At 69.8% G+C, this 55,270-nt stretch carries 53 protein-coding genes (1 of these 53 cut by a window edge); 34 read left to right on the top strand and 19 right to left on the bottom strand.

What is annotated here, in order from left to right:
- The 3 genes from BLQ49_RS22380 to BLQ49_RS22370 form a co-directional block, all read right to left on the bottom strand.
- Positions 1–563 carry the 5' portion of an SOS response-associated peptidase gene (locus tag BLQ49_RS22380; protein WP_091719859.1) on the bottom strand. 109 nt of this gene lie to the left of the window's left edge, so 563 of the gene's 672 nt are visible here — the first part of the coding sequence; the start codon lies at positions 561–563; the stop codon falls past the left edge of the window.
- A 95-nt stretch (positions 564–658) separates the two neighbouring features.
- Positions 659–2,503, bottom strand: a complete 1,845-nt coding sequence (locus tag BLQ49_RS22375) for a methyl-accepting chemotaxis protein (RefSeq protein WP_244507721.1) — start codon at positions 2,501–2,503, stop codon at positions 659–661.
- A gap of 615 nt (positions 2,504–3,118) precedes the next feature.
- Positions 3,119–4,291, bottom strand: coding sequence for a zinc-dependent alcohol dehydrogenase (locus tag BLQ49_RS22370; protein ID WP_091720187.1), 1,173 nt, complete (start codon positions 4,289–4,291; stop codon positions 3,119–3,121).
- 252 nt (positions 4,292–4,543) lie between these two features.
- Here BLQ49_RS22370 and BLQ49_RS22365 point away from each other — a divergent pair, with 252 nt between their 5' ends.
- Positions 4,544–5,668 carry an alkene reductase gene (locus tag BLQ49_RS22365; RefSeq protein ID WP_091719856.1) on the top strand — a complete coding sequence of 375 codons (1,125 nt, stop codon included), beginning with the start codon at positions 4,544–4,546 and terminating at the stop codon, positions 5,666–5,668.
- A 194-nt stretch (positions 5,669–5,862) separates the two neighbouring features.
- On the opposite strand, the gene BLQ49_RS22360 is transcribed toward BLQ49_RS22365, so the two are convergent.
- Positions 5,863–6,882 carry a gamma carbonic anhydrase family protein gene (locus tag BLQ49_RS22360; RefSeq protein ID WP_091719852.1) on the bottom strand — a complete coding sequence of 340 codons (1,020 nt, stop codon included), beginning with the start codon at positions 6,880–6,882 and terminating at the stop codon, positions 5,863–5,865.
- 144 nt (positions 6,883–7,026) lie between these two features.
- On the opposite strand from BLQ49_RS22360, the gene BLQ49_RS22355 reads away from it, so the two are divergent.
- Positions 7,027–7,494 carry a molybdenum cofactor biosynthesis protein MoaE gene (locus tag BLQ49_RS22355; protein WP_091720185.1) on the top strand — a complete coding sequence of 156 codons (468 nt, stop codon included), beginning with the start codon at positions 7,027–7,029 and terminating at the stop codon, positions 7,492–7,494.
- 6 nt (positions 7,495–7,500) lie between these two features.
- Here the strand turns inward: BLQ49_RS22355 and BLQ49_RS29820 are convergent, their stop codons facing one another.
- On the bottom strand, positions 7,501–7,650 hold the full coding sequence (locus BLQ49_RS29820) for a hypothetical protein (RefSeq protein ID WP_167627760.1): 150 nt from the start codon (positions 7,648–7,650) through the stop codon (positions 7,501–7,503).
- 203 nt (positions 7,651–7,853) lie between these two features.
- Between BLQ49_RS29820 and BLQ49_RS22350 the strand changes: the two genes are divergently transcribed.
- Positions 7,854–8,999 carry an AI-2E family transporter gene (locus BLQ49_RS22350; RefSeq protein ID WP_208859095.1) on the top strand — a complete coding sequence of 382 codons (1,146 nt, stop codon included), beginning with the start codon at positions 7,854–7,856 and terminating at the stop codon, positions 8,997–8,999.
- A 137-nt stretch (positions 9,000–9,136) separates the two neighbouring features.
- Here the strand turns inward: BLQ49_RS22350 and BLQ49_RS22345 are convergent, their stop codons facing one another.
- Complete coding sequence (locus BLQ49_RS22345) at positions 9,137–10,366, bottom strand: amidase (RefSeq protein WP_091719850.1); 1,230 nt, start codon at positions 10,364–10,366, stop codon at positions 9,137–9,139.
- Between the two features lie 109 nt (positions 10,367–10,475).
- On the opposite strand from BLQ49_RS22345, the gene BLQ49_RS22340 reads away from it, so the two are divergent.
- Entirely contained in the window at positions 10,476–11,462 is a 987-nt protein-coding gene (locus BLQ49_RS22340; RefSeq protein WP_091720180.1) for an extensin-like domain-containing protein, read from the top strand.
- A gap of 580 nt (positions 11,463–12,042) precedes the next feature.
- On the opposite strand, the gene BLQ49_RS22335 is transcribed toward BLQ49_RS22340, so the two are convergent.
- The 6 genes from BLQ49_RS22335 to BLQ49_RS22310 form a co-directional block, all read right to left on the bottom strand.
- Positions 12,043–13,284: a cytochrome P450 gene (locus BLQ49_RS22335; RefSeq protein ID WP_091720177.1), complete on the bottom strand. Its 1,242-nt coding sequence runs from the start codon at positions 13,282–13,284 to the stop codon at positions 12,043–12,045.
- A 7-nt stretch (positions 13,285–13,291) separates the two neighbouring features.
- The gene (locus BLQ49_RS22330) at positions 13,292–14,617 is read right to left on the bottom strand and encodes an NAD(P)/FAD-dependent oxidoreductase (protein WP_091719847.1); all 1,326 of its coding nucleotides are present in this window, start codon (positions 14,615–14,617) and stop codon (positions 13,292–13,294) included.
- A complete protein-coding gene (locus tag BLQ49_RS22325) occupies positions 14,614–14,826 on the bottom strand; it encodes a ferredoxin (protein ID WP_091720175.1) in 213 nt (70 codons plus the stop codon). The genes BLQ49_RS22330 and BLQ49_RS22325 overlap by 4 nt, the downstream gene beginning before the upstream one ends.
- 23 nt (positions 14,827–14,849) lie before the next feature.
- Entirely contained in the window at positions 14,850–16,178 is a 1,329-nt protein-coding gene (locus BLQ49_RS22320; RefSeq protein ID WP_091719845.1) for a glycosyltransferase, read from the bottom strand.
- A gap of 456 nt (positions 16,179–16,634) precedes the next feature.
- On the bottom strand, positions 16,635–17,432 hold the full coding sequence (locus BLQ49_RS22315) for a TPM domain-containing protein (protein WP_091719842.1): 798 nt from the start codon (positions 17,430–17,432) through the stop codon (positions 16,635–16,637).
- A gap of 9 nt (positions 17,433–17,441) precedes the next feature.
- On the bottom strand, positions 17,442–17,996 hold the full coding sequence (locus BLQ49_RS22310) for a LemA family protein (RefSeq protein ID WP_425284026.1): 555 nt from the start codon (positions 17,994–17,996) through the stop codon (positions 17,442–17,444).
- 360 nt (positions 17,997–18,356) lie between these two features.
- Here BLQ49_RS22310 and BLQ49_RS22305 point away from each other — a divergent pair, with 360 nt between their 5' ends.
- The 5 genes from BLQ49_RS22305 (at position 18,357) to BLQ49_RS22285 (ending at position 23,488) form a co-directional block, all read left to right on the top strand.
- Entirely contained in the window at positions 18,357–18,731 is a 375-nt protein-coding gene (locus tag BLQ49_RS22305; RefSeq protein ID WP_091719840.1) for a hypothetical protein, read from the top strand.
- A 4-nt stretch (positions 18,732–18,735) separates the two neighbouring features.
- On the top strand, positions 18,736–19,683 hold the full coding sequence (locus BLQ49_RS22300) for a LysR substrate-binding domain-containing protein (RefSeq protein WP_091719837.1): 948 nt from the start codon (positions 18,736–18,738) through the stop codon (positions 19,681–19,683).
- A gap of 66 nt (positions 19,684–19,749) precedes the next feature.
- Positions 19,750–20,943 (top strand): CaiB/BaiF CoA transferase family protein, encoded by a 1,194-nt coding sequence (locus BLQ49_RS22295; protein ID WP_091719834.1) that lies wholly within the window; start codon positions 19,750–19,752, stop codon positions 20,941–20,943.
- Entirely contained in the window at positions 20,940–21,863 is a 924-nt protein-coding gene (locus tag BLQ49_RS22290) for a hydroxymethylglutaryl-CoA lyase (protein ID WP_091719830.1), read from the top strand. Before BLQ49_RS22295 ends, BLQ49_RS22290 begins: the two co-directional genes overlap by 4 nt.
- 296 nt (positions 21,864–22,159) lie before the next feature.
- Positions 22,160–23,488, top strand: coding sequence for an MFS transporter (locus BLQ49_RS22285; RefSeq protein ID WP_091719828.1), 1,329 nt, complete (start codon positions 22,160–22,162; stop codon positions 23,486–23,488).
- 23 nt (positions 23,489–23,511) lie between these two features.
- Here BLQ49_RS22285 and BLQ49_RS22280 read toward each other — a convergent pair whose 3' ends face one another.
- Entirely contained in the window at positions 23,512–24,471 is a 960-nt protein-coding gene (locus BLQ49_RS22280; protein ID WP_091719825.1) for a helix-turn-helix domain-containing protein, read from the bottom strand.
- A 469-nt stretch (positions 24,472–24,940) separates the two neighbouring features.
- Between BLQ49_RS22280 and BLQ49_RS22275 the strand changes: the two genes are divergently transcribed.
- Positions 24,941–25,321 (top strand): Ros/MucR family transcriptional regulator, encoded by a 381-nt coding sequence (locus BLQ49_RS22275; RefSeq protein WP_244507719.1) that lies wholly within the window; start codon positions 24,941–24,943, stop codon positions 25,319–25,321.
- 3 nt (positions 25,322–25,324) lie between these two features.
- Positions 25,325–25,576, top strand: a complete 252-nt coding sequence (locus BLQ49_RS22270) for a hypothetical protein (protein ID WP_091719819.1) — start codon at positions 25,325–25,327, stop codon at positions 25,574–25,576.
- 103 nt (positions 25,577–25,679) lie between these two features.
- Here the strand turns inward: BLQ49_RS22270 and BLQ49_RS22265 are convergent, their stop codons facing one another.
- A complete protein-coding gene (locus BLQ49_RS22265) occupies positions 25,680–27,311 on the bottom strand; it encodes an inorganic phosphate transporter (protein WP_091719817.1) in 1,632 nt (543 codons plus the stop codon).
- A gap of 434 nt (positions 27,312–27,745) precedes the next feature.
- Between BLQ49_RS22265 and BLQ49_RS22260 the strand changes: the two genes are divergently transcribed.
- The 10 genes from BLQ49_RS22260 to BLQ49_RS22215 all read left to right on the top strand — a co-directional run bounded on the left by BLQ49_RS22260 (position 27,746) and on the right by BLQ49_RS22215 (position 39,083).
- Positions 27,746–30,946, top strand: coding sequence for an autotransporter family protein (locus BLQ49_RS22260; RefSeq protein WP_091719813.1), 3,201 nt, complete (start codon positions 27,746–27,748; stop codon positions 30,944–30,946).
- A 255-nt stretch (positions 30,947–31,201) separates the two neighbouring features.
- Complete coding sequence (locus tag BLQ49_RS22255) at positions 31,202–32,350, top strand: ceramide glucosyltransferase (RefSeq protein WP_091719811.1); 1,149 nt, start codon at positions 31,202–31,204, stop codon at positions 32,348–32,350.
- Between the two features lie 32 nt (positions 32,351–32,382).
- Entirely contained in the window at positions 32,383–33,069 is a 687-nt protein-coding gene (locus BLQ49_RS22250) for a DUF1045 domain-containing protein (protein ID WP_091719808.1), read from the top strand.
- Entirely contained in the window at positions 33,062–33,697 is a 636-nt protein-coding gene (locus BLQ49_RS22245) for an LbetaH domain-containing protein (RefSeq protein WP_091719805.1), read from the top strand. The genes BLQ49_RS22250 and BLQ49_RS22245 overlap by 8 nt, the downstream gene beginning before the upstream one ends.
- A 111-nt stretch (positions 33,698–33,808) precedes the next feature.
- The gene (gene phnC, locus BLQ49_RS22240; protein WP_091719802.1) at positions 33,809–34,657 is read left to right on the top strand and encodes a phosphonate ABC transporter ATP-binding protein; all 849 of its coding nucleotides are present in this window, start codon (positions 33,809–33,811) and stop codon (positions 34,655–34,657) included.
- A gap of 95 nt (positions 34,658–34,752) precedes the next feature.
- Positions 34,753–35,679 (top strand): phosphonate ABC transporter substrate-binding protein, encoded by a 927-nt coding sequence (phnD, locus tag BLQ49_RS22235; protein ID WP_091719799.1) that lies wholly within the window; start codon positions 34,753–34,755, stop codon positions 35,677–35,679.
- 16 nt (positions 35,680–35,695) lie between these two features.
- Positions 35,696–36,577: a phosphonate ABC transporter, permease protein PhnE gene (gene phnE / locus BLQ49_RS22230; protein WP_091719797.1), complete on the top strand. Its 882-nt coding sequence runs from the start codon at positions 35,696–35,698 to the stop codon at positions 36,575–36,577.
- Positions 36,574–37,443 (top strand): phosphonate ABC transporter, permease protein PhnE, encoded by an 870-nt coding sequence (gene phnE / locus BLQ49_RS22225; RefSeq protein WP_091719794.1) that lies wholly within the window; start codon positions 36,574–36,576, stop codon positions 37,441–37,443. Before phnE (BLQ49_RS22230) ends, phnE (BLQ49_RS22225) begins: the two co-directional genes overlap by 4 nt.
- Before the next feature lie 135 nt (positions 37,444–37,578).
- A complete protein-coding gene (dinB, locus tag BLQ49_RS22220; protein WP_091719791.1) occupies positions 37,579–38,661 on the top strand; it encodes a DNA polymerase IV in 1,083 nt (360 codons plus the stop codon).
- 191 nt (positions 38,662–38,852) lie between these two features.
- Entirely contained in the window at positions 38,853–39,083 is a 231-nt protein-coding gene (locus BLQ49_RS22215; protein ID WP_091719788.1) for a hypothetical protein, read from the top strand.
- A gap of 64 nt (positions 39,084–39,147) precedes the next feature.
- Here BLQ49_RS22215 and BLQ49_RS22210 read toward each other — a convergent pair whose 3' ends face one another.
- The 3 genes from BLQ49_RS22210 to BLQ49_RS22200 all read right to left on the bottom strand — a co-directional run bounded on the left by BLQ49_RS22210 (position 39,148) and on the right by BLQ49_RS22200 (position 41,055).
- On the bottom strand, positions 39,148–39,348 hold the full coding sequence (locus tag BLQ49_RS22210; RefSeq protein ID WP_091719786.1) for a hypothetical protein: 201 nt from the start codon (positions 39,346–39,348) through the stop codon (positions 39,148–39,150).
- 92 nt (positions 39,349–39,440) lie between these two features.
- Positions 39,441–40,067, bottom strand: coding sequence for a bifunctional nicotinamidase/pyrazinamidase (gene pncA / locus BLQ49_RS22205; RefSeq protein ID WP_091719783.1), 627 nt, complete (start codon positions 40,065–40,067; stop codon positions 39,441–39,443).
- A gap of 10 nt (positions 40,068–40,077) precedes the next feature.
- Positions 40,078–41,055 carry a quinone oxidoreductase family protein gene (locus BLQ49_RS22200; protein ID WP_091719780.1) on the bottom strand — a complete coding sequence of 326 codons (978 nt, stop codon included), beginning with the start codon at positions 41,053–41,055 and terminating at the stop codon, positions 40,078–40,080.
- Between the two features lie 196 nt (positions 41,056–41,251).
- Here BLQ49_RS22200 and BLQ49_RS22195 point away from each other — a divergent pair, with 196 nt between their 5' ends.
- From BLQ49_RS22195 to mfd, 3 genes are all read left to right on the top strand, one after another.
- Positions 41,252–41,548 carry an FAD assembly factor SdhE gene (locus BLQ49_RS22195; RefSeq protein ID WP_091719778.1) on the top strand — a complete coding sequence of 99 codons (297 nt, stop codon included), beginning with the start codon at positions 41,252–41,254 and terminating at the stop codon, positions 41,546–41,548.
- A 9-nt stretch (positions 41,549–41,557) separates the two neighbouring features.
- Positions 41,558–41,788: a hypothetical protein gene (locus BLQ49_RS22190; protein ID WP_091719775.1), complete on the top strand. Its 231-nt coding sequence runs from the start codon at positions 41,558–41,560 to the stop codon at positions 41,786–41,788.
- A gap of 307 nt (positions 41,789–42,095) precedes the next feature.
- The gene (gene mfd / locus BLQ49_RS22185; protein ID WP_091719772.1) at positions 42,096–45,698 is read left to right on the top strand and encodes a transcription-repair coupling factor; all 3,603 of its coding nucleotides are present in this window, start codon (positions 42,096–42,098) and stop codon (positions 45,696–45,698) included.
- Positions 45,699–45,731: 33 nt separating this feature from the next.
- Here mfd and phnF read toward each other — a convergent pair whose 3' ends face one another.
- Positions 45,732–46,475, bottom strand: a complete 744-nt coding sequence (gene phnF / locus BLQ49_RS22180; RefSeq protein WP_091719770.1) for a phosphonate metabolism transcriptional regulator PhnF — start codon at positions 46,473–46,475, stop codon at positions 45,732–45,734.
- Positions 46,476–46,554: 79 nt separating this feature from the next.
- On the opposite strand from phnF, the gene phnG reads away from it, so the two are divergent.
- Genes phnG through phnN form a run of 9 tightly spaced genes read left to right on the top strand, consistent with a single transcriptional unit; the run spans position 46,555 to position 53,432 of the window.
- Positions 46,555–47,025, top strand: a complete 471-nt coding sequence (gene phnG, locus BLQ49_RS22175; protein WP_091719767.1) for a phosphonate C-P lyase system protein PhnG — start codon at positions 46,555–46,557, stop codon at positions 47,023–47,025.
- Between the two features lie 2 nt (positions 47,026–47,027).
- Positions 47,028–47,615: a phosphonate C-P lyase system protein PhnH gene (phnH, locus tag BLQ49_RS22170; protein ID WP_091719765.1), complete on the top strand. Its 588-nt coding sequence runs from the start codon at positions 47,028–47,030 to the stop codon at positions 47,613–47,615.
- A gap of 3 nt (positions 47,616–47,618) precedes the next feature.
- Positions 47,619–48,725 (top strand): carbon-phosphorus lyase complex subunit, encoded by a 1,107-nt coding sequence (locus BLQ49_RS22165; RefSeq protein WP_091719762.1) that lies wholly within the window; start codon positions 47,619–47,621, stop codon positions 48,723–48,725.
- Positions 48,722–49,807 (top strand): alpha-D-ribose 1-methylphosphonate 5-phosphate C-P-lyase PhnJ, encoded by a 1,086-nt coding sequence (locus BLQ49_RS22160; protein WP_280140999.1) that lies wholly within the window; start codon positions 48,722–48,724, stop codon positions 49,805–49,807. Before BLQ49_RS22165 ends, BLQ49_RS22160 begins: the two co-directional genes overlap by 4 nt.
- Positions 49,804–50,280, top strand: a complete 477-nt coding sequence (locus BLQ49_RS22155; protein ID WP_091719759.1) for a GNAT family N-acetyltransferase — start codon at positions 49,804–49,806, stop codon at positions 50,278–50,280. Before BLQ49_RS22160 ends, BLQ49_RS22155 begins: the two co-directional genes overlap by 4 nt.
- Positions 50,277–51,050, top strand: coding sequence for a phosphonate C-P lyase system protein PhnK (phnK, locus tag BLQ49_RS22150; RefSeq protein WP_091719756.1), 774 nt, complete (start codon positions 50,277–50,279; stop codon positions 51,048–51,050). The genes BLQ49_RS22155 and phnK overlap by 4 nt, the downstream gene beginning before the upstream one ends.
- Positions 51,047–51,754 (top strand): phosphonate C-P lyase system protein PhnL, encoded by a 708-nt coding sequence (gene phnL / locus BLQ49_RS22145; protein WP_091719754.1) that lies wholly within the window; start codon positions 51,047–51,049, stop codon positions 51,752–51,754. The genes phnK and phnL overlap by 4 nt, the downstream gene beginning before the upstream one ends.
- An 11-nt stretch (positions 51,755–51,765) precedes the next feature.
- A complete protein-coding gene (locus tag BLQ49_RS22140) occupies positions 51,766–52,902 on the top strand; it encodes an alpha-D-ribose 1-methylphosphonate 5-triphosphate diphosphatase (RefSeq protein ID WP_091719751.1) in 1,137 nt (378 codons plus the stop codon).
- Entirely contained in the window at positions 52,902–53,432 is a 531-nt protein-coding gene (gene phnN, locus BLQ49_RS22135) for a phosphonate metabolism protein/1,5-bisphosphokinase (PRPP-forming) PhnN (RefSeq protein ID WP_091719749.1), read from the top strand. The genes BLQ49_RS22140 and phnN overlap by 1 nt, the downstream gene beginning before the upstream one ends.
- 266 nt (positions 53,433–53,698) lie before the next feature.
- Here phnN and BLQ49_RS22130 read toward each other — a convergent pair whose 3' ends face one another.
- Positions 53,699–54,562 carry an outer membrane protein gene (locus tag BLQ49_RS22130; protein WP_091719746.1) on the bottom strand — a complete coding sequence of 288 codons (864 nt, stop codon included), beginning with the start codon at positions 54,560–54,562 and terminating at the stop codon, positions 53,699–53,701.
- Between the two features lie 310 nt (positions 54,563–54,872).
- Between BLQ49_RS22130 and BLQ49_RS22125 the strand changes: the two genes are divergently transcribed.
- The coding region (locus BLQ49_RS22125; RefSeq protein WP_143012242.1) for a GTP-binding protein at positions 54,873–55,270 on the top strand (398 nt) is incomplete at its 3' end.

Below are 55,270 nucleotides of genomic sequence, written 5' to 3'. Positions count from 1 at the left end.
GGGGCTTCGAGCCAGGTTGCCCATTCCTCCGGGCTCGTGAGCAGGACCGGCATCGCCTTCGGGTGAACCGGGCCGACGACGCCGTTTGCCTCCGTGGTCAGGAAGGCGAACAGCATGTGCTCGGCCTCAACGCGGTCCGGGTTCTCGCGCTTCGTCCCGCGCACGCCGGTCCAGGGCCGGCAGATCCCCGCGAACGCGAAGAGCGGCCTGTCCTCCTCCAGGGCGAACCAGACCGGGGTCTTGCGCGGCTTCGTGTCGGCATACTCGCTGAACGCGGTTGCCGGCACGAGGCAGCGGTGCGCCGGCCCAAGCCAGGGCCGCCAATGCGGGCTCGCGACGTTGCGCACGTTGGTGATGGGCTGCTCGCCGAACGCCTTCGGGCCAGGCAGGCCCCAGCGCAGCATCGCGAGCTCCCGGCCGGCCGCACCGTTGCGCACCACCGGGGCCATCTGGTCGGGGAAGATCGCCGGCAGGGGCGGCAGGTTGCCGGTGCGGTCGTCCGCGATCCCGAAGGCGCGGCGCAAAGCCGCCGGGCCGGTGCGCAGGCTGTAGAGGTTGCACATCGCGCAGTCCCGCCCATCCCGGTCCCGTATCCGGGACCCCGCGCCTTCTCGGCGCAGGGCGTAGGGTCGTCAACACCGACGGTTGTGGCCGGTGGTTATGCGAGGCTCTGGGCGGCGGTGCGCAGCTTCTGCGTGGCTTGGTCCGCCTCCACGGCCGATTGGGCGATGAGGCCCAGGCCGCTGGTGATTGCACCGACCCCCTGTGCCGCCGTCTGCATGTTCGCCGACATCTCGCGCGTGACGGCGGATTGCTGCTCCACGGCCGTGGAGATCGCACTGGCGACCTCATTGAGCCGCACGATCGTGGATTGGATCGCGCCGATTGCCTCCACGGCCTCCCGGGTGGCGTCCTGGGTCCCGGCAATCTGCGAGCCGATCTGCTCGGTCGCCCGGGCCGTCTGGTTCGCCAGCTCCTTCACCTCGGCGGCGACCACCGCGAAGCCCCTTCCCGCGTCGCCGGCGCGCGCGGCCTCGATGGTGGCGTTGAGCGCGAGCAGGTTCGTCTGCGCCGCGATGCTCTGGATCAGCGCCACGACCTCGCCGATCTGTGTGGCCGCCTCGCTGAGGCCGCCGATGATCGCCTGCGTCGCCTTCGCCTGATCGACCGCCTGTCCGGAAATCTGCGAGGCCTGCACCACCTGACCGCTGATCTCAGAGACCGAGGCTGCGAGTTCTTCGGCTCCGGAGGCAACAGCCTGGATCTCGCTGGAGACCTGTGTCGAGGAGCTTGCCGCCTGCTCGGCCTGCTGGGAAACGCTCGACGAGGCTTCCGCGATGGCGTTCAGATCGCGCACGATGGCGCCCTGCAGCTCGGCGCGGTGCTCCCGATCCTGCGCCAGGGGCGTGACGTCGGTGGCGAACTTGACGATCTTGAGGAGCCGCCCGTCGCGGTCGAAGACCGGATTGTACGATCCCTGGATGTGGACGATATGGCCGTCCTTCGCGACGCGCCGGAACTCGTCCATCTCGTACTGACCGCCGGCCAGACGACTCCAGAAGGTGCGGTATTCCGGGCTCTCGCGGGCCGCCGGCTCGATGAACAGGCTGTGATGACGGCCGACGATCTCGTCCAGGCGATAGCCCAGCACGGTGAGGAAGTTCTCGTTCGCCGTGAGGATCGTCCCGTCGGCGGCAAACTCGATCACGGCCTGCGACCGGTTGATGGCCTTGATCTGCCCCTCATACGCGATGGTGCGGACCACCTGCTCGGTGACATCGGTGGCGAACTTGACGATCTTGAGAAGCCGCCCGTCGCGGTCGAAGACCGGATTGTACGATCCCTGAATGTGGACGATGTGGCCGTCCTTGGCGACGCGCCGGAACTCCGCCATCTCGTACTGGCCGCTGGCCAGGCGGCTCCAGAAGGTTCGGTAGTCGGCGCTGTCACGAGCCGCGGCCTCGATGAACAGGCTGTGGTGCCGGCCGACGATCTCCTCAAGGCGGTAGCCCATAACGGTGAGGAAGTTCTCGTTGGCGGTGAGAATCGTTCCATCGACCTTGAATTCGATCACGGCCTGCGAGCGGTCGATAGCCTGGATCTGGCCCTCGTAGGCGATCGTGCGTTGCACCTGCTCGGTGACGTCGCTGGCGAACTTGACAACCCGGACCGGCTTGCCGCCGCGGCCGAGGATCGGGTTGTAGGTGGCCTGGAGCCAGACCTCGCGCCCGTCCTTGCCGATGCGCTTGAACTCGCCCGCCTGGAACGTGCCGCCCCGCAGCGCTGCCCAGAACGCCCGGTAGGCCTCGCTGTCGCGATAGGCCAGATCAACGAGTTGGGCGTGCGACTTGCCGCGGATCTCCTCGAGTCGATAGCCGAGCGCATCACAGAAATTCTGGTTGGCCGTCAGGATCGTTCCATCGAGGTTGAACTCGATGACAGCTTGAGAGCGGTCCAAAGCCTTGATTTTCGATGTGATGCTTCGATCGAACATGATGGCCATTAGAAATAATCCTCCCTCCGCAGTGTTGCCTCTCTCGAGGATCGAGACGGATCCTTGAATCATAGATAACAATACGCGTCGGGCGTGGAATCTGGTATCACATTTTGAAAATTTCAAGGTAAGCAAATCAAATTTGGGGAAATCTGAGTTTTATAAGATTGTTTTGATGGCGTAGCATCTCGTTATCATTATAAAATAGATATCGAGCAGCTAGATTAAAATCATTACAAATCAAATATGCGCCGGCTTTTATTCTATAAGTAGCGGGCAATCCGGAGTGATACACGTTGTGGGCGAATGAAGAGCAGGCATGCGTGGGGCGCTTATCGCTGCGGGGCCTAAGATCCGGATCTGCGCAGCAGGACAGACGTCATGCCTCCACACCCATGAGGCGTGCCGGTGGCGGCCTACGCAATCCGGTTCGGCACAGGGCGGCATCATGGGCAACCGGGCGGTTCACCGCCGCCCGGTTGCCTGTTGGAGCCGTGCCGGATCGCGTTGCAACCGCGCACGGCTCTCGGCTTTTGTCTCGGCGCGCTCCCCAGCGCGGAACCGGTGGCCGCTTCGGTGGAGAGCGCGCTTCGTTCCCGCTTCGGGGCGTTCGCCCCTGCCGGTTCAGAGGTGGAACACCACCTTCACGCAGCCGTCCTTCTTGTCACGGAAGGTCTTGTAGAGATCCGGCCCCTCTTCGAGGTTCTGCGAGCGGTGCGTGATCAGGAGGGTCGTGTCGATCTTGCCCTCCTGGATCAGCTTGGTCAGCGGCTCAAGGTAGCGCTTCACGTGGGTCTGGCCGCTCTTCAGGGTCAGGCCCTTCTGCACGATCGAGCCCATGTTGACCGGGATCGGCCCGCCATAGACGCCGGGCACCGAGACGATGCCGCAGGGACGGACCGCCTTGATCGCCTCGGCCAGCGCGTAGGGCCGCTCCGTGGCGGTGAGCTTCTCCTGCACCGTGGAGAGCATGCCGGTGATGCCGCCATGGCCGGCGCTCGCCTCCATGCCGACGCAGTCGATCACGCCGTCGGCGCCCTGGCCCTTGGTGATCTCCTTGATCCGCTCGAACACGTCCTCGTTCATGAAGTCGATGACGTCGGTGGCCCCCGCCTTTCGGGCGAGCGCAATGCGCTCGGGCACCGTCTCGATGGCGATGATACGCTCGGCGCCCATGATCTTGGCCGACTGGATCGCGAAGATGCCGACCGGCCCCGCACCCCAGATCGCGATGGTCTCGCCGCCCTGGATCTCGCAGTGCTCGGCGCCCTGCCAGCCGGTGGGCAGAATATCGGTGAGGAACAGGACCGACTCATCGTCCATGCCGTCCGGCACCGTCATGGGCGCGACGTCCGCCATGGGCACGCGCACGTACTCGGCCTGTCCGCCCGCGTAGCCGCCGGTGAGGTGCGAATAGCCGAACAGCCCGGCGGTCGTGTAGCCGAATTGCGCCGCCGCCATCTCGGCGTTGCGGTTCGAGCGCTCGCACACGGAGTAGTTGCCGAGCTTGCACTGCCGGCATGAGCCGCAATTGATGTTGAAGGGCACGACGATCCGGTCGCCCTTCTTGAACTTGGTGAAGCCCTGGCCGACCTCGACGACCTCGCCCATGAATTCATGGCCGAGCACGTCACCGCTCTCCATGGTGGGCATCAGCCCGTCCATCAGGTGGAGGTCCGAGCCGCAGATCGCGCAGCTCGTCACCTTGATGATCACGTCGCGGGAATCCTCGATCTTCGGGTCCGGGACCGTGTCGCAGCGGATATCGTTGCGGCCGTGCCAGCACAGTGCCTTCATGGCGAGGAGCTCCACATGTTGGTGAGGTGAGGGCCGAACGCGGCCATCGTTTCGGTTAAGCCTGGCGCGGTGCGGCCAAGTTCCGGTCTGTCGACGATTCGCCGAGGGGTGCGTCGGAGATGCGCATCCTCCGCGGAACCCCGCCCCGGTCGTGCTGGGTTGTCGGCTCGGCGGGGCGCTCCGGCGCTTCGTGACGATGCGGTGTCGCAAGCACTGGCGCCCGTCCACCTGCAGCCCGGAGCGGGAGCCCCGATGCCGAACAGTCCGATCCTTCAGCCCGTCACGATCGGTGCCCTGAACCTCAAAAATCGTATCGTGATGGCGCCGCTCACCCGCAGCCGCTCGGACAATGACGGCGTGCCGCCGGATTTCGCCGCCGACTATTACGGCCAGCGGGCGAGCGCCGGCCTGATCATCGCGGAGGCAACCAACATCTCGCCCCAGGCCGTGGGCTACGCCTATACGCCCGGTATCTGGTCCGACGCGCAGGTGGAGAGCTGGTCCCGGATCGTCCGGACGGTCCATGCCAATGACGGGCTGATCTTCCTCCAGCTCTGGCACACCGGTCGGATCTCGCATCCGGACCTGCAGCCGGGCGGGAAACCTCCGGTCTCGGCCTCGGCGATCAAGCCGGAGGGGACCGCCTTCACCCGCGAGGGCATGAAGCCCCACGTGACGCCGCGGGCCCTGGAGACGGACGAGATCCCGGGCATCGTGGCCGATTATCGCCGGGCGGCGGAGAACGCCAAGCGGGCCGGGTTCGACGGGGTCGAGATCCACTCGGCCAACAACTACCTGCTGGAGCAGTTCGTCCGCGATTCGACCAACCGGCGGACCGACCGTTACGGCGGCTCCATCGAGAACCGCCTGCGCTTCCCTCTTGAGGTGGTCCAGGCCGTCACCGACGTGTGGGGCGGCGGTGAACGCGTCGGCATCCGGATCTCGCCCGCCACGACGCAGCCCGGCGAGACGCCCCTGGATTCGGACCCGAACGCCACCTACGGGGCCTATATCGACGCGCTCAATGGCTTCGGCCTGCTCTACGTCCATGCGATCGAGGGCGTGACGCAGCAGACCCGGGACGCGCCGGAGGGGGTGGACCTCGCCGCGCTGCGCCACCGCTTCAAGGGCGCCTATATCGGCAATAACGGGCTCACCCTCGACCTCGCCGAGAAAGAGCTGGCTGCGGGCCGGGCCGATCTCTTCAGCTTCGGGCGGCCCTATCTGGCCAATCCCGATCTGGTGGAGCGGTTCGCCACCGGCGCGCCCGTGGCCGAGGCACCGAAGGCCTATTGGTACGGTGGCGGCGCCAACGGCTATTCCGACTGGCCCGGCATCAACGGGCCCGTCCCCGTGCGACGCCGGGAACCTGTCTGACCGCGAAATCCGGATGCTCCACGCGCGGTGCACAGAGATCCCGGGCCCGCCCCCATCCTGAGGTGGCCCGGGGCACGGCGGAAGCCTGAGGGCCCCCCCCCGGGCGCGCCATCCACCGAAGGTTTCCTCCGAGGCCTGCTCGGTTCGCACCCCAGGATGAAGGTGGCGGGTGGCAGGGGCGACGATGGCCGGCCCTAACTCAGCGCCTCCTGGGCTGCCCGGTACTCCCGCCCATGCCGGCAATAGCCCTCGACGATGCGGATCATCGTGGCGCGCTTCTCGGCATCGAGGGGCGCCAGGATTCGCGCCGGGCGGCCACCCCAGAGGTAGCCGGCCTCAAGGATCTGTCCGGGATCCGTGGTCGCGCCCGCTGCCAACATCACGTCGTCGGCGATCAGGGTGCCGGGGGCGATCGCCGCACCGATCCCGATGAGCGAGCGGGCGCCGATCCGGCTGTCGGCGATCCGCACGTTATGGGCGATCGTCGTGTCGCGCCCGATCACCACGCCCTCGCCGCGGGTGCGGATCACGGTGTTGTCCTGGATGTTGGTGTCGGCGCCGATCACGATTGGCCCGGCCTCCGCGTTGAGGTCGCAGCAGAACAGCACGGTCGACCCGGCGCCCAGGCTCACCCGTCCGCGCACGGTTGCGGTGCGGGCCACGAACACGCTGGGCTCGACCTCGGGCGGATCTCCGGCGGGCGGAGTGGGCCCGTCGCCCATCCGCTCGCGCAGGCGCTCGGCGCGCTCCGCGACGTCGTCGGCATTCACCTTCTGCTTCGGCCGCGCCGGGCTTCCCGCATAGGCGTAGCCGCCGGGCAGCTGAGCCCGTGGGAAGACGGTCGATCCGGCCTCGATCACGGCGCCGTCGCCGATCTCCGCCCCGTCGAGGATCACCACGTCGTCCTCGATCACGACATCCGAGCCGACCGTGCAGGCATGCACGACGCTGTTGCGCCCGACGGTCACGCGGTCGCCGACCTGGGTGCCCCGCACCAGGGTGGCGATGTGGACGGTGGAGCGATGGCCGAGCCAGAACCGCTCGCCGAGGGTGACGCTCTGCCCATCCGCCCGGATGACAGCGTCGTCGCCGATCCAGGCCTGCGCGCCGATACGGGCCGCACCGATCACCGTGCTACCGCGGCCGCACCAGACGGGCCGGCTCGCAAAGTCGGGCTGGACGCCGTCATAGGGCAGGATGAGATCGGGGGTCACACGGATATCCTTCTCCACCGACGGTCTGGGACAACGCATCCCGGAACCGGCAGGGCGCGGCTGAGCGTGTCATATAGAGGCACGATCGGGTGTGACAGGCCGGGGGGCTGGCCGGAGCCGTCCCCGACCCGTATGGACCGGAACATGAGCGCGCCCGTTCCGAGCATCGGCATCCAGGCCGAGCCCTTCGACACCGCGGCCGAGATCGCCCGGATCGGCTCCGATCTCGGCGGCCGGGCCGGCGCCGTCGTCACCTTCACGGGCCTGTGCCGGGACGAAGACGGCCGCTTGGCGGCTTTGGAACTCGAGCACTATCCCGGGATGGCCGAGGCCGAGATCCTCCGGGTCGCCGACGAGGCCATGTCGCGCTGGCCACTCCAGGCCCTGCGGGTGATTCACCGGTATGGGCGGGTGCACCCGGGCGACGGCATCGTGCTGGTGATCACCGCCTCCAGCCATCGGATCGCCGCCTTCGAGGCGGCGAGCTTCCTGATGGACTATCTGAAGACCCGGGCGCCGTTCTGGAAGCGCGAGCACTTGGCCGACGGCACCACCGGGACCTGGGTTGCGGCGACCGCGCAGGACGACGCCGCGGCCGGCCGCTGGAGCTGAGCCGCCTTACACGATCAGCGCGTTGAGCAGCACCGCGAGCGCACCCCCGGCGATGGCGATGCCCATCAGGACCACGCTGCTGAGCTGATCGACGCCATCGACCGTGTGGCCGGGGCCGAGGGAACGGACCGGCGTCTCGCCGTAATGGTCGCTCATCGCGTGTCTCCTGTAGAGGCCGGCGCCTCGATCGGCCGGGCAACCGCAACCAACGCGCGAGATGCCTCACGGTCCCATCCAGGGTCGGGTCGAGCGCAGTGTTCCACGCGGAAATGGTTGGTGGCCCCGCGCACATCCGGCGCCGGGCGCACTTGACCCGGGTGGAACCGCGGCGTTCGTGGGGCCGCGGCGCGGGAGCGATGATGTTGGACAGGAAGCTTCAGGATTTCGAAGGCCCGGTCGGGCCCTGGCGCGGGACGGCGGCGCTCGCCGCATCGGGCATCGCGGTCGTCTGCTTCGCGGCGGCGCTGGCGCTGGCCTGGATGTCGGTGGGCACGCTGCTCCTGATCTTCGCCGGCGTGCTGCTCGGCGTCTTCCTGGATGGGCTGACACGCGGGATTGGTCGCGTCCTGCCCCTGCCCAGGTCTCTGAGGCTCACCATCGCCAGCCTCGCGGTTGCCGCCGCGGCCATCGGATTCGGCAGCTATGGCGGCGCCACGATCGTGCAGCAGGGGCGCGACCTCGGCACCACGATCAAGGATCAGGCCGGCACGGTGACCGGCTGGCTCTCCGAGCGCGGGATCGACGTGCCGAGCTTCGCCCCGCAGGGGGGCGGCAAGGACGGCTCGACGGAATCCGGGCAGCGCGAGGGCGGGCTCGGCGGCCTCGCCAACGGCCTCCTGAAGGGCAGCAGCTCGATCGTCTCGGATGCCGGCAGCGTTCTGGGGCCGGCGGCAGCGGTGATCCTCGGGCTGTTCGACGCCCTGGGCAACCTTCTGGTCATCGCCTTCCTGGGGCTCGCCTTCGCGGCCGATCCGAAGGCCTACCGCGATGGTGTGGTCCGCTTCGTGCCGCCGCAGAAGCGCTGGCGGGCGTCACAGGTCCTCGACGGGGCCGGCGAGACCCTGCGGCACTGGCTGTTCGGCCAGCTGATCATCATGGCGGTGATCTTCCTGTGCACCTGGGCGGGGTTGGCCTTCCTGGGGATCGGCGGCGCGCTGATCCTGGGCCTCCAGGCGGGCCTGCTCGCCTTCGTGCCCACGGTCGGCCCGCTCGTGGCCGGCATCGTGATCGTGCTCGCTGCGCTGGCCTCCGGCACCAAGGCGGTGATCGGCGCGGTGGGTGTCTACCTCGCCGTGCAGTGCCTCGAGAGCTATGGCCTCACGCCCTTCATCCAGAAGCGCGCCCTCGACATCCCCCCGGCCACGATCTTCGCCGGCCAGCTGATCCTCGGCGTGATCTTCGGGCTCTGGGGCATCGCCCTGGCGCTGCCGCTGATGGCGGTGATCAAGGTCCTGCTGGAGCAGCTCTACGTCGAGGACACCCTCCACGAGCAGTCGAGCACGTAAGGTCCCGGTTTCGAGAGGTCTGAGACCTTTCGGGGGGGGCAGGGTGGAACCCTGGAATCGGGCGAAGTCCGATCATCGGGGCTTCGCCCCGACGCCCCGCCGAAGGGCTCGGCCTTCGAGAACCCCGGTGTGCCGTGCTAGCGCAGGGCGTCCTCGATCATCCGGGCCACGGCGAGCGCCCGTCCGTCATCGCCGAAGCGGCCGATCACCTGAACGCCGATCGGGAGCCGGTCCCCCGGCACCGGGACGTTCACGCAGGGCACGCCCATCAGCGTCCAGAGTTGGTTGAAGCGCGGATCCCCGGTCGAGGCGAGCGTCGCGGGGGCCGGCCCCGGCGCGGAAAAGGTCAGGATCGCGTCGTAATCGGCGAACAGGTCCTTGAACACCCGCCGGGCCCGGTGGGCATGGCGGCGGGCATCGTCATAGACGGACGGGGCGATCGCCGCGCCCGCATCGAGATGCGCCCGAACGAGCGGCGGCAAGGCCTCGGCCTGCGTATCGTACTCCCAGGCAAGCGCCAGCCGGCCCTCGTAGTTCTGGATGATGCGGTGGCGCTCCCAGGCCTGCGCCAGTTCCGGCGGCAGCGCCAGGTCGGTCACCTGCGCACCGGCGCGTTCGGCCGCCTGCCGGGCGCGCGTCAGGGCGGTCTCGGCTTCCGGCTCCGGCGCCTCGGCGAAATCCAGGCGGACGAGGCCGATGCGGGGCGCGGATCCCGGCTCGGCCCCCGCGATCTCGGACCGGCCGGTCGCCAACGCCAGGGCATGGGCGACATCCGCCACACCGGCGGCGAACAGGCCCACCGTGTCGAGCGCCCAGGAATACGTCTTCACCCCCACGGTCGGAATCAGTCGGAAGGACGGCTTCACCGCCGCGCAGCCGCAATAGCTCGCGGGCCGGATCACCGAGCCGGCCGTCTGCGTGCCCAGTGCCAGCGGCAGCATCCCGGCGCCGACCGCCGCGGCCGAGCCCGCCGACGAGCCGCCCGGCGTGTGGCCGGGATCGTGCGGGTTGACCGTCGCGGTCGGATCGCTGCTGGCGAAGGCTGTGGTGGTGGTCTTGGCCAGCGCCACCGCGCCCAGGCTCTTCAGCCGCGCCACCACGGCGGCATCCCCCCGCGGGTGCCACCCCTGGTAGATCGGCGAGCCCATCTGCGTCGGCAGGCCGGCGCTGTTGATGATGTCCTTCACGCCCACCGCGATGCCGGCGAGCGGCCCCGTCTCCGGAATCGCTGGCGCCGCGTCGAGGGTGACCAGGGCGCGCAACGCCGGCTCGCGCGCGGCGATCGCCGCGCGGCAGAGGTCGATCGCGCCCGTGGGCGTCAGGGTGCCGGCTGCGATGCGGGCGCGGAGGTCGAGGAGCGAGAGCATTTTGTATTCAGTGCTCCAGAAGGGGTCTCTGTCAACAGAGCCACAGGGCGCGGCATTCCGGAAACGCCGTTGACGAACGCTTTACGCGACCATGCGCATCGTCCGGGTCATGTGGCGTGGCGTATCCCTGTTATCGGCCCTGGCGCTGTTCGGCGCGGGGCTCACCGCGTGCTCGATCAACCATTTCGAGCGGCGCGAACCGTGGCGCGATCAGGCCGAGCAGGTCTGCTTGGCCAAGAAGCTGGTGGAACCCACCGAGTTCATCACGCCGGTGGCGGCGATGGACGGCCCGGGTCCCTGCGGCATGCAGCAGCCGTTCCGGGTGACGCGGCTCGGCGGCGGCTCCGTCGTGCTCAAGCAGCGGATGACGCTCGGCTGCCCGGCTCTGGCCGAAGCCGAGGCGTGGCTCGCCGACACGATCCAGCCCGCCGCCAACCTCTACTTCGGCGTGCCGGTGGCGGAGATCAGCGCAGGCTCGTATTCCTGCCGCGGCCGCAACAACCAGCCCGGTGCCAAGCTCTCGGAGCACGGCTTCGGCAACGCCATCGATCTCATGTCGGTGAAGCTCGCCGACGGGCACGTGATCACCGTGAAGGGCGGCTGGCACGGCACCGAGGCCGAGCAGGGTTTCCTGCGCGAGATCTTCCTCGGGGCCTGCCAGCGCTTCACGACGGTGCTGGCCCCCGGCTCCAACGTGTTCCACTATGACCACATCCACGTGGACCTCGCCCGGCACGACCCGCGCGGATTGCGCCGGATCTGCAAGCCGCTGATCAAGTTCACGCCGCAGCTCGGCACCGGCGCCGAGCGGCCCCTGTCGCGCCCTGTCCCGCCGCCGCGCCAGCCCGCGGCCCCGCAGGCCCCGGTGGATATCGAGGAGGACGATCCCTACGGCGTCTCGCCGATGTCGAAGGCAGCGAGCCCGACGCAGGTCGCCCGCGCCCCCGCGCGCCTGCCCGCGGCGACGTCCTACACCTCGGCGCCTCCGGCCCGCCCCGCGCCGCATGTCGCCGCCGTCCCGGAGGACCCCGGTGAGGCTTACGATGAGCCGCTCCAGTTGGGGGCACCAACGCCCGGCACCGGACCGATCTACTGAGAGCCTATCGGACTGCGGAATACTGATCGTGCACGGCAGATAGAAGGAAGCCCTGCCGAAACTCCGTGGCATCCCGAGCCACCGCTGTTCCAACTCATCCCGGCAGGTGGCCGATCAGGCGGATATCCGGGCGGTTATTCTCGGGCCGGCGCTGATGCATCTCCGCGGACGCCTCGACCCGGGTGAGCCGCGCAGGGGCGCGTCTCCCGGGCGTGCAGGACGCGACGCCATGCTCAAGAGCTGCCCGACGCCCCCGGGCCGTCGATCCGACAGTCCTGCCTCCTTCCGGGAGGGGGTGGCCGAAGCGGCTGTTCCCGAGGGCACGGATGCACCAGGCATAGGGCGCTGAAACAGGGTACCGGGCGCAGGCCTGGATGAGCCCTGCAGCATCGCGCGACCAGCGGGCTTCTTTGGACGGCTTCGCCCCGTCTCAGGGGAGAAGATGGGGCAGGACTGGTCATTGCAAACGGGTGTCGCGCGCAGTAAACCGGTGGCGGGCATGGTTTACAAATGTTTCACGTGAAACATCGGTTTTCACCGGCTTTTAACGATTGAGAACCCCCCGCGTGTCCCACCCGTATCAAGCGATCCCGTCGATGCCGATAGCGAGCTGCTCGGGCCCGCGCAGGGAAGCGCCGGGCCGATAGGGGGGCGGGTCCTGCATCAACCGCGGGGCAACAAGGCGGCGGCTTAAAGCTACCAGGGCGATCTCTGCCTCGATGCGGGCGAGTGGAGCGCCGACACAATAATGCAGTCCGCCTCCAAAGCCGAAATGCTCAATGTCCGGCCGATCGGGATCGAAGCGGTCCGGGTCGTCGAAGCGGGCAGGATCGCGGTTGGCGGCGGCAAAGAGCAGGATGATCGGCGCGCCTTTCGGGATTGTCTCGCCCGCCAGCGTGATCGCGCCGAGCGCCTTGCGGGTCCGGAAATGCACCGGCGGCTCGTAGCGCAGCACCTCCTCGATCAGCCGGGGTGCCCGCTCGGGGTCGGCGCGCAGCCGCTCCAGCTCCTTCGGATGGCGGAGCAGGGCCAGCATGGCATTGGTGATGAGGTTCACGGTGGTCTCGTGGCCGGCGACCAGCAACAGGATCGCGGTGGCGATCAGGTCGAAATCGCTCATCGGCTTGAGGCCGTTCGGGCGGAGGGTAGCGAGCCCGCTCAACATGTCGCCTACCGGGCGCCGCCGCTTCTCGCGGATGAGCCCACGCATATAGTCCGAGATCGCGTCGAAGGCCGCGACGGTGCGGCGGCGGGTCTCGACGTCATGACGCGCATCGGGCTCCAGGGCAGTCGCGAGCTGCGTCGCCCAGGACTGGAACCGCGGCTCGTCGGATTCCGGCACGCCCAGTAATTCGCAGATCACCGAGACGGGGAGGGGATAGGACAGATCCTCGACAAGGCAGACTCGCCCGCGCCCCCGGCAGGCGTCGAGGAGCGCATCGACTTCCCGGGCGATCCTTGGGCGCAGGCCCTGGACACGGGGGATGGTGAATTCGCGCATCACCGCCGCCCGCAGGCTGTCGTGATCCGGCGGATCGCGGAAGATCAGCGGCCGGTGCGCGGTGGCGATCCGGCTGCGGATCGGGTTCAGGATCCAGTCGCGGATTGGGTTGCCGGTGGGCGGCCGCTTGAACGGCGGAAGATCCTCCGAACTCAGCCGCGGGTCGAACAACAGGGCACGGATCGCCGCATGGGTGCTGACCACGTAGCTGCCGTCGTGCTGGCGGGCCACCGGCCGCTCCCGCAATCGGGCATAGAGAGGGTAGGGATCGGCCCTGCTGGCCGGATTCATCACGGCGGTGAACAGAGCCTCGTCGGGCAGAACCTCGTCAGGCATGGAAGACCTCGACCGGGCGGGGGGCTGAGGCCGACGCCCGCGACGGCGAAAAGCCCGGATCGGCCCGCTCAATGCGCGGCTGATCGGTGGCGTCCAGGATCGGCGGGAAAGCCGCGCCCGCCAGGATCGCCCCGGCGTAGGCGGGCAGCCACCGGGCCTGATCGAAGGAGAGGGCCGCGATGCTGCGCCCGGCTTGGCCGTAGACCGCGAGAAAGCGCCGCGACGCCCGCGAGCCCTGCACCACGGCGACCGAATCGGCGCCCGCGGTCAGGCCGACCAGCTTGATGTTGATCCCGAACTGGCTCGACCAGAAGGCTGGCAGGTGGGTGTAGGGCCGCTGGTCGCCCGGGCCTGCCAGCATGTTCCGGGCGGCATGGGATGCCTGCTCGACCGCGTTGCCCCAATGTTCCACGCAGACCAACCGGCCCTCGTAGAGTGGGATCGGCCAGCGAGCGACATCGCCCGCCGCGTAGATGTCCGGGCAGGCCGTGCCGTCCGCGGCGCGGGCGCGGCAGGCCGCGTCGCAGGTGAGGCCGCCGGGATCGGCCATCAGGTCGGCTCGGCGGAGCCATCCGGTCGCCCGGACCGCCCCGAGGGCCGCGATCACGAGGTCGGCTTCCAGGGCACTGCCATCCGCCAGCCGGGCGCGGACCACCCGGCCCGCCGCGTCGCCCTCGAAGGCCTTCACCTGGGTGCCGGGGCGGAACACGGCGCCCGCATCGCGCAGGCAGCCAGCGATCACCCCGCCCACGAAGGTGCCGAAGCTGTTGGCGAGGGGCGCCGGATGGGGATCGGCCAGCGTCACGGGGAGCCCGAGATCGCGAAGGCAGGAGGCGGCCTCGCACCCGATCAGCCCGGCCCCCACGATCAGCACGTGCCGCGGACCGGCGACCAGGGCTGTCCGCAGGGTGCGCGCGTCGTCGCGCCCGCGGAGGGTGTGAATTCCGGCGAGATCGCCGCCGGTTTCGGCCGGCCAGGGGCGGGCCTGCGCACCGGTGGCGACGAGGAGCTTGTCGTAGGCCAGCACCGAACCGTCGGCGAGGCGGACCGTCCGCGCTGCTCGGTCGAGGGCGACGGCCGCGCTGCCGAGCCGCCACCGGGCCCGCAGGCTGGTCAGCTCCGGCAGGCGGGTCGCGTCAGCCTCCAATGCGCCGGCGAGCACGTGCTTCGACAGGGGCGGCCGGTCGTAGGGCCGGTGGGGTTCGGCGCCGACGAGGGTGAGCGGACCGTCGTAGCCGCCCCGCCGCAGCGCCTCCGCGCCGCGCAGGCCCGCCAGCGAGGCGCCGACCACGACGATGCCGGCGGGTTCGGGAGTCACGGCGCCTCTCCGTCATCCGGGGCCGCCTGAAGGCTGATGGCGCGGACCGGGCAGGCCTGGACCGCCCGCTCGATCGTGCCGCGCCGCGCGGCGGCCGGGGCGGGATCGTAGAACAGGATCTCGTGGCCGCGCAGGGCGAAATCGTCAGGGGCCACGTAGCAGCATTGCGCGTAGCCCTGGCAGCGGTTGAGATCCACGACGACGCGCAGCGCGCCCGCCCGACCCACGGACTTCACGCCGACCTCGCCACGGGAACCGCGACGCCCGTACGGCCGCCGCGCATCGGCCCGGAGCGGGCGAGGTCGTCTATCGCAGTCAGGATGCCCGCCATGGCGTCGCGGCTCGCGAAGGCCATCTGCAGCGCCATGGCCCGCTGGCGGAAACCGGGCTCGGTGAGCACCCGGACCACGGCGTTCCGCAGCGCGTCCGGCGCGGGATCGTTGGTGGCGAGGTTGAGGCCGGCGCCGGACCAGCCGACACGGGCGTTCACCTCGGCCTTGTCCTCGGTGAGGCCGGCCGAGACGATCGGCACGCCCGCGGCAAGCGCCTGCGAGACGCTGCCGTAGCCACCGTTGGTCACAAGCGCGCTGACCCGCGGCAGGAGATCGCGGAACGGCAGGAAGCTGGAGACGCGCGCATTCGCGGGGATCGGCCCCCGCAGCGCCGCGACGGGCCGGCCCCCCGTGGTTGCCACGACGAGGAGATCGTTCCGGTCGGCCAGGGCCGCGAGCGTCGGCTCCACCAGCTCGCCGAAATCCGCGTTGGCGAGCGTCCCCTGGGTCACCAGCACGACGGGCTTGCCCGCGGCGTTGGCCGCCTCCAGCTCCGGCCACCACTCCGGCAACGGCGCCGGCGGGGTCGGCGGCTGCAGCAACCCGATGAAGCGTATTCCGGGGGGCAGCGCGCCGTAATCGTACTCGAAGCCCGGCACCGTCGGCTGGAGGAACAGGTCCGGCAGCACGACGATGGAGTGCGGCAGCGAGGACGGCAGCGGCGGCAGGCCGAGCTTGGCGAGCGCACCGTCCGCATAGGCGCGCACCGGGTTGGCGAAGGCTGCATCCATGCCGGCCTTCAGGGCGGCGTAACGGATCCGCTCGGCGCGATCCTGCGCCGGGGGCAGGCCGAGGCCGATCGGGGCGTGGTCCGGCCGGTCCAGGAACAGGAAGCTGACATTGACGACCGCAATCGGCGGCCGGGGCGCCGTATCGAGGAGCAGCGGCAGCACGCCGAGGACCATGCTTCCGGCCACGATGACCTCCGGTGCCTCCGCGTCGATCAGGCGGCGCAGAGCCGCCGCCTGGATCGGCATGGGATCGATGAAGCGCCGCTCGAATTCGCGCCGGTAGCGCTCGGGCCCCGCGGGCAAGTCGGTGGCGCGGAACTCGGCGGCCCCATCATCCGGGTAGGCGGTGAAACGCAGGCCCGCCGCCTCGAACTTGGCCTGGAAGCGCGCATCGGAGAGCACCAGCACGTCGTCCCCCCGCGCGGCGACGGCCCGGCCAACGGCCAGCAGCGGGTTGACGTGACCGGTGAGCGGCGTCGCGGCAATCAGGATCTTCATTGGGCCTCCTTGAGCGAGACCGGAGAGCCGGCCTTGCTCCCCGTCACGGGGGCGCCATCGTCACCCGGAGCGCTTTCAACGCGAGGGTGCGCATCAATCAGAAGGGGAATCGCCCGCGGATCCGTCCGGTTACACCGCGGTGACCGTTGCGTGCGGTCGCGCACAAAAGAGCGCCGGATGCGGGCTCAGGTCAGGCGGCTGCCGAGGTCACGTCCGCCCGGACGCACCGCAAACAGCCTGGACCGGGCGTCGGCGCCTCCCGGCCGCGACACGCCCGCCTGCCCCTCGCAGAGAGGACGGCCCCCTTTGCGACCGGGTGGTCTTGGTTCCTGGTGTTCTTGTTAGACTGGGAAGTCTCGATCCGCAGGATCGCGCAGGCCAGCGGTCGGCACGGGTCCACGCATCGATCCCGCCATGCGCCTGCCGTCTCGGATAACGCCAGTCCTGCCGCGCGTGCTACCAATCGTCGGAGGCGCCCCCGCCGCCCGACGAGCCGCCGCCGCCGGAGACATCGTCGTCCGAGGAACGCGATCCGCCGCTGTCCGAGAAGCCGCCGCCCCATCCGCTCGAGCCCGAAGCCGGGATGTAGGCCGTCTCCCCGGCGCGGCTGGCCCGGCCGCCGGCTCGGACGAGGTACCACGCGACCACCGCCACGATCAGCAGCAGCACGATGAAGAGCGCGACCTGCACGGGATCGGCCGCGTCGGCGTGCTCCAGCGGCTTGCGATGAGCCTCCTCTGCGTCTTTCGCGAGAAGAGCCAAGATCTCGTCGAGGGCCGCATCCAGACCGCCGAAATAGTCGCCGGCCTTGAAGCGCGGCTTGATCGCACCGGAGGTGATCGTGCGGGACAGGGCGTCGGTGAGCGCACCCTCGAGGCCGTAGCCGACCTCGATGCGGACCTTGTGCTCCTGCGGCGCCACCAGCAGGAGGACGCCGTTGTTGAGCTGGGCCTGCCCGAGCTGCCACGTCCGGAACAGGCGGTTGGCGTAATCCTCGACGGTCGTGCCCTGGAGGCTCGGCACGATCGCCACGATCACCTGATCCGAGGTCTTGTCCGCGTGCGCCTTCAGCTTGGCTTCGAGTGCCTGGCGCTGGTCGGGCGTCAGCAGGCCGGCCGCATCGACGACACGGCCCGACAGCGGCGGGAAGGTCAGGTCGCCCGCGAGCGCCCCGACCGCGTAGACCGCCAGGCAGGCGGCGATGACGGCGAGCGCCAGGACGAGCCGCACCCGCGTCGCGATGCTCCGGCCCATCGCCGGATCCTAGAACTTCACGCTCGGCGGCCGGTCGGCATTCGGCGTCGCCGTGAAGGTCTCCATCGGCTTGGCATCGGGATAGAGCAACGCCGCGATCCAGCGGCCCGGGATGGTGCGCACCTCGGTGTTGTAGGCCTGAACGGCGTTGATGTAGTCGCGCCGCGCGACCGCGATCCGGTTCTCGGTGCCCTCGAGCTGCGATTGCAGAGCCAGGAAGTTCTGGTTCGACTTGAGTTCGGGGTAGCGCTCGACGGTCACGAGCAGCCGACCGAGCGCGCCGGAGAGCTGGTTCTGCGCGTCTTGGAATGCCTTGAACGTCTGGGGATCGCTGACCGTGGAGCCATCGACCTTCACGCTCGACGCCTTGGCGCGCGCCTCCGTGACGCCGACCAGCACGTCCTTCTCCTGCTGGGCGTAGCCCTTCACGCTCTCGACGAGGTTGGGAATCAGGTCGGCCCGGCGCTGGTACTGGTTCTGCACCTCGCTCCAGGCGGATTTCGCCCGCTCCTCCAGGGTCGGAACCCGGTTGATCGCCCCGCAGCCGGACAGGCCGGCGGCCATCAGGATCACCGAGAGCAGGCCGAGCAGCCGCGCCGCTCCGGCCGGCCTGCGCAGGGCGCCCGCCGTCGATGTGGTCATCATTCCGTCCCCCGTCCCCAGTCCGCCGGGCAAGGCCCGGCCCGTTGATCACGAAGCCGACAGAACCCGATTCGGACCGCCACGGTAAGTGCCATCCACGCCTCGCGAATGGCGTCGCCGGGCCGTCGGGGCAACGGAGTGCGTCGGAGCGCGTTTGGCACGTCGGAAGCCGGTCGCGTCGCCCTCGCGACCGGCACTCAGACCTTGTCTAAGTGTCCTCCCTTGCGCCAAGCCGGTGCCCATGTCGGGGGACGCGTGTCGGGCGGTTCAGCGGAGATCGGAATGGATGCAGGACTCGCCGATCATCTGAGGGCTGCCGGCGTTACCGCTCGGCGCCACGCCCTGGCGTTCCGGGCGCCGGCCGGAAAGGATGCGCTGCCCTGGTCGGTCATTGAGGCCTTCGACGCGAAAATCCGCGGCCATGTCGAGCGCGATCCCCGGATCGAGGATGAGCGCGACCGGGTGCTGATCGCCGCCGTGAAGCTCGCAGAGACCCCGGTCGAGGAGGGCGAGGACACCATCGCGGCGGCCCGCGCGCATCTCATCGGCGCGATCGACTACCTGGAGCAGGCGGTGATGCGCTTCGGCCGCGTCAACCGGCAGGGGGCGAAGCTCGGCTACGGAAGCTACGGCCAGCCGGTCGGTTCGCCGGACTGACCGGGTGTCCGCAGGCCCGCCGATCGCGGCGACCCTGAGCCGCCTCGACCTGAAGACGCTGCGCCTGTTCGCGGCGATCTGCGCGGAGGGCACGCTCAACGGCGCGGCCCGGCGGGCGGCGATCGCCCCCTCGGCGGTGAGCAAGCGGCTCGCCGAACTGGAGCACGCGCTGGGCTGCACCCTGCTGGTCCGGGAGCCCCGCGGCATGCGCCTGACCCCGGCGGGCGAGACGCTGCTGCACCACACCCGCCGCATGTTGGCGAGCGCCGAGCAGATCGCCCTGGAACTCGCCGAGCATGCGCGCGGGGTGCGCGGCATCGTGCGGGTGCTGGCCAACCTCTCGGCCATCGTGGAATTCCTGCCCGAGGATCTACAGGCGTTCCTCGCCGCCCAGGGCGGGATCCGGGTCGATCTGGAGGAGCGCCCGAGCGGCGGCGTCGTGGCCGGCGTGGAGGAGGGGCTTGCCGATCTCGGCATCTGCGCGGGCAGCACCGACACGCGGACGCTCACCGCCTACCCGTACCGCGCCGACCGGCTCGTCCTGGTCATGCCCGAGAGCCACCCGCTCAGCGACCGCGCCGCCATCACGCTCGCCGAGACGCTCGATTACGACCATGTCGGGCTGCACGTGGAGAGCTCGATCTACGCCACCCTGCGGGACGAGGCCCGGCGCCTCAGTCGGCCGCTGCACCTGCGCATGCATGTGCCGAGCTTCGACGCGATCTGCCGGATGGCGCAGGTCGGGATGGGGCTCGGGACCGTGCCCGAGCATGTCCACGCCCTGCTCGGGCCCTCCATGCGGCTCGCCGCGGTGCCGCTCACAGACCCCTGGGCGCAGCGTCTGCTGTGCCTCGTCGTCCGCCCCGGCTTCCTGCCGCCGGCCGCCCGACTCCTGCTCGATCATCTGTGCGCTGCCGGGGGGCTGCGTTCTCCGGGGGAGAACGCAGGATGATGGATGGTGTTTGGACTCCGGGTCTTCGCTCGCAGTATTCAACATTCAACAAAGATGGAGGAGAGAATGTCCGGCCCGCTCAGCGGTATCCGTGTTCTCGAACTCGGCCAGCTCATCGCCGCGCCCTTCGCGACGCGGCTGATGGCCGAGTTCGGCGCCGAGGTGATCAAGGTCGAGGCCCCGGGCGAGGGCGATCCCCTGCGCAAGTGGCGCAAGATGCACGAGGGCACCTCGCTCTGGTGGTACCTGCAGTCGCGCAACAAGAAATCGATCGCGATCAATCTGAAGAGCCCGGAAGGCCTCGACATCGTCAAGCAGCTCGCCCAGAGCGCCGACGTGGTGGTCGAGAACTTCCGCCCCGGCGGGCTGGAGAAGCTCGGCCTTGGCTGGGATGTGCTCTCGTCCCTCAACCCGAACCTCGTGATGGTGCGGATCTCCGGCTACGGCCAGACCGGCCCCTACCGCGACCGGCCGGGCTTCGGCGCCATCGGCGAGTCGATGGGCGGCATCCGCTTCACCACCGGCAGCCCAGAGGCGCCCCCCGCCCGGGTCGGCGTCAGCATCGGCGACACGCTCGCCTCGCTCCACGGCGTGATCGGCGCGCTGATGGCACTCCTGCGGGTCAAGACGGGCCAGGGCGCCGGGCAGGTGATCGACGTCTCGCTGGTCGAGAGCGTGTTCAACGTGATGGAGAGCCTCGTCCCCGAATACGACCTGCTGGGCGAGGTCCGCACCCGCACCGGTGGCGCACTCCCGGGCATCACCCCGTCGAACACCTATCCCACGCAGGATGGCGGCTATGTCGTCATCGCCGGCAACAGCGACCCGATCTTCCGCCGCCTGATGACGGCGATCGGCCGTCCCGACCTCGCCGAGGATCCGGCATTGCGCAACAACGAGGGCCGCTCCAAGCAATCCGCCCTGCTGGACGCCACCATCGCGGACTGGTCGAAGACCAAGACCGTCGAAGAGGCGCTCGCCGTCCTCGACGCCGCCGACGTGCCGGCCGGCCGGATCTACTCGGTGGCCGATATCGTGGCCGACCCGCACTATCAGGCCCGCGAGATGATCCTCCAGGCGGAATTGCCCGGCGGGACCCAGGTCAAGATGCCCGGCATCGTGCCGAAGCTGTCCGACACGCCCGGCGAAGTGCGCTGGCAGGGCCCGGCGCTCGGCGCCCACACGGATGCGGTGCTGGGCGAACTCGGCCTTGATCCCGCGCGCATCGCCGCCCTGCGCGAGAAGGGAGCGGTGGCATGAACGAGCCAATCATCGTCCAGGAGGTTGCCACGCGTGACGGCTTCCAGATCGAACCCGTCTTCGTGGCGACGGCGGAAAAGATCCGCCTGATCGACGCGCTCTCGGAGGCCGGCTTCAGCCGGATCGAGGTCTCGTCCTTCGTCTCGCCGAAGGCCGTGCCGGCCCTCTCCGACGCCGCCGAGGTTTTTTCCGGGATCCGGCGCCGGCCCGGCACCGTCTATGTCGCCCTGGTGCCGAACCCGAAGGGCGCCGAGCGGGCACTCGCCGCCAAGGTCGACGAGATCAACCTCGTGGCCTCGGTGAGCGAGACCCACAACGGCGCTAATATGGGCATGAGCCCGGCCGACTCGATCGCGGGCTTCGCGCGGATCATGGATTCGGTGCGCGGCGCGCCGGTCAGCACCAACGCCACGGTGGCGACCGCCTTCGGCTGCCCGTTCGAAGGCGACCAGCCGGCCGACAAGGTACTGGCGCAAGTGGAGCGCTACCTGTCGCTCGGCGTCGATGGCGTGACGCTCGCCGACACCACCGGCATGGCCAACCCCCGGCAGGTGGCGCGCCTCGTCGCGCGGGTGCTGCCGCTGGTCGGCCCCGAGCGCCTGACGCTCCACTTCCACAACACGCGCGGCCTCGGCCTCGCCAACGTGCTGGCCGCCTACGATACGGGCGCCCGCCGCTTCGACGCTGCACTCGGCGGCCTCGGCGGCTGCCCGTTCGCGCCGGGGGCCACGGGCAACATCTGCACCGAAGATCTCGTCAGCATGGCGCACGAAATGGGCGTGCCGACGGGCCTCGACCTTGAGGCCCTGATCGGCCTGTCGCGGGACCTGCCCCGCCTCGTCGGCCACGACGTGCCCGGGCAGGTCGCCAAGGCCGGACGCCCCTGCGACCTGCATCCGCCGCCCGCCCAGGCGGCTTGAACCGAAGAGAGACGTTACTGACGGACGCAACGCGCCCCCTCTCCCGTGCGGGAGAGGGTTGGGGTGAGGGACGAGAACGCCTAGGATCGAGCACGCCAGCGAGGCGCTACATTCGGACAGACCTGATCCCTCACCCTGTCCCTCTCCCGCACGGGAGAGGGAACCTGCGCCGGGCCCGGCGAAGACGGCATCACCGTCGTGGGTCGTAAGCCTGCCCACCCAAGCTTGATTCCGCGAAAAGCCGCCCACCCGAAGGCGGCACCGCTCCCCCAAATCCCAAAAAAACGGAGGAAACCATGACCGCAGTCCTTTCGGGCTCGCCGGCGGCCGTCGAGGCCGGCGCGGTGACCGAGAACGCCATCGTCCGCAAGGTCGCATGGCGGCTCATGCCGCTGATCATGATCTGCTACATGTTCGCGTTCTTCGACCGCATCAACATCAGCTTCGCCAAGTTCCAGCTCCAGAGCGATCTCGGCTTCAGCAACGTCGCCTACGGGCTCGGCGCGAGCATGTTTGTCGTCGGCTACGTGATCTTCGAGGTGCCCTCGAACCTGTTCCTCTACCGGGTCGGGGCGCGGCGCTGGATCGCCCGGATCATGATCTCCTGGGGCATCGCCACCGCGCTGATGATCTTTATTCGCAGCGAGTGGCACTTCTATGCCCTGCGCTTCCTGATCGGCGCCATGGAGGCGGGCTTCGCGCCGGGCATCCTCTACTACCTGACCATCTGGTTCCCGGCCTCGCATCGCGGGCGCATCACCTCGTTCATGTTCGTGGCCTCGGCCTTCTCGGGCATCTTCGGCGCACCGGTGGCGGGCCTGATCCTCGGCGGCCTCAACGGCGTCGGGGGCCTTGCCGGCTGGCAATGGCTGTTCCTGGCTGGCGGCCTGCCCTGCCTCATCCTCGGCGTCCTCGTGCTGGCCCGCCTTGACGACCGGATCGCCGATGCGCGCTGGCTCTCCCAGCCCGAGAAGGATCTCCTGTCGAGCCGGATCGCGCACCACAATCGTGATATCGGCGATCACTCGCTCCTCGGGGCGATCCGGCAGCCGGGCTTCCTGCTGATCGGGCTGATCTACTTCCTGCTCCAGATCGGCTCCTACGGGCTGAACTTCTGGGGGCCGGACCTGATCAAGACCGCGAGCGGCGGGCAGGCGGCATCCGTCGGCTTCCTGACCGCGATCCCCTACATCTGCGGGGCGATCAGCATGGTGGTGATCGGGCGCCTGTCCGACGCCTCGGGCGAGCGGCCGAAATTCGTCGCGGGGCTGGCCATCGCGGCGGCGCTCGGCTTCTTCGGCGCCGGCCTGTTCGACAAGCACATCGTGCCGCTGATGTTCGCCCTAGCATTGCTGGGGGCCGGCATCGTGGCCTCGATCCCGACCTTCTGGACCCTGCCGGCCAAGCTCGTCACCGGCGTCGGCGCGGCGGGCGGGATCGCGCTGATCAACACGCTCGGCCAGTTCGGCGGCATCGTCAGCCCCGTGATGGTCGGCTGGGTGAAGGACCTCACCGGCTCGACCACGCCTGCCCTCTACGGCATCGGGGTGCTCTGCCTCGCCGCCGCCGGGCTCGCGCTCTTCGCCATGCCGGCGAGCCTGCGCCGGAGCGATCGCTCAGCCTGAGGCGGTCGCTGCTGGGCAGCCCGTTAGGGGACGCTCAGCAGCGCCGCCTGCCGATACGTGCGGGGCGTCATCCCGTGCCGGTCCTTGAAGCGGCGGGCGAAGTGGGCTTGGCTGGCGAAGCCGCATCCATAGGCCAACATGCCGATCGACAGGTGGACACAGGCCGGATCGGCCAGCCGCTCGGCGGCGCGCGTCAGCCGGCGCTCCCAGATGTAATCGGAGATGTGCCGGTCGCGCTCGTGGAACAGCTCCTGCAGCCGGCGCAGCGACACGCCGACCGCGGCCGCGAGCTGTGGCGGGTCGAGGGTCAGGTCGCCGAGATGGGCCTCGACATAGGCCTTGGCGCGCTGGACCACGACACTGCCATGCGTCGATCGGGGGGCCTCCTGGGCCATCCGCTCGGCGATGCTGGCCACGATCAGGTCCATACCGATCTCCGCCATCCGGATGGTCCCATCGGGCGTCAGCTGGCGGCGCAAGCGGATCAGCTCGCGGAGAAAGTTCGTCGCCAGAGTGGTCGATGCGAGTTCCGCGCCGATCGACAGCCCCGCGTAGAGCCGCGTCGAGCCGAGCACGTGCTCCAGGCGCTCCCGCGGCACTTCGAGAAACAGGGCTTGGCTGTCCATATGGGTCGTCAGCAGGCACGGCCGATGATCGAGCACGACGAGGTCCCCGGGGCGCTGGACGGCGTCCCGACCGTCCTGGGAGCTGGTCGACAGACCCGCGAGCTTGACTAGCACCACGACCATCCCGGCCCGGTCGTGGCGCCGCGCTGCGGCAGGCGTCGTCTCGCACCGCAGGGCGCTCTGCGTCAGGCGCGAGACATGGAGTGGGCCGACTTCCGAAACCTCGAGCGTGCCCTGGAAGGGCCCGTCGTTGAGGCGCTCAAGCTCGATCGGGACCAGCCGCTCGGCCAGGAGCTCGCGCCACTGCTTAAAACCGTTCTGAGGATGAAGCCCGGTCGTCGAGAACACGGGGTGCATCGGTGATCGTTCCTCTCGATGGCCGTGGGTTGTGGCCGGTCCGCTGGCGTCGCCGACGAGGCGGCCGGTGCGCGATGGGGCTGTCGAGACGCCGGCGCGCGATCGTCGGGCGTGGGACGGCTCATGTTGTGCGCAGCGCTTCGAGACTGCTTTTGGAAGGGGCGCTGACGGTCGAAAACCGGCTTTGCATTAATAACTTTTAACCCTGCGCAGCTCGTTCGCGCGGCCGGGCAACGAATCTCGCGCCGGCGGACAAACGCGAAAACTCACATATTGTATATCTTCTGCATCCTCAAGAAGCGGCCGCTGGCGAGCTTGAGGGTACTCTGATTTGGCCGCCTGACCGGGGTCCCGCGCCGCCTCATCCGATCGAATGATTTCATTCAAAGGGATGAGCGCGCGCCTCCGAGACGGTACTGGGAATGGCAACACGGAAATGGACAATCTCACGGAACAGCATCCGGCATTCATGCTGGAAAAGGTTGGCGCGATCGTCGCGGCCTATGTGTCCCGGAACGCGGTCGACGCCGCGCAACTCCCGGACCTGATCGATCAGGTGCACACGGCCATCGCCGACTTGCGCGACAAGCAGGGCCGGGGCGGTCCGGGCTATACCGGGGCGAATGCGAAGCAGGTCGAGGCCTCGATCCAGCACGACGGCCTGATCAGCTTCATCGACGGCAAGCCGTACAAGACCCTGAAGCGCCATCTCACCGCCCACGGCCTGACGCCCGAGCGCTACCGGCTCCAATATGGCCTGCCAGCCGATTACCCGATGGTCGCCCCCGGCTATGCCGCACGGCGGTCCGAGATCGCCCGGGCGATCCAGCTCGGCCACAAGGCGGCCTGAGCGATGGCGCTCGCCCGCTCGCAGGGACCGGCTCCGTCGCCCGCCTCCGCTTCGGAGATGGCGCGGGCCCGGGACAGTCTCGCGCGCCTCGCCAAGGTGCTGGGAGTGCCGGTCTCGGCGTTCCACCCGGTCGCCGGCGAGCAGGACGAGGCGATCGTGCAGGCCGCGGATCTCGTCACCGAGTTCGCGGCAATCGACAACCCGGCCGCGCGCCGGACCTGTCTGGCGTTCGTTCGGGCGATGGCGAGTTCCTGAGGCGTCGGGGTGCGCCGCAGCCGGCTGGGCGACCCGTCGCCCGCTCCGCGCCTGAGGGGGCGGCGGAGTCAGTGCGATGGCCCGTCCGGCTGCGTTTGCGACGTCAGAACACGTGACGCAGGATGAAGAACAGAACGGCCGCCAGGGTGATCGCGGCCGGCAGGGTCAGGATCCAGGCCAGCGCCATGTTGCGCACGGTGGACATCTGGAGCCCTGAGCCGTTGGCCGCCATGGTTCCGGCGACGCCCGAGGACAGGATGTGGGTCGTCGAGACCGGCAGGCCGTAGAGTTCGGCGAGCCCGATCGTGCCGGCGGCCACGATCTCGGCGGAGGCACCCTGAGCGTAGGTGAGGTGTGTCTTGCCGATCTTCTCGCCCACGGTCACCACGATCCGCTTCCACCCGACCATGGTGCCGAGCCCGAGCGCCAGGGCGACGCAGATCTTCACCCAGCCGGGGATGTAGCGGGTGCCGTTGTTGAGCAGCCCGGCATAACCCTTCAGGATCGCCTTGTCGGAATCCGAGAAGTCGGCGCCAGCGTTCGGCAGCATCCGCACCGCATCGGAGGCGAGATACATGTCGCTGCGGAGGTTCTGGGTCTGGGCAGCCGGCACCGTGCGGATCGCCCCGTAACCTTTCACGCTGTCGGCAATGTCGGTGGCGAGCGCCGAGAGGGCGGCATAGACCGGCGGCTTGTTCAGATCCTTGGTCTTCAGCGCCTGCGTCACGGTCTCGCGGGCCTGATTGGCTTCGGGGTTCGGTGCGCCGGCGGCGCGGGTGGAGAAGACCTGGGCCGCCGCCGTCGAGCTCTGCACGAAGGCGGGGGTCGTGTCGTCCGCCATGGTCCGGTTCAACGCATAGGCCGTGGGGGCGGCGCCGATCAGGATCAGCATGATCAGGCCCATGCCCTTCTGCCCGTCATTGCCGCCGTGGAAGAACGAGACCAGCGTGCAGGTCAGGATCAGCAGGCCGCGGATCCACAGGGGCGGCGGTGCCTCGCCCTTCGGCGCCTCGTAGAGATCCTTGCGGCGCACGGTGTATTTCAGGGCGAGCAGCAGCAGGGCCGCGAGCGCGAAGCCGCAGATCGGCGAGAACAGCAGCGCCTTGAACACGTTGAGCGCCTGACCCCAATCCACGCCGGAGGTGCCGTCGCCGCCGCTCATCAACTGGTTGGCGAGCCCGACGCCGAGCACCGAACCGATCAGCGCGTGCGATGACGAGTTCGGCAGGCCGAAGGCCCAGGTGCCGAGATTCCAGATGATCGCCGCCAGCAGCAGCGCGAAGATCATCGCGTAGCCCGCGCCCGAGCCGACATGAAGGATCAGCTCCACCGGCAGCAGCGTGACGATGGCGTAGGCCACCGCGCCCGAGGAGAGCAGGACGCCGAGGAAGTTGAAGAAGCCCGACCAGATCACCGCCACGAGCGGCGGCAGCGAGTGCGTATAGATCACCGTGGCGACCGCATTGGCGGTGTCGTGAAACCCGTTCACGAACTCGAAGGCGAGGGCGATCAGCAGGGCGAGACCCAGCAACGCGAAGGCGCCATAGGCGAGCGGCGCCTCGCCCACCGCGTTCATGTCGGCGATCAGGCTCATGGTGGCGTAGCCCAGCCCCGCCACCAGCACGAGCAGGAACGCGATCACCCCGCCCGGGTGCATCCCATGATCGAAGCGTGGCACGCCGGCGGGCCGCGTTTTCACGCCCCCCGATGATGGCATCACGGCGGAATCGGACATGAACCCTCGCGCGGAATCGATCGTGTTGGTAAAACGGGGATTAGGATCTGCCCATGACGCTCCGGTGACGCCGCTGTGCCATTACGGGTGATGGGAACAGCATTCGTGTGTTGAAGGACTTCACGTGGGCGTCATTGAGCTTGCCGTCTGAAGATTTCACTTCGGCGGCAGATTGTCCCAAGAGTAAATTCGAAGACCGGGTCGAGCTGCCGGATCGGCGCATCAAGAGGGTCCGGGGCGGCAGTCTAAAATGTTCGGCACAAAGGTCAGGCTGTCAGAAGTAATTTAGTGTGTTGGCTAAGTTGTCGATTTGTTGCTCAGATGCGACATGCGGCGATTCTACTTATTGTGACTGGATTATGACGTCACCGCCGCCATAGTTTTCGTTAAGGCTCCCGACGCAGCCGGACGGCCGCGGGCTTGGGGGGCCAAACATGAAGTTTCGGTACGGGGTCTCGATCGCGGCCTTGACGGTCGCGGCATTCGGATCGGGGTCGCAGGCGCAGACCGTCAATACGACGCCGTCCGACGTCAACGTGCTCAATCTCCTGGCGCCTTATCTGGCCCTCAACGCCACGGCGATCGGTCAGCAGACCCTGCAGCTCAACCTGTCTCAATCGGCCGCGATCAACACCGCCGCCGGCCCCGCCCAGCAGCAACTCGCCATCAGCGACAAGAACCTCCTCGGCTCGGCGAGCAACAACCTGTCTTCCTTAGGGCTTGGCACCTACGGAGTGGCGGCCAACCTCGCGGGCGGCCTGCCGCCCCAGACCCCGATCAACGGCATCGTCCCGCAGCAACTCGTTGGTAGCCTCGGCACGCAGCTCGGCCCGATCTACCAGCGCGGCGTCGCGCAGGGGGCCACCGGCCCGCTCGGCAGCGTGGTCAACCTCCTGGTCGGCGCCTACAATTTCAGCGGCAACAATCTCGGCGTCGCCAAGAACTACTTTGCAAACGGTGCGGCCAACAATCCGAGCGTCACACCGAGCAACTACGTCGCGACTCCGGCCGTGGCCCCGGCCGGCTACAATCTGCCGACCTATAACGGCCTGCCGAACACCACGAACAGCGTTTACGATCTCGCCTATGGTGTCATCAACACGCAGCCGGGCCAGGACGTCTACGGCTCCTCGCGGCCGGTCCAGGCGGCACCCGCCCGCTTCAACATCTACGATCCGACGGCGCTCAGCGGCATCGCCACCAACCCGTCGTTCCCGAGCGGTCACACGACCTACGCGTTCACCGACGGCATCCTGCTGGCGATGCTCGTGCCGCAGCAATACCAGAACATGCTGACCCGGGCGGCCGATTATGGCAACAGCCGCATCGCGCTCGGCGTGCACTACCCGCTCGACGTCATCGGGAGCCGCGCGCTTGCGACCTACGACCTCGCCCAGGCCTTCACCAACCCGGCCTACATCAACAACGCCGCGGTGACCGGTACGGCGATCAACCTGCCGGGCCAGTTCGTAAAGGCCCAGGGCGAGCTGCAGGCCTACCTCGCCGCCCAGTGCGGCAACACCGTCGCGGCCTGCGCGGGCAGTGCTGCCAACCAGGCCGGCAACCCCTACGTCCCGTCGGCCGCCAACCAGGCCGCCTACCAGAGCCGCCTGACCTACGGCCTGCCGACGCTGACCTTCGCCCAGGCGCCCCGCGAGCAGGCCCCCGCTGGCGGGCCCGACGCCTCCATCCTGCTCGCGCCGCTCTACGGCGGCTCGACCAGCGCCGCCCGCACGATCGCCCCCAACGGCGGCCTCTACGGCCAGCTCTCCACCGGGATTATCAACCAGATCCTCGTCAACACCGAGACCAACGCGCTCGCCGCCTTCTACGGCAGCCCGCTCAGCTACTGGGCCCGCCTCGACCTCTATTCGGCGGCCGGCTACTTCGGGAACGTCACCGGCACCCTGACCCTGGACGCGAGCGACCGTCTCGGCATCGACGTCGCAATCGGCCAGGGTGGCGCCCTCTCCGCCAACGGCACGATCGCCGGCACCGCCTTCGTGGGCGCCGGCGGCCTGCTCGGCGGCACGGGCACGCTGGGTGGGATCAGCGCGCTGTCGGGCGGCACCGTGTCGCCGGGCAACTCGATCGGCACGCTCGCCGTCACCGGCACCGTCGCCTTCGCGCCGGGCTCGACCTACCGCGTCGAGGCCAACGCCGCCGGACAGGCCGACCGCATCACCGCCGGCGGCAACGCCGCCCTCTCGGGCGGCACCGTCCAGGTGCTGGCCGCCTCCGGCGCCTACAACCCGCGCACCACCTACACCATCCTGTCGGCCGCAGGCGGCGTCTCCGGACAGTTCGCCGGCGTGACCTCGAACCTCGCCTTCCTGTCTCCGGGCCTGCGCTACCTGCCCAACGAAGTCGACCTGACGCTCACCCGCAACGACGTGCCGTTCTCCGCCTCCGCCACCAGCCGCAACGGCCGGGCCGCGGCCAACGCCGTCCAGGCGGCCGGTGCCGGCCGGCTGTTCGACGCGGCGGTCGCTTTCACCACCACCGAGGCCGATGCCGGCTTCCGGGCGCTCGCCGGTGACATCCACGCCAGCACCGTGTCGGCGGCCTACGAGACCGCCTTCTTCGTGCGCGAGGCGGTGCTCGACCGGCTGCGCTGGGGCAATCCCGGCACCGGGCTCGACTACGGCAGCCTGCCGTCCACCTACACGGCCGACCTGCCGGGCCGGCCTCCGGTGGTGGCCAACGTCCCGGTGCGGACCCTCGACCCGCAGATGTTCGGGCTGTGGGGCCAGGGCTTTGGCTCGTTCGGCACGGCGAACAGCGGCGGCAACGCGTTCGACCTCGACCGGCAGATCGCGGGCTTTGCCGCGGGCGCGGACGTGCGACTCCCCAGCGGGCTGCGCTTCGGCGTGGTCGGTGGCTACACGGAGGCGTCTCTCGACAGCGCCGGCCGGACGGGCGGCATGAGCCGGGCGGAGAGCGCGACGCTGAAGAGCGGGTTCGGCGGCGTGTATGGCGGCACCGAGTTCGGGCCGCTGTCGCTGCGGCTGGGGGCTATCTACGCCGACACGGATGCGCGCACGCGGCGGGCGGTGGCGTACGGTCTGTCTGACACACTGAGCGGGCATGGCGGCGGCTATACGCTGCAGGGTTTTGGCGAGATCGGCTGGAAGATCCCGCTGGGGGGGGCGGCCGTGGCGGCCCTGGTGTCGAAGGACGGGGCGGCGGTCGCGGTGCAGCCGTCGGCCGCTTACGTCGAGCCGTTCGTAGGCGGGGCGTATGTCGGGATCCGGCGCGACGCCTTCGCGGAGACGGGCGGCGCGGCAGCGCTGGCGAGCTTTGCGCGCGACTACGATCTCGGCGCGGCGACGGTGGGCGTGCGGGCGCAGACGAGCCTGGATCTGGGGCTTGGGCTGCCTGTGACGCTGCGGGGTCTTGTGGGCTACCGGCGTGCGTTCGGGGATGTGGTGCCGACGGCTTTGCTGCGGTTCGGAGCGGGCGGTCCGGCGTTCCTGAGCGCGGGCGTTCCGATCGACCGGGACGCGCTTGTGGCGCAGGTCGGGCTTGATCTGGCGGTGGCGCCGAACGCGACGCTGGGCGTGGCCTACACGGGCCAGACCGGCGCGCGGGCGCAGGACCAGGCGGTGAAGGGCAACTTCACGCTCCGGTTCTGAGGGCCTGCCTGACGGGGAGCGCGGCTAGCTCCCGTCCTGGTTTCGAAAGGTCGAGACCTTTCGCGGGTCCAGGGCGGAGCCCTGGGGAACATCTCAGGGCTCTGCCCTGAGAACCCGCCAAAGGGCTTCAGCCCTTTGGAAACCCGAGACACGAGGGGCCAGCGTATTTCTGGCCCTCGTCCCCGGAGTGTCACACGACTGACGCGGTCCGGCCGCTAGCGACCGGGCCGCTCATGACGCCGAACGGGACTCCGCATGATTGACGCCACGGTGCCGGCTCTCGCCCTCGGCGCGGTCCTGTCCCTCGTTCAGATCGGCAGCATCGCCATCGCGGCCCGGCGTTTCGGCAGGGTCCATGGGCCGTCGCAATTTCCGGCCGGAGCGCCGGTCTCCCTGATCCGCCCGCTCCGCGGCCTGGAAGCCTTCAGCGAGGAGATGCTCATCCGGAGCTTCCGCCTCGACTATCCCGCCTACGAGCTGATCTTCTGCGTGGCCGACCGGGCCGATCCGATCGTGCCGCTGGTCGAGCGCCTGATTGCCGCGCATCCCCAGGTGCTGGCCCGGCTGATCCTCGGCGACGAGCGCGTCAGTGACAATCCGAAGCTGAACAACTGCCTGCGCGGCTGGCGCGCCGCCGCCCACGACTGGGTGGTGCTGGCCGATTCCAACGTGGCCATGCCACCCGATTACCTCCAGCGCCTCCAGGCGGCGTGGCGCGATGACACCGGCCTCGTCTGCTCGACCCCCGTGGGCGCCCGCCCGGGCAGCTTCATGGCCGAGGTGGAATGCGCCTTCCTCAACACCCTCCAGGCGCGCTGGCAATACGCCGCCGAGGCGTTCGGCCTGGGCTTCGCGCAGGGCAAGAGCATGCTCTGGCACAAGCCGTTCCTGGAAGCGCAGGGCGGGCTCCAGGCGCTCGCCGCCGAGATCGCCGAGGACGCGGCCGCCACAAAGCTGGTCCGGGCCGCCGGCAAGCGCGTGCACCTCGTGGCGAGCCCGTTCGAGCAGCCCTTGGGCGCGCGCGGCTTCCGGGAGGTCTGGGCAAGGCAGCTGCGCTGGGCCCGGCTGCGGCGGGTGACCTTCCCGCTCTTCTTCATCCCCGAGATCGGCAGCGGCGTGCTGCTGCCGGCGCTGCTGGTGGCGGTCTGGGCCGGGAGCCTCGCCGGGCTCGTCGGCGCTGCCGGCCTCGCGGCCCTGTGCTATGCCGCGGAGGTCGCGCTCGCGATCCGCGCGGGCTGGCATCGCACGCCCCGCATGCTGGCGGCCTTCCTGGTGCGGGACGCCCTGATCCCGGCGATCTGGCTGGGCGCCTGGGTTCAGAGCGCGATCGTGTGGCGCGGCAACGCCATGGATGTCCGCCCGCGCCGGGCCGCCGAAGCGCGGAGCTACGCGCCGACGGCCTGATCGCGGTCGTCGCTCGCACCGGAGGTTGAGACGTGACGCGCCGCTACGCCCTGTACTGGCTGCCCGCCCCGGGCTCCCGCCTGGAGGATTTCGGCCGAGGCGTGCTCGGGTACGACAACGTCTCCGGCGAGCCGGTCGCGCAGCCGGAGGGGCTGGGCGACCTCGCCGCCATCAACACGGGCGCCCGGGTCTACGGCTTCCACGCGACGCTCAAGGCGCCCCTGCGCCTCGCGCCCGGCGCCACGGAGGCCGATCTCGTGGTCGCCGCCCGCGCCCTCGCCGCCGCGCACCCGCCAGTGGCGGTCGGGCCGCTGCGGGTCGCGGCGCTCGGGCGGTTCCTCGCTCTCGTGCCGGAGAACCCGCCGCCGGAACTCGGCCTGCTCGCGGCCGAATGCGTCGCAGCCCTCGACTCCCTGCGGGCGCCGCTCACTGAGGCCGAGCGTGCCAAGCGCCGGCCGGAGCGCCTGGATCCGCGGGGCCGTGCCCTGCTCGATCGCTGGGGCTATCCGCACGTGTTCGAGGCCTTCCGCTTCCACATGACCCTGACCGATGCCCTGCCGGAGCCCGACCGCGACGGCTGGCACCGCCGCCTCGCCGAGGCCTACGCCGCCGCGGGGCCCGAGCCCGTGGTGATCGACGCGATCTGCCTCCTGACCCAGGACGGGGCCGGGCCGTTCCGGCTCCTGGCGCGCCTACCCTTCGGGGAGTCCTATGGCTGAGGTTCCCAAGGCTTCCCTGCGGCTGGGCCTCGAACCCGGCATCGATCCCAGCGCCCGGGTCGAATCCTGCCGCCTCGGCCGCTACACCGAGATCGGCGCCCGCACCCGCCTGACCGAGACGGTGCTCGACGATTATTCCTACATCGGCCAGGACGGCGAGGTGATCTACACGACGATCGGCAAGTTCTGCTCGATCGCCGCCAGCGTGCGCATCAACCCGGGCAACCACCCGATGGAGCGCGCCTCGCAGGCCCATTTCACCTATCGGGCGCACGCCTATTGGCCCGAGGAGGCGGACGAGCCGGCCTTCTTCGACCGGCGCCGGGCGAGCCCGGTCACGATCGGCCACGATGTCTGGATCGGCCACGGGGTGGTGGTCCTGCCGGGCCGGACCATCGGCACCGGCGCGGTGGTGGGCGCCGGGGCGATCGTCACCCGCGATGTCGAACCCTACACGATCGTGGTCGGCAACCCGGCCCGGCCGGTCCGACGCCGATTCCCCGAGGCGATCGCCGCGCGGCTGGAACGCCTCGCGTGGTGGGACTGGGACCACGAGGCCTTGCGCCGCGCGCTTCCGGATTTCCGTGCCCTACCGATCGAAGCATTCCTTGAACGCTACGAATCCTGAGGTGGCTATCGAATAGATATTCTGCGCCGGCAAACAATAAGACATCGTATTCGTCATTCAATCGTCGTGTAAGCGGCGTTTAGCTGCGGCCATTCCGCAGCGGATGCAGGCATGCTTGTCATTGAGGATCTCACGCGCCAGTACGGCGACCGGCGCGCGGTGGACGGCGTTTCGCTGCGGATCGAACCCGGCAGCTTCGTCGGCGTGATCGGCCGGTCCGGCGCCGGCAAATCGACGCTCCTGCGGCTGATCAACCGGCTCGCGGATCCGAGTTCGGGCCGCATCCTGCACGACGGGCGCGAGGTCACGGCCCTCAAGGGCCGGCATCTGCGCGAATGGCGCACGCGCTGCGCCATGATCTTCCAGCAGTTCAACCTCGTCGGCCGCCTCGACGTCATGACGAACGTGCTGATGGGGCGGCTGAGCCACGTTCCGAGCCACCGGGCCCTGCTGCGCCTGTGGTCCGACGAGGACCGGGCGATGGCGCTCGCCGCCCTGGAGAGCTTCGACATGGGCGAGTTCGCCGGCCAGCGAGCCGACGGCCTCTCGGGCGGCCAGCAGCAGCGCGTGGCGATCGCCCGGGCCCTGGTGCAGGAGCCGCAGATCCTGCTGGCCGACGAGCCGGTGGCCTCCCTCGACCCGCGCAACACGCGCCTCGTGATGGATGCGCTCGCCGAGGTGAACCGGCGCTACGGCATCACGGTGCTGTGCAACCTGCACTCCCTCGACCTCGCCCGCGCCTATTGCGATCGGCTCGTCGGTCTGGCCGCCGGCCGCGTCGTGTTCGAGGGCGGCCCGTTCGACCTCACCGAGGACGTCGCCCGCCGGCTCTACGGGCTGGAGGCTGGCGAGGTGCTGGACGATTCGGCCGAGCGTGAGGCCGAGCAGCGGGCCGCGCTGCCGGGGCTGCCTGGGATCGTGCCGGCGCGCCCGGTCCGAGAGGCCGCGCTCGGCGCCTGAATCGGGCTCCGGCCCCAACACGAAAAACGGATCGGGAAACGCCCGGCCGACCCACAGGGCGGCCGAAGCCTGCACCAACGCCGAAGGACCGCACGATGATCACCCGACGTACCCTCGCCGCCGCTGCGGCCCTTGCCCTGCTCGGCCTGCCGGCGGCCGCCGAGGATTGGAAGGCCCAGTATCCCGAGCTGACATTTGCGGTCATCCCGGCGGAGAACGCCAGCGGCACCGTCGAGCGCTACACGCCCCTGGCGAACTATCTGGGTAAGGCGATCGGCGTGCCGGTGAAGCTGCGGGTGGCGAGCGACTACGCCGCGGTGATCGAGGGTCAGCGGGCCGGCAACATCCAGATCGCGTATTACGGTGCCGCCTCGCTGTCCCGCGCGGTCATGACCGGCGTGAAGATCGAGCCGGTCGTGAGCCCGAAGCACGAGACCGGCATCTCGGGCTACTATTCCGTGGTCTACGTGCTGGCCTCCAGCCCGTACAAGACGGTCGCGGATCTCAAGGACAAGAACCTCGCCCTGGTCGATCCGAACTCCACCTCGGGCAATCAGGCTCCGCGCTTCTTCCTGCGGCGGGCCGGCTACGATGTGGACAAGTTCTTCGGCAAGGTCTTCTACGCCGGAAGCCACGAGAACGCCGTGCTGGCGCTGACCCAGGGCACCGCCGACGCGGCGGCGAACTTCTGGAATTCCGAGGCCGACAACAATCTCGCGCGTATGCTGACCAAGGGCATCGTCAAGGACGCCCAGGGCCGCCCGTTGGCGAAGGACGACTTCCGGATCGTCTTCAAGTCCGATCTCCTGGCGGGAGACGCCTACGCCGTGCTGTCCAGCCTGCCGGACGACCTGAAGGCCAAGATCCGCGACGCGCTCCTCGCCCTGCCGACCGCCGACAAGGCCGCCTTCGACCGGCTGTCGGACGGCAAGGATCTCGGCATCATCCCGGCGACCATCCAGGACTACAAGCCGGTCATCGACATGCTGCGGTTCAACGACGAGCAGCGCAAGAAGTCCTGATCCGGACGCATCGACCTTGCGTAGCCTGACCAAGCTGCCGCCGGAGCGGGAAGCCGCCCTCTCCGGCCTCTATGCGGCGGCGACCGGCGCCGCGCGCCGCCGCACGCTTGCGGGCTTCGCGCTCGTGGCGGTGCTCGCCGTGCTGGCGGGGCTCGTCGCCGAGGTGCGGCCGCTGACCTTCGCCGAGAACATCGGCAAGTTCACCGCCTATCTCGCGCAGATCCTGCCGCCGGTCGGCCTCGACCATCCGGTCGCCGACCTGCGCGCCTGGTACTGGGGCCTGCCCGGCTGGCTGGCGCTGCTGAGCGAGACCCTGCTGATGGCCTATCTCGGCACGTTGCTCGGCGGGATCGCGGGCTTCGTCCTCAGCTTCGTCGCCTCCGCCAACCTCGTGCGGTCGCGCCTGCTGCGCCTCCTGACCAAGCGCGGCCTGGAGGTGTGCCGCACCGTCCCGGACATCGTGTTCGCGCTGATCTTCGTGATCGCCTTCGGCCTCGGCCCGATGGTCGGTGTGCTGGCCATCGCGATCCACACCACGGGGGCGCTGGGCAAGCTGTTCTCCGAGGTGGTCGAGAACATCGACATGCGCCCCGTCGAGGGCCTGTCCGCCGCGGGTGCCACCTGGGTCCAGACGGTGCGCTTCGCGGTGCTGCCGCAGGTGCTGTCGAACTTCGCCTCCTACGGGCTGCTGCGGTTCGAGATCAACGTGCGCGGGGCGGCCGTACTGGGCTTCGTCGGCGCAGGCGGCATCGGCCAGGAGTTCCTGGGGGCGATCCGCAACTTCTATTACGCGGATGTCAGCGCGATCCTCGTGCTGATCATCCTGACCGTGTTCTGCATCGATCTCGCCACCGAGCAGCTCCGCCACCGGCTGATCGGCCCGGAGGACCCCCGATGAGCGCGGCCCGTACCGGAGCCCTGCGGGCTGAAGCCCGGGACAATCTCGCGCGGCTGCGCGGTCGCTACCCGGCGCAGTTCCGGGCGGATCGCGCCGCCCGGGCGCGGTTCGTCCTGGCGCTCGGTGCCCTGATCGGCCTCGCCGCCCTGGCCTGCTGGCGCCTCGACGTCTCTGCCGCGCGCATCCTCAACGGACTCGGGCGGCTCGGCTCCTTCACGGTGCTGATGCTGCCGCCATCCCCGGAGGGCCATGTCTGGACCTTCCTGCATGCGCTCGGCGAAACGCTCGGCATCGCGTTCCTCGGCACGCTGGCGGCGGCGATCCTGGCTTTCCCGGTGGCGTTCCTGGCGGCGCGCAACGTCGTGCCCAACCCCTTCGCGCATTTCGCCGTGCGCCGCGGCCTCGACGTGATGCGCTCGGTCGATGTGCTGATCTGGGCGCTGATCTGGATCAACGTCGTGGGCTTAGGGCCCTTCGCGGGGGCGCTCGCCATCGCGTGCTCGGATTTCGGGGCGCTCGGCAAGCTGTTCTCGGAGGCGATCGAGACCTGCGACCGGCGGCCCGGCGAGGGCGTCGTCGCCTCCGGGGGCTCCAGCCTGCACCGGATCCGCTTCGGGCTGATCCCCGGGGTGCTGCCGGTGCTGGCGAGCCAGGTGCTGTACTTCTTCGAGTCGAACACCCGCTCGGCCACGATCATCGGCATCGTCGGCGCGGGCGGCATCGGCCAGTACCTGACCGAGCTGATCCGCGTGTTGGAACTGAAGCAGGTCGCCTTCCTAGTGCTGATGATCCTCGTCACCGTGGCGGCGATCGACCTGGTCTCGACCCGCCTGCGCCGGGCGATCATCGGACCGGCGGCGCGCTGAAGGGGATCGAGGCCCCCCGTGGGATGACAGGGTCGGACAACCCTGTTGAGCCGCCTCCGCCGCGGCTTGACCCGGCCGGCAGAGCGCGCTTTTTCAGAACGGATCGGGAACTCACGGCGGATCTCCGAGGCGGCGATGGATCCGGAGGTCGCGCTCCGAAAGATCATCCACATCGACATGGACGCGTTCTACGCCTCCGTGGAGCAGCGCGACGATCCGGCCCTGCGCGGCCTGCCGCTGGCGGTGGGCGGCTCGCGGGAGCGCGGCGTGGTGGCGGCGGCGAGCTACGAGGCGCGTAAGTTCGGCGTCCGCTCGGCCATGCCCTCGGCGACTGCGCGGCGGCTCTGCCCAGACCTGCGGTTCGTCAAGCCGCGCTTCGAGGTCTACCGCGCCGTGTCGGAGGAGATCCGCGAGATCTTCGCCCGGCACACGGCCCTTATTGAGCCGGTGGCCCTCGACGAGGCTTATCTCGACGTCACCGAGAATCTTCAGGGGCTGCCTACGGCCACCGCGGTGGCGAAGGCGATCCGGGCCGAGATCCTGGAGCGCACCGGGCTCATCGCTTCGGCCGGGGTCTCGTACAACAAGTTCCTCGCCAAGGTCGCCTCCGACCATCGCAAGCCTGATGCGCTGTTCGTCATCACCCCCGCCATGGGGCCGGATTTCGTGGCGGAACTGCCGATCGGCCGGTTCCACGGGGTCGGCCCGGTCACCGAGGCCAAGATGAAGCGGCTCGGGATCCGCACCGGGGCGGATCTACGCGCCTGGACGCCGGAACGCCTGCGCGAGACCTTCGGCTCGGCCGGTGCCTATTACCACGCGGTCGCCCGGGGGATCGACATGCGGCCGGTGCGCGCCCACCGGATCCGCAAGTCGATCGGGGCGGAGACCACCTTCTCGGACGACACGGCGGCCTTCGAGGTCCTGGCCGCCCGGCTGGCGCCCCTGTTCGACAAAGTCTGGGCCGGGGCTGCTGCCAAGGGCATGCGGGGTCGAACCGTCACCCTGAAGCTCAAGTTTTCCGACTTCGCCCAGGTCACCCGGGCGAAATCCCTCGCCGGTCCGGTTGCCGACCGGGCGAGCCTAGAGCGGATCGCCCTCGATCTGCTCGCCGGCCTGTTTCCCCTGCGGCGTAGCGCCCGTTTGATCGGGGTGTCTCTGTCGGGTTTCGCGCAGGAGGAGCCGGAGGGGCCGCGGCAGCTCGGGCTCGGGCTCTGAGGTCCGCGTCAGGATGCGCCCTCTGGAGGGCGGGTGAAGAACGGGGCCTTGATCCTTCAAAACGGCCTTCGACTTCGCTGCAGCGCTCATTGTGCGCCGCCGCACGCAGTATCGGCCAGCGGAGACCCAGATAGCGGTCATCCCGGCTGACGCCCTCAAGCGCGTCGGCCCCGAACCGCAGGAGCCCACCTTTGTCGAAACGCGTTTTCCTGGCCGTCGCCACCGCGCTGATGCTGCCCGTCTCGGCCGGTGTGGCCCTGGCGAACGACACCTCCGGGTTCAGTGCCGCCAACGCAGCGATGCTGCGGGGCTACACGGCGAGCCCCGGCCAGATCTTCATCCAGACGGCGCCGCACGGCGACCCGGCCGTCCCCGGACCCACCGTGCCCCAGCACCGCCCGGCGCCGGTCCGCGCCCGCTGAAGATCCTGAACCCCCGGACCGGTCGAGCGGTCCGGGGCCAAGCCGATGCCGCGGCGTTCGCGGCTCAGGCGTTCTTGCGCGGCCGGTGGTTCGGGTCGATGCCGCCGTCGAGCTTGGTCTCGTTGTCCACATCGCCCTCGAAGGTCGAATCGGCCTGGAGGTCCGCCGGGTCGGCGCCGCTCATGCCCTTCGAGGTGCCGATGCCGGGATTGCCCTTGAGGTCGGCGTCCGTGGGCGTCTCGGTCTTGGGATGCTTGTTCGACATGCTGGCTCCTGTCGGATGCTGGAGCCGGGCCAACGCGTCGGGGCCGTGACGGTCTCCCGCTTGCCGTGCGGCGGTTCGCCTCCCGGGCCCGCTCAGCCGATCTCCGACGTCGTGATTCGGCGGACGCCTGCCGCCTCCATCCGCGTCCACGCATTTGCTAGCGAGCCGCCCACATCGATGCCGCGCACCGCATCCGCCACCACGAGGGTGTCGAAGCCCGCTTCACGGGCATCCAAGGCGCTCCAGGCCACACAGAAATCCGTGGCGAGGCCGCACAGGACGAGGCGGGTGATGCCGCGTTCCCGCAATGCCCCGGCGAGCCCGGTTCGGGTGGTCAGGTCGGCCTCCAGGAAGGCCGAGTAGCTGTCGACCCGGGGATCGAGCCCCTTGCGGATCACGAGGGCTGCCCGGTCGGTGGCGAGCCCCGGCGCGAAACCAGCGCCCGGACTGCCCTGGACGCAGTGCCGGGGCCACAGCACCTGCGCGCCGTAGGGGAGCGTCACCGTCTCGAAGGGCACCTTCCCGGCATGGTTGTCCGCGAAGGAGATGTGGTCGGCCGGGTGCCAGTCCTGCGTCAGGGCCACGGTCCGGAAGCGGCTCTGCAACGCGTTGATCGGGTCAATCACCGCATCCCCCTCCGGGACGGGGAGCGCCCCGCCCGGCAGGAAATCGACCTGCACGTCGATGACGAGGAGCAGGTCCGAGGCGCCCGGTGTCACGGCGCGGAGGTCACGGCAGCATCACGGTCGAGCCGGTGGTCTCCCGGCCCGCCAGATCCCGGTGCACCTGCTGCGCCTCGGCGAGCGGGTAGGCGGCGTTGACTGCGATCTTCACCGCGCCCTCGCGCACCACCTTGAACAGGCGGGCGGCCGCCTCCTCCAGGGTGGCGCGGTTCGACGAGAAGGTCGCGAGCGTCGGGCGCGTCACGTAGAGCGAGCCGCGCGGCGCCAGCAGCCCCAGGTCGAGCCCGGTGATCGGCCCGGAGGCCGAGCCGAAGCTCGCGAGCACGCCCAGCGGCGCGAGGCTGTCGAGCGAGCCCATCAGGGTCGCCTGACCGACGCCGTCATAGACCACCGGCACGCCCTTGCCGCCGGTGATCTCGCGCACGCGCTTCGCCACATCCTCCTCGCGGTAGAGGATGACGTGGTCGCAGCCGTTCTGCTTGGCGAGTTCCGCCTTCTCGGGGCTGCCGGCGGTGCCGATTACCGTGGCGCCGAGGTGCTTGGCCCATTGGCAGGCGATCAGGCCGACGCCGCCGGCGGCCGCGTGCCACAGGATCGTGTCGCCCGGCTTCACCGCGTAGGTCCGATGCAGCAGGTACTCAGCGGTGAGGCCCTTGAGCATCATGGCGGCGGCGGTCTGCTCGTCGACGCCGTCGGGGATCGGCACGGCCGCCGCGGCCGGGATCACCGGCTCCTCGGCGTAGCAGCCATCCGCCACCGAACCATAGGCGACCCGGTCGCCGGGCTTGAACTGGGTCACGCCCTCGCCCACCGCCGTGACGGTGCCGGCGCCCTCCTTGCCGGGGGTGTAGGGCATGTGCGGAGACTTGTAGGCGCCGGTGCGGAAGTAGATGTCGATGAAGTTGACGCCGATGGCCGCCTGCTTGACGCGGATCTGCCCGGGGCCGGGCTCGGCCAGGGGCACGTCCTCGAAGCGCATCACCTCGGGGCCGCCGTACTCGTAGACCCGGATCGCCTTCGGCATCGTTGGACTCCCGCTCGCCGCCCCGTCCCGGGGCGTTCGCCTTTCGAGATAACGAAGCGTCGGCTGGAGGCAATTTCTTTTTGACTTTCGCGCTTCGGTTGCATCCGGGGTCGGATCCTGGATCCTGGATCCGGGACGCCCGGCCGCCTATCTTGGCGACAACGCCCGCCCGTCCCCCGACCGGAAGGTCCGAAAAATGTCCGGCACCACCCGTACGAGCGCCGATCTCGACCCGCGCCGCCGCCGCCTCCTGTACCGCGCCTGGCACCGGGGTATCCGCGAGATGGACCTGATCATGGGCCGCTTCGCCGATGCCGAGATCGGCGAGCTGTCCGAGGCGGAACTCGACCAGTTCGAGGCGCTGATCGAGGTGCCGGACCGCGACCTGTTCAAGTGGCTCACCGGCGAGGTCGAGACGCCCTCGAATTACGATACGGCGGTCTGGCAGCGCGTGCGCGCCTTCCACCGGCACGACGCACCGATCCATTCCTGAGGGACCGTCATGGACGAACCCAAGCCCAACTACGATCACCCGGCCCGGTCGATCGCGACCGAACTCGTGGTGCGCATCATGCTGGAAATGATGGAGCGCTCCGATCCGGCATTGCGCGCCGAGATCCTGCGGCAGGCCACATCCCGGGCCGCCGCGATGACCGAGCACATGCCCAACGCGGATTTCTTCCGCGGCCGGGTCGAGGCGGCGCTGGCGGAGATCGTCGGGCCGGACGCGTGAGGGCGCGCGCCAGAGGCTTCCGTCGCATCCGATCGAAGCTCTTGGCCGATGCAGCCCGCTCCGTCATCACGAGCGCAGCGAAGTGACCCAGGGCTGCGCGACGCCCGGAGACGTGGCGCGGCCCTGGATTGCTTCGCTGCGCTCGCAAGGACGGTTGCCGTTCCATGCCGCAGCATAACTGCCCTATAGGGTGCGTTCAGCCGTCCGGACGCGACCGCCGGGACGCTTTATCGCGCTGGCCCGTTGGGCTAACGCCACCCAACATCTGCCCCTGACGCGCCCGGCGGGATCCCCCGCGAAAGACCCGATGGCCAAGCCGCAACCGAAGCCTTCCGCGCCCGCCCCTGCCGCCAAACAGCAGGTCGCGCGCTTCGCCCTGCCGAAATCCTCCGCGCTCGCCAAGGCGATCGACGCCCTGAAGCGCGGCGACAGCCCGGTGCTCGCCAACGCCCCGGAGGGTTTTGACGCGCTGGCGCTGGCCGACCTCGCCCGCGCCCTGGCGCCCACCGTCGATGCGCCGGCCGTGCTGGTCCATGTGGCGCGCGATTCCGGCCGCTCGGCCTCGTTCCAGGCGGCGCTCGGCTTCGTCGCGCCCGAGATGGACGTGATGAGCCTGCCGGCGTGGGACTGCCAGCCCTACGACCGGGTCTCGCCGACCACCGCCGTCGCCGCCGCCCGGATGACGGCGCTGGCCCGCCTCGCCCGCACCCGCTCGGCCGAGGATCGGCCGCGCATCCTTTGCACCACCGTCAACGCCCTGGTGCAGCGGGTCCCGCCCCGCGCCCACATCGCCCGGGAGGCGTTCTCGGCGGCGATCGGCAACGTCGTGGCGATGGACGACGTGGTGGCCTGGGTCGAGGCCAACGGCTTTCTGCGCACGGGGACGGTGCGCGACACCGGCGAATACGCGGTCCGCGGCGGCATCCTCGACCTGTCGCCCCCGGGCTTGGCGGCGCCGATCCGCCTCGACTTCTTCGGCGACACGCTGGAATCGATCCGCGCCTTCGACCCGGAGACCCAGCGCACCACCGGCCAGCTCCGCTCGCTGGACCTGATGCCGATGAGCGAGGTCCAGCTCACCACGGAGACGATCCGCCGCTTCCGCCAGAACTACATCCAGAGTTTTGGCGCGGCGACCCGCGACGACCGGCTCTACGAGACGGTGAGCGAGGGGCGGCGCTACGCCGGCCTCGAGCACTGGATGCCGCTGTTCTACGACCACCTCGACACGCTGTTCGATTATCTCGGCGGCGTGCCGCTGGTCTTCGACCCGCAGGTGGAGGATGCCGCCGCCGAGCGGATCAGCCTCGTCCAGGACTATTACCAGGCCCGCGAGGGCGCGATGAAGACGCCGCAGCCCGGCGTCGCGCCCTACAAGCCCCTGCCGCCCCGCGCCCTCTACCTGACGCCGAATGAGCTGAAGGAGCGGATCGCCACCGCCACGGTGGCGCGGCTGACCCCGTTCGCGCAGCCTGAGTCTCCTGAGCGCGCGGTGATCGATTGCGGCGCAAAATCGGGAAGAAACTTCGCGCCCGAGCGGGCCGACGAGAACGCCAGCGTGTTCGACGCCGCGGTGGCCCATATCCGCGATCTCCAGGGATCCGGTCATCATGTGATCCTGGGAGCCTGGTCCGACGGCTCCCGCGACCGGCTCTGCGGCGTGCTCACCGATCACGGCCTGAAGAAGCCCGTGGCGATCACCCGGCTCACCGACGTCTACGCGCTGAAGCGCGGCACCGACGCGGCGGTGGCGGTCTGGGGCCTGGAGGCGGGCTTCACCGCGGGCGAGCTCGCCGTCGTCTCCGAGGGCGACATCCTGGGCGACCGGCTGGTCCGCCAGAAGCGCAAGGCCAAGCGGCCCCAGGACGTGATCCTGGAGGTGCAGGCGCTCCAGCCCGGCGACCTCGTGGTCCATGCCGATCACGGCATCGGCCGGTTCGTCGGCCTCAAGACGATCCACGCCGCGGGCGCCCCGCACGATTGCCTGGAGCTGCAATATACCGGCGGCCTGCTGCTGCTGCCGGTTGAGAATATCGAGCTCCTGACCCGCTACGGCTCGGAGGATTCCGAGGTCGCCCTCGACCGGCTCGGCGGCGGCGCGTGGCAGGCCCGCAAGGCCAAGATGAAGCGCCGCATCCTCGAGATGGCGGGCGAGCTGATCAAGGTCGCGGCCCAACGCTTCGTCCGGAAGGCACCGGCCCTGCAGGCGCCGGAGGGGCTCTACGGGGAGTTCGCCGCGCGCTTCCCGTTCGAGGAGACCGAGGACCAGGCCAACGCCATCGACGCGGTGCTGGACGACCTCAATGCCGGCCGGCCGATGGACCGGCTGGTCTGCGGCGATGTCGGCTTCGGCAAGACCGAGGTGGCGCTGCGCGCCGCCTTCGCGGCGGCGATCTCCGGCAAACAGGTGGCGGTGATCGTCCCCACGACGCTGCTCGCCCGCCAGCACTACCGGACCTTCGCGGAGCGCTTCAAGGGATTGCCGGTCCAGGTGGCGCAGCTCTCCCGCTTCGCCTCCGCGGCGGAGATGAAGCAGACGCGGGCGGGGCTCATCGCCGGCACGGTCGACATCGTGGTCGGCACCCACGCGCTGCTCGCCAAGAACATCGCCTTCAAGGATCTCGGCCTGATCATCGTGGACGAGGAGCAGCATTTCGGCGTGGCCCACAAGGAGCGGCTGAAGGCGCTCCAGGCCGATGTCCACGTGCTGACCCTCTCGGCGACCCCGATCCCGCGCACGCTCCAGCTCGCCATGACGGGGGTGCGCGAACTGTCGATCATCGCGACGCCGCCGGTCGACCGGCTGGTGGTGCGCACCTTCGTGACGCCGTTCGACCCGCTGACCATCCGCGAGGCGCTGCTGCGCGAGCGCTACCGCGGCGGCCAGTCGTTCTACGTGGTGCCGCGCATCGAGGATCTGGCCGAGGTCAAAAAGTTCCTCGACGCCGAGATGCCCGAGATCAAGGTCGCGGTCGCCCACGGCCAGATGGCGGCGGGCCAGCTCGAGGACGTGATGACGGCCTTCTACGAGGGCAAGTTCGACGTGCTGCTCTCGACCACGATCGTGGAATCGGGCCTCGACATCCCCACCGCCAACACGCTGATCGTGCACCGGGCCGACATGTTCGGTCTGGCCCAGCTCTACCAGCTGCGCGGCCGGGTCGGGCGCTCGAAGGCCCGCGCCTACGCGCTGTTCACGACGCCGGCCAACCGCCAGCTCACCGCCCAGGCCGAGCAGCGCCTCAAGGTGCTCCAGAGCCTCGACACGCTGGGCGCGGGCTTCCAGCTCGCCTCCCACGATCTCGACATCCGCGGCGCCGGCAACCTGCTCGGCGACGCGCAGTCGGGCCACATCAAGGAGGTCGGCTACGAACTCTACCAGCAGATGCTGGAGGATGCGGTCACGGCGCTGAAGGCGGGCATCGAGGACGTGCCCGAGGAGGCGTGGTCGCCGACCATCGCGCTGGGCGCGCCCGTGACGATCCCGGAGGATTACGTCGAGGATCTCGGGGTGCGGCTCGCCCTCTACCGGCGGCTCGCCACCATCCAGGACGATGCCGAGATGGAGAGCTTTGGCGCCGAGTTGATCGACCGGTTCGGGCCGCTGCCGCCCGAGGTGGAGCAGCTCCTTAAGATCGGCACGATCAAGATCCTCTGCCTCAAGGCCAACGTCGAGAAGGTCGAGGCCGGGCCGAAGGGCGTGGTGGTCCATTTCCGCGACCGCTCCTACGCCAACCCGCAGGGGCTGGTGGCCTACGTCGCCGAGCAGGCCTCGTTCGCGAAGGTGCGGCCCGACATGAGCGTCGTGTTCGTGCGCGAGCTGAACACGATCCCGGCGCGGCTCAAGACCGCCACCGAGGTGCTGCGCAGCCTCGTGAAGATCGCCGAGCGGGGGAAGAAGGCGGCATAAGGGGCAGAGCCACGCGTCTCGGCGGCGCGCGTTCTAGCCGCCGATCACAAGCTCCACGCGGTCGGCGGCGAACAGGGTGCGGTTCGCCTGGATCGGCACCCCCGCGGCGTCGATGTTGACGCTCGACACCACCATGACGACCCGGCCGGGTGCGATATCGAGGCGCTCTGCCTCCTGCGCGTCGGCCGGTCGAGCACGGATACGCGTCGAAAGGCGGGTGTAGTCGTCGACGCCACAGGCCGCGAACGCCCGGGTGATCGAGCCCCGCGCGGCATAGGCTTCGGAGAAGCCGGAAAAGCGCGGCAGCGGCAGCCAGGTCAGCGCCGTCGAGAGCGGGGTCTCGTCCGCCCGGTGGACCGTCAGCAGTTCCAGCACAGGTGCGCCGGGCGCCAGCGCCAGGGCTTCCGCCTGTTCGGCCCCGGCCGGGACGGTGGCGGCAGCGAGCAGGTCACCCCAGGCCTCGCGGCCCGCCCCGGCGACAATCTCGGAGAAGCGGGTGCGCGGACCGATCGGATAGGCCAGCGGCGCCGCCTCCACGAAGGTGCCCCGCCCCTGGCTGGCGCGCACGAGGCCGCCCTCCGCCAGGGCGGCGAGCGCCCGGCGGACGGTGTGCCGGTTCACCGCGAAGCGCGCCGCCAGCGCCGCCTCGCTCGGCAGCTGCTGCCCCGCCGTGTAGAGCCCCGTCGCGATATCGGCGATCAGCGCGTCGGCGATCTGCCGCCACGCGGTCAGCCCCTCGCCCCGGACCAGACCGGGCATCTGCGCCTGCGCTTCCATGCTGTCATCCAAACTTCATTTGCGCCGGGTACGCCAGTTGTCTACGTAACTATACAACCACGCAAGCGAGGGATTCGCGATGGCCCCTGACCCGACAGGACCGGCCCCTGACCACGCGGTCGCCGACCGGCAGGCCGTGATGGCGCTCTGCGCAAACGCCAACCGCGACGATCTCGCGGCCGCGCTGACGGCGCTCGGGTCGCCCGCGACCGAAAATCTCCGTGCCCCGGAGACCGGGCTCGTGATGGCCACGGGTCGGATTGGCGGCGACGGGCGGCCGTTCAACCTCGGCGAGGTCAGCGTGACCCGCGCCGCCATCCGCCTCGCAGACGGGACCAGCGGTTTTGCCTATCACCTCGGCCGCGACCGCACGAAGGCGCGGCTCGCCGCGATCCTCGACGCCCTCTGGCAGGATCCCGCCCGGCGCGATCGGGTCGAGGCGGCCCTGGCCCCGGTCGCCCGACGGACCGAGGCGGCCCGCGCACGAGCGGCCCGCCATACCGCCGCGACGCGCGTCGACTTCCTGACCCTCGCCCGCGGGGAGGATTGACTATGCTTGCACCCGGTTTCGCCGATCCGGTCCATGATGCGCAGGCGACGTTCCGCGCCGTGATGGAGGCCCTCGCCCGGCCCGGTCTCGTCCGGCCCCTTGCCCCCGGCCTGCAGCCGCCAGCGCCGCTTACGCCGGAACTCGCCGCTATCGCCTTGACGCTCACCGATGCCGACACGCCGGTCTGGCTCGACCCTCCTCTGGCCGAAGCGCCGGAGGTCGCCGCCTACCTGCGCTTCCATACCGGGGCGCCGCTCACCGATGACCCGGCCCGGGCGGCCTTCGCGCTGGTCCGCGATCCCGCGCGCTGCCCGCCGCTCGGTCGCTTCGCCCCCGGCACGCCAGCCTATCCGGACACCTCCACCACGCTGGTGCTGGCCCTCGACGCGATCACCGTGGGGGAGGGGCTGCATCTCACCGGCCCGGGCATTCGGGGTGCCGTCCGGATGGCGCCGACGCCTCTGCCAGACGGCTTCGTCGGGCAGCTGGCCGCGAACCGCGCGGATTTCCCCCTCGGGGTCGATCTGATCCTCACCGCGCCCGGCCGCGTCGCCGGGCTGCCACGCTCCACCACGGTGACGGAGGCCTGAGCCATGTACGTGGCTGTGAAGGGCGGCGAAGCCGCCATCGACAACGCCCACCGGCTGCTTGCCGAGGTGCGCCGGGGCGATCCCGCCGTGCCCGAGCTGTCCGTGGCGCAGATCCGCGCGCAGATGGCGCTGCTGGTCGATCGGGTGATGACCGAAGGCTCGCTCTACGATCCCGATCTCGCCGCTTTGGCACTCAAGCAGGCCCGCGGCGACGTGGTCGAGGCGGTCTTTCTGGTTCGTGCCTTCCGGACGACGCTGCCCCGCTTCGGTGCCTCCGTGCCGGTCGACACGGGCGCCATGGCGGTCGAGCGCCGGATCTCCGCAACCTTCAAGGATCTGCCGGGCGGGCAGGTGCTCGGACCGACCTTCGACTACACGCACCGGCTGATCGATTTCACGTTGGCCGCCGAGGGCGACATCGAGCCCGCCGCCGAGGCCGAGCCCCGCGTCGATGCCGCGCTTTGCCCGCGGGTCACCGACATGCTTGCCCAGGACGGGTTGATCGAGGCCTCTCCGCCGGACGAGGGCGCCCCCGTCGGCGATCTCACCCGCGAGCCGGTGGATTACCCCGCCGACCGGGCCCTGCGCCTCCAGGCGCTCGCCCGGGGCGACGAGGGCTTCGTGCTCGGCCTCGCCTACTCGACCCAGCGCGGCTACGGCCGCACCCACCCGTTCGTGGGCGAGATCCGGGTTGGCGAGGTCGCGGTCGAATTCGTGCCCGAGGAGCTGGGTTTCGCGGTGCCGCTCGGCCGTGTGCAGCTCACCGAGTGCCAGATGGTCAACCAGTTCAAGGGTTCGGGCGCCGCGCCGCCTCAGTTCACCCGGGGCTACGGGCTGAGCTTCGGGCAGAGCGAGCGCAAGGCGATGGCGATGGCGCTGGTGGACCGGGCGCTGCGCGCCGAGGAGCTCGGCGAGCCGGTGACGAGCCCGGCCCAGGACCAGGAATTCGTGCTCGCCCATTGCGACAGCCTCCAGGCGACCGGCTTCGTCGAGCACCTGAAGCTGCCCCACTACGTCGACTTCCAGGCGGAACTGGAACTGGTTCGCCGGCTACGCACCGAGTTCGAGCGGAAGTCCGAAACCGTTGAGATGCAGGAGGCCGCGGAATGAGCGCGACGCATACCTTCCCCTCTCCCCGCACGCGGGGTGAGGATCGCGGCGACCTCGTCGTCGACGCGGTGAGCCCGCAGGGCGAGGGTGAGGGGAACTGTCCGGGTGAGACTCCTCCGTCACCACCCCCTCACCTTCGGCTGCCGCCTCGTTTCGCCGACGACGAGGTCGTCGAAACCCTCTCCCCGCAAGCGGGGCGAGGGGATGCAGAACGCACGGCCGCCCCGCAATCCGGCTACAACTTCGCCTATCTCGACGAGGGCACGAAGCGGATGATCCGCCGGGCGATCCTCAAGGGGATCGCGGTGCCGGGCTATCAGGTGCCCTTCGCCTCCCGCGAGATGCCGATGCCCTACGGCTGGGGCACCGGCGGCGTGCAGGTGACGGCCGCGATCCTCGGCCGCTCGGACGTGCTCAAGGTCATCGACCAGGGCGCCGACGACACCACCAACGCGGTCTCGATCCGCCGCTTCTTCGCCAAGACCTCCGGCGTCGCCACCACCACCCGCACAACCGAGGCGACGGTGATCCAGACCCGCCACCGCATCCCCGAGACGCCGCTCACCGAGGGCCAGACCCTGGTCTATCAGGTGCCGATCCCCGAGCCCCTGCGCTACCTCGAGCCGCGCGAGACCGAGACCCGGCAACTCCATGCGCTCGCCGAATACGGCGCCATGCACGTGAAGCTCTACGAGGACATCAGCCGCCACGGGCACATCGCCACCACCTACGCCTACCCGGTGGAGGTCGCGGGCCGCTACGTGATGGACCCCTCGCCGACGCCGAAATTCGACAACCCCAAGATGGACGACTGCCCCGCCCTCCAGCTCTTCGGCGCGGGGCGCGAGCGGCGGATCTACGCGGTGCCACCCTACACGCGGGTCCGCAGCCTCGACTTCGAGGACCACCCGTTCCGGGTGCAGCACTTCGACCATCCCTGCGCCCTGTGCGGGGCCGAGGGCGTCTATCTCGACGAGATGCTGCTCGACGATGCGGGCCGGCGGATGTTCGTCTGCTCGGACACCGACCATTGCGAGGGGCGCCGCGCGGACGGCCATCTCGGCACGGGGGACGCGATATGACGGAACTCACGGTCCGCCGGGCCGGGAAGCCCGACCTCCCGGTTGTCCTCGACCTCTATGGAGAGCTGAACAGCGGGCGGGTGGCGACCCTGGAGCAGGCCGAGGCGCTGCTCGACCGGCTTGAGACGGCCTATCCCGATTACGGGCTCTACGTGGCCGAGGTCGGTGGTGCGATCGTCGGCACCTTCTGCCTCATCATCCTCGACAACATCGCCCATTGGGGCATGCCCTCGGCGCTGGTCGAGAGCGTCGTGGTCGCGTCCGGACATCGCGGCGGCGGTCTCGGCCGGGCGATGATGCACGAGGCATTCCGCCTCGCCCAGGCGCGGGGCTGCTACAAGCTCGCTTTGTCGTCGAACGTCGACGCCAAGCCGGCGCATGTCTTCTACGAGCGCCTCGGCTTCGAGCGCTACGGCTACAGCTTCCGCCTCGATCCCCCCTTCACGCCCGACGCCGCCGAGGTGAACCTATGAGCGAGCCGCTGCTTCAGGTCCGCGGCCTGACCAAGCGCTACGGGGACCGCCTCGCCTGCGCCGACGTGTCGTTCGACCTCGTGCCCGGCGAGGTCTTGGCGATCGTGGGTGAATCCGGCTCCGGCAAGTCGACGCTGCTCTCCCTCATCGCCACGGAGCTGGCCCCGGATTCCGGGACGGTTGCCTACCGGATGCGTGACGGCACGCTGCGCGACCTCGGCACCTTGAGCGAGGCCGGGCGCCGGGCGCTGATGCGCACCGAGTGGGGGTTCGTCCGCCAGGATGCGGCCCAGGGCCTGCGCATGGCCGTCTCGGCCGGTGGCAATGTCGGCGAGCGGCTGATGGGGCTCGGGGAGCGCCATTACGGCCGGATCCGCGCCCAGGCCCTCGATTGGCTCGGCCGCGTCGAGATCGCCGCCGACCGGATCGACGACCCGCCGACGCGGTTCTCCGGCGGCATGCGCCAGCGGCTGCAGATCGCCCGCAACCTCGTCACCGGCCCCCGCCTGGTGCTGATGGACGAGCCGACCTCGGGCCTCGACGTCTCGGTCCAGGCGCGGCTCCTCGACCTGATTCGCCGGCTCTCGGCCGAACTCGGCCTCGCGGTGATCATCGTCACCCATGATCTCGCGGTGGCGCGGCTCCTCTCGCACCGGATCATGGTCATGCGGGCCGGCCGCGTGATCGAGGCCGGCCTCACCGATCGGGTGCTCGACGATCCCGAGCACGCCTACACCCAGCTCCTCGTCGCCTCGGTGCTCGCCGCATGACCGCGCTCCTGACCTTCGAGAACGTTGCCAAGAGCTTCACCCTGCACCTGCGCGACGGTGTCGTGCTGCCGGTTGTGGGCGGCGTAAGCCTTTCCGTGGAGCCCGGCGAGTGCGTGGTGCTCGGCGGCCCGTCCGGTGCGGGAAAATCCTCGCTCCTGAAGATGGCCTACGGCAATTACCGCTGCGACGCCGGCGCCATCCTGGTCCGCGACGGCGAGGCCGTGGTGGACGTCGTCAGGGCCGATCCGCGGGTGGTGCTGGCGCTGCGGGCGCGGGTCATCGCCTACGTCTCGCAGTTCCTGCGGGTGATCCCGCGGGTCCCGGCCCTCGACGTGGTCGAGGCCGCCGGCCGCGAGGGCGGCCTGTCCGAGGCAGCTGCGCGGGGGCGTGCCCAGGACCTGCTCACCCGGCTCAACCTGCCCGAGCGGCTCTGGAGCCTGCCCCCCGCGACTTTCTCAGGCGGAGAGCAGCAGCGGGTCAACATCGCCCGCGGGCTGATCGCCGACCGGCCGCTGCTCCTCCTCGACGAGCCCACCGCCTCCCTGGACGCGCAGAACCGCGCCGTGGTGGCCGAACTCGTGCGCGAGAAGCTTCAGGGCGGTTCCGGTGTGCTCGGCATCTTCCACGACAGCGAGATGCGCGACGCTGTGGCGACCCGGGTGGTCGACGTCACCCGCTTCGCGCCGCAAGCCCGGGCAGCCTGAGGACCGACACGATGGACGACTTCATCATCGAGAACGCGACCCTGGTCCTGCCCGACCGGGTCCAGCACGGCTGGCTCGCCGTGTCCGACGGGGCGATCGTGGAGATCGGCGAGGGCCGTCCGCCCGTCCGGGGCCTCGATTTCGGCGGTGATCACCTGATCCCCGGGCTGATCGAGCTGCACACCGACCATCTGGAGAGCCACTACGCGCCGCGCCCCAAAGTCCGCTGGCATCCGCTCGGCGCGGTCCTGGCCTATGACGCGCAGATCACGGCCTCGGGCATCACGACGGTGTTCGACTCGCTCCGCGCCGGCAGCGATCCGGATGGCAGCGGCCTCGGCTCCGAGCTGCAGCAGCTCGCAGGCGCCATCGACACCGCCCGCACCCAGGACCTGTTCCGGGCCGAGCACTTCACGCATCTGCGCTGCGAGCTGCCCTCCGCGGACGTGCTCGACACGGTGGCGTCCTTCACCGCCCGCTACCCCGTGGGTCTGATCTCGCTGATGGACCACACGCCGGGCCAGCGGCAGTTCCGCGACATGGAGAAGTACTACACCTACGCCACCCGCGGCGGACGGCCCATGGAGGAGATCCGCGCCAACACCGAGCGCAAGATCCGCGACGGCAAGGCGCTCAACGCGCAGAACCGCCCGGCCCTCGTCCAGTTCGCCCGCGAGATGAATATCCCGCTGGCGAGCCACGACGACACCACCCTGGCCGATGTCGCGCTGGCGGTCGGCGAGGGCGTGCGGCTCGCCGAGTTCCCCACCACCCGGGAGGCGGCCGAGGCCGCCCACGGCCAGGGCCTCACCGTGATGATGGGCGCGCCGAACCTGATCCGCGGCGGCTCGCATTCGGGCAACGTCGCGGCCCTGGCGCTGGCCGAGGCCGGCCATCTCGACATCCTGTCCTCGGACTACGTGCCGGCGAGCCTTCTGATGGCGGCCTTTCTGCTCCCCCAGCAGGCGCCCGCCATCACCCTGCCGGAGGCGCTCGCCACGGTGACGGCGAACCCTGCCAAAGCCACGGGCTTATCCGACCGCGGCGCCCTGGCGCCCGGATTGCGGGCCGATCTCGTGCGGGTTCAACTGGCTGAGGGTGTACCGGTGGTCCGTGAGGTCTGGCGCACCGGCCGGCGGGTCGCCTGATGGCGGGCTGCCTCGTCCTCGTCGTCGGCCCGAGCGGGGCCGGCAAGGACACGCTGATCCGGCTGGCTCGGGCGGCTTTGGCCGACGATTCCCGCTACGTGTTCCCGCGCCGCCTCGTGACGCGTCCCCCCTCGGCGGACGAGGACAACGACGAGATCGACGCGGCCGCCTTCGCGGCAGGCTGCGCGGCGGGGCGCTTCACCCTGCACTGGCACGCCCACGGCCTCGGCTACGCCATCCCGGCGGAGGCCGGCCGTCTGGCGGCGGCGGGCCATGTGGTGGTCTGCAATGTTTCGCGTCGGGTCGTCGCGCAGGCCCGCGCCGCCGGCCGGCCCGTGAGCGTCGTGGAGATCACCGCGCCGCCCGCGATCCTGATGCGGCGGCTCGCCGCAAGGGGCCGGGCCGAGGACGGCGACCTCGCCGCACGGCTGGCGCGGGAGGTGGCGGTCGAGGCGGATCTCCGAATCCTCAACGTCGGTGTGCCGGAGGCCGGCGCCGCGCAGCTCATCGCGCATCTGTGCGCCTGTTGAATCGCCCTAGGCGCGGCTTCCGAGCATCCGTGATGTCATCACGAGCGTAGCGAAGTGACCCCGGGGCGGCGCGACTTCGATGGGTCTGGCGCCGCTGGATAGCTTCGATTCGCTCGCAAAGACGGCCGGCCGAAAATCGGCAATCGGAAACCGTGTCTAACGTCCACAGCCATGAAAAAGGCACAGCCATGAAAAAGGGCGCGGGCCGGATCCGGCGCGCGCCCATTCGTCGCCCGGGATCGGCGTCCCAGGCTGTGCTGTAAGGACTAGAAGCCGCCGAACTTGTAGTTGAAGCCAGCGCGAACGATGCTGCCTTCCGTGCGGAAGCGCGAGATGTACGAGCCGGTGCCGACACCCGGGACGGCGGCGACCAGCACGCTCTGGCTACCGAGATCGTAATGCAGGTACTCGGCCTTCACCGTGATGGCGTCGTACTTGATACCGAGGTAGCGGCCGAGCGCGAAGGTGTTCAGGAAGCTGTCGGTGGGCAGCGCGAACTCGATGCCGCCGCCATAGGCGAAGCCGGTCTTGAAGTCGTCGTAGCGGCCGGCGAACTGCAGGGCGCCGCCGGGGGTGTAGAAGTTGGCATCGTGGAAGACGTTGCCGTAGGCGAGGCCGCCCATCCCGTAGACCAGGACCCGGTCGAACGCGTAGCCGACGCGGCCCGTCAGGGTGCCGAGCCAGTCGAGGCTCTGGCGGAACTGGCTGATGTTCGGCGCACCGCCCGCGACATTGCCGGTGCCGAGCACGACCCGGTTCTTGGTGATGTCCGTCCAGTCGATGCTGTTGGCGACGCCGACCACGATGCCGGAGCCCGGCGTGAACTGGTAGTTGTAGCCAGCGGTGCCGCCGATGTTGGCGAAGCCGTCCTGCGAGGTCGAGGTCAGGATCGGGCGACGGCCGAGCGCCACGTTGTTGGCGTTGCCCGGTAGGACACCCGCGGTGGTGATGCGCTCGCGATCCGTGAAGGTGTAGGCCGACTCGAGACCGGCGTAGAAGCCCGTCCACGTGAAGACCGGCACCGGCGTGAAGACCGGCGGCGGCGCGGCGCGGCGCGGCAGGTCGGCGGCCGAGGCAGCTGTCGTAACCAGTGCGGTGGCGGCCGTCGCGAGGAGGAGCTTCTTCATCATGGTGGCGGGGTCCGGGCTTGTGCGTTGTTGGACGCATTTAAGCTCGGCCGCATTGATACCGCTATGCCTCCCAAGCCACACTGTGACCTGAAAGTGTCCACTGGATTTCTGCGGATTGGTAATTCCATGCGCAAGACTCGATCAGGTGGCTTGACAGTCGGTGAGCCCGCGGGGGCCTCGCGCGTGCCGGAGCTTGATCCGAGGCGGCCGACCCTCTAAGCGAACCGCGTTTTGCGCCCCTGTCCGAAGTTCGGGGCGGCCGATCAGGATCCGGGGTGCCCACGTGGTCCCCGCCGCAGGAATGGGAATCATGGGCAAGGAAAAGTTCTCCCGCACCAAGCCGCACTGCAACATCGGGACGATCGGCCACGTCGATCACGGCAAGACGTCTTTGACGGCGGCGATCACGAAGGTGCTGGCTGAGACGGGCGGCGCGACGTTCACGGCCTACGACCAGATCGACAAGGCTCCGGAGGAGAAGGCGCGCGGGATCACGATCTCGACGGCGCACGTGGAGTACGAGACGACGAACCGGCACTACGCCCACGTCGATTGCCCCGGCCACGCCGACTACGTGAAGAACATGATCACGGGCGCGGCGCAGATGGACGGCGCGATCCTGGTGGTGTCGGCGGCCGACGGCCCGATGCCGCAGACCCGCGAGCACATCCTGCTGGCGCGTCAGGTCGGCGTGCCGGCGCTGGTGGT

Source organism: Methylobacterium phyllostachyos (assembly GCF_900103445.1).
GTDB classification, from domain to species: Bacteria; Pseudomonadota; Alphaproteobacteria; order Rhizobiales; family Beijerinckiaceae; genus Methylobacterium; species Methylobacterium phyllostachyos.
This window is presented reverse-complemented; position numbering and strand designations above follow the sequence as displayed.

Coding starts and splice junctions, on each gene's coding strand:
- BLQ49_RS22280 (WP_091719825.1), bottom strand. CDS start 24,471: ATGCACCCCGTGTTCTCGACGACCGGGCTTCATCCTCAGAACGGTTTT.
- BLQ49_RS22270 (WP_091719819.1), top strand. CDS start 25,325: ATGGCGCTCGCCCGCTCGCAGGGACCGGCTCCGTCGCCCGCCTCCGCT.
- BLQ49_RS22255 (WP_091719811.1), top strand. CDS start 31,202: ATGATTGACGCCACGGTGCCGGCTCTCGCCCTCGGCGCGGTCCTGTCC.
- phnK (WP_091719756.1), top strand. CDS start 50,277: ATGAGCGAGCCGCTGCTTCAGGTCCGCGGCCTGACCAAGCGCTACGGG.
- BLQ49_RS22375 (WP_244507721.1), bottom strand. CDS start 2,503: ATGGCCATCATGTTCGATCGAAGCATCACATCGAAAATCAAGGCTTTG.
- phnE (WP_091719794.1), top strand. CDS start 36,574: ATGAGCGCGGCCCGTACCGGAGCCCTGCGGGCTGAAGCCCGGGACAAT.
- BLQ49_RS22370 (WP_091720187.1), bottom strand. CDS start 4,291: ATGAAGGCACTGTGCTGGCACGGCCGCAACGATATCCGCTGCGACACG.
- dinB (WP_091719791.1), top strand. CDS start 37,579: ATGGATCCGGAGGTCGCGCTCCGAAAGATCATCCACATCGACATGGAC.
- BLQ49_RS22295 (WP_091719834.1), top strand. CDS start 19,750: ATGTCCGGCCCGCTCAGCGGTATCCGTGTTCTCGAACTCGGCCAGCTC.
- BLQ49_RS22165 (WP_091719762.1), top strand. CDS start 47,619: ATGTACGTGGCTGTGAAGGGCGGCGAAGCCGCCATCGACAACGCCCAC.
- BLQ49_RS22155 (WP_091719759.1), top strand. CDS start 49,804: ATGACGGAACTCACGGTCCGCCGGGCCGGGAAGCCCGACCTCCCGGTT.
- phnN (WP_091719749.1), top strand. CDS start 52,902: ATGGCGGGCTGCCTCGTCCTCGTCGTCGGCCCGAGCGGGGCCGGCAAG.
- BLQ49_RS22310 (WP_425284026.1), bottom strand. CDS start 17,996: ATGGCCGCCGGCCTGTCCGGCTGCGGGGCGATCAACCGGGTTCCGACC.
- phnD (WP_091719799.1), top strand. CDS start 34,753: ATGATCACCCGACGTACCCTCGCCGCCGCTGCGGCCCTTGCCCTGCTC.
- BLQ49_RS22160 (WP_280140999.1), top strand. CDS start 48,722: ATGAGCGCGACGCATACCTTCCCCTCTCCCCGCACGCGGGGTGAGGAT.
- BLQ49_RS22190 (WP_091719775.1), top strand. CDS start 41,558: ATGGACGAACCCAAGCCCAACTACGATCACCCGGCCCGGTCGATCGCG.
- BLQ49_RS22140 (WP_091719751.1), top strand. CDS start 51,766: ATGGACGACTTCATCATCGAGAACGCGACCCTGGTCCTGCCCGACCGG.
- phnG (WP_091719767.1), top strand. CDS start 46,555: ATGGCCCCTGACCCGACAGGACCGGCCCCTGACCACGCGGTCGCCGAC.
- BLQ49_RS22245 (WP_091719805.1), top strand. CDS start 33,062: ATGGCTGAGGTTCCCAAGGCTTCCCTGCGGCTGGGCCTCGAACCCGGC.
- BLQ49_RS22290 (WP_091719830.1), top strand. CDS start 20,940: ATGAACGAGCCAATCATCGTCCAGGAGGTTGCCACGCGTGACGGCTTC.
- BLQ49_RS22340 (WP_091720180.1), top strand. CDS start 10,476: ATGTGGCGTGGCGTATCCCTGTTATCGGCCCTGGCGCTGTTCGGCGCG.
- BLQ49_RS22275 (WP_244507719.1), top strand. CDS start 24,941: ATGCTGGAAAAGGTTGGCGCGATCGTCGCGGCCTATGTGTCCCGGAAC.
- BLQ49_RS22130 (WP_091719746.1), bottom strand. CDS start 54,562: ATGATGAAGAAGCTCCTCCTCGCGACGGCCGCCACCGCACTGGTTACG.
- phnF (WP_091719770.1), bottom strand. CDS start 46,475: ATGGAAGCGCAGGCGCAGATGCCCGGTCTGGTCCGGGGCGAGGGGCTG.
- BLQ49_RS22285 (WP_091719828.1), top strand. CDS start 22,160: ATGACCGCAGTCCTTTCGGGCTCGCCGGCGGCCGTCGAGGCCGGCGCG.
- phnH (WP_091719765.1), top strand. CDS start 47,028: ATGCTTGCACCCGGTTTCGCCGATCCGGTCCATGATGCGCAGGCGACG.
- BLQ49_RS22365 (WP_091719856.1), top strand. CDS start 4,544: ATGCCGAACAGTCCGATCCTTCAGCCCGTCACGATCGGTGCCCTGAAC.
- phnC (WP_091719802.1), top strand. CDS start 33,809: ATGCTTGTCATTGAGGATCTCACGCGCCAGTACGGCGACCGGCGCGCG.
- BLQ49_RS22195 (WP_091719778.1), top strand. CDS start 41,252: ATGTCCGGCACCACCCGTACGAGCGCCGATCTCGACCCGCGCCGCCGC.
- BLQ49_RS22260 (WP_091719813.1), top strand. CDS start 27,746: ATGAAGTTTCGGTACGGGGTCTCGATCGCGGCCTTGACGGTCGCGGCA.
- BLQ49_RS22345 (WP_091719850.1), bottom strand. CDS start 10,366: ATGCTCTCGCTCCTCGACCTCCGCGCCCGCATCGCAGCCGGCACCCTG.
- BLQ49_RS22265 (WP_091719817.1), bottom strand. CDS start 27,311: ATGTCCGATTCCGCCGTGATGCCATCATCGGGGGGCGTGAAAACGCGG.
- BLQ49_RS22200 (WP_091719780.1), bottom strand. CDS start 41,055: ATGCCGAAGGCGATCCGGGTCTACGAGTACGGCGGCCCCGAGGTGATG.
- BLQ49_RS22350 (WP_208859095.1), top strand. CDS start 7,854: ATGTTGGACAGGAAGCTTCAGGATTTCGAAGGCCCGGTCGGGCCCTGG.
- BLQ49_RS22355 (WP_091720185.1), top strand. CDS start 7,027: ATGAGCGCGCCCGTTCCGAGCATCGGCATCCAGGCCGAGCCCTTCGAC.
- BLQ49_RS29820 (WP_167627760.1), bottom strand. CDS start 7,650: ATGAGCGACCATTACGGCGAGACGCCGGTCCGTTCCCTCGGCCCCGGC.
- phnL (WP_091719754.1), top strand. CDS start 51,047: ATGACCGCGCTCCTGACCTTCGAGAACGTTGCCAAGAGCTTCACCCTG.
- BLQ49_RS22315 (WP_091719842.1), bottom strand. CDS start 17,432: ATGGGCCGGAGCATCGCGACGCGGGTGCGGCTCGTCCTGGCGCTCGCC.
- BLQ49_RS22305 (WP_091719840.1), top strand. CDS start 18,357: ATGGATGCAGGACTCGCCGATCATCTGAGGGCTGCCGGCGTTACCGCT.
- BLQ49_RS22320 (WP_091719845.1), bottom strand. CDS start 16,178: ATGAAGATCCTGATTGCCGCGACGCCGCTCACCGGTCACGTCAACCCG.
- mfd (WP_091719772.1), top strand. CDS start 42,096: ATGGCCAAGCCGCAACCGAAGCCTTCCGCGCCCGCCCCTGCCGCCAAA.
- BLQ49_RS22210 (WP_091719786.1), bottom strand. CDS start 39,348: ATGTCGAACAAGCATCCCAAGACCGAGACGCCCACGGACGCCGACCTC.